The following is a 57,671-nucleotide window of genomic DNA, read 5'->3' on the forward strand; positions in this document are numbered from 1 at the left end:
CTTGTTTATATTTTTTCTGAAGAACATATTGGAGGGAAAAGATGAATCATCGAACATACCTTACTTTAGCCATTCCCTTAACGATTTCAACGATGACAACACCTTTATTAGGGGCTGTGGATACGGCAGTTGTTGGTCAGCTTCCAGATCCGGCGTATATTGGGGGAGTTGCAGTAGGTAGCGTTATTTTTAATACTTTATATTGGTTATTCGGTTTTTTACGAGTTAGCACGTCTGCGTTTACCGCTCAAGCTAATGGGGCAAACGATCAAGCTCAAGGAGCACTCGCTTTGTTTCGCCCTTTTTTATTAGCCGTCATTGTAGGTCTTTGTTTTATCCTCCTGCAATGGCCGATTGAATATGCGGCTTTGAAACTGATCGCACCTGATTCCAATGTTAGCAAATTTGCAGCGGAATATTTTCGAATTCGAATTTGGGGAGCGCCCTTCACTTTGATGAATTATGTCATTCTTGGTTGGTTGATGGGCATGTCGAAGATTAAAGTATCTTTATTTTTACAAGTGTTCATGAATGTTTTGAATATTGTTCTTGCCATTTTGTTTGTTTATGTCTTTTCTTTGGCCGTAAAAGGGGTGGCTATGGCAACTTTAATCGCAGAAATCACAGCTTTCTTAATTGGCTTACTCCTTTTATTGAAGGCATCACCGATTCGATGGGAAATGCCAGCTGTGGGAACGCTTATAGATTCACATTCCATGAAAAAGATGTTTATCGTTAACCGGGATTTATTTATTCGAACGATTTGTTTATTAGCTGTTTTTAACTTGTTTACAGCAAAAGGAGCTACTTTTGGCACGGAACTATTGGCTGCCAATGCTGTATTGATTCAAATTCATTATATTATGGCTTATTTCTTTGATGGGTTTGCGAATGCATCTAGCATACTAGTAGGTAAAGCGATTGGTTCAAATGATGAAAAATTATATAAAAAAACGCTCACCCTATCCTGGCAATGGTCAATTCTATCCGCTTTCTTCATTGCTTGTGCCTATGCAATATTTCAAGAACAGATTATTGGACTCTTCACGAATTTACCTAAAGTAATCGAGCTTTCGAATACATATGGAGCTTGGCTAATTATTTTCCCATTCACAGCCTGTTTCGGACTCGTCATTTACGGTGTCTTCACGGGAGCTACTGAAATTGTACCGGTTCGAAACTCTATGATTTACGCGTTGATGGCGTATATTATTGTGCAAGTCACTGCAACACCCATCTGGGACAATCATGGCTTATGGCTCGCCTTCATTGTCTTTAGTGTGGGTAGATCTTGTTTTCTAGTTATGTATATCCCTAGACTGAATAAGAAAATTTTTCATGTTAAACAAGAATTGTGAATGTCTTTCCTAAAATATAAAGGTAATCCGATGTTTCATAAAGACAAGTTGCTAAATGGTGGCTTATTGATCCAATAGGTGCATGAATTAAGATCGAAGCTGTCTATAAGGCAGCTTTTCTTTATGGATCTATAGGGCGCTTTAGTTGAAGAAGGGGTATTTTAGACCTATAAAACCAGCGACATCCGCCTCTATTTTCCTTTTTTTAAAACTTTTGATTCCGTCTATTATTCAACCAATTCCTGATATTTGTATTGCGATCATATGGTGGTTCGAAACATTTAAAGGTAGCAAAATTGTTGCATCGATAATCAATTGTGTAAGCTTCAATGATCCTAAAGGGGTGTCTCCTATTAAGGATTTCAAAACTTACCTGGTATAAAAACAACTTTAAAGGCATGATCTGCTATTTTTAAAGTGAAGGTTTCCTTTTTTTATTTTCCATCAATGAAACAATATTAGGAAAAACATCCATAAAAATTATTTGAAGAAAATAATATATATTCTAAAAATTCATATTATAATACTTTATTCTTATGCTATATTATAGGGAGAATTATTTATTATCACGTATAATCTAAGAATTGGAGTGATTTGAATGAAGAAACTTGGTTTATTGAGTATGTTTTTGATTCTAACTATCTTTATCTCGGCTTGTGGAACCAATGAAGAAAAAAATGCAGGTGAGGAAAAGGAACCTGAAAAGGTATATAAGGTTGGTGTGGATACGACTTATCCTCCTTTTGAATTTAAAGAGGGGAACGAATATAAAGGTATTGATATAGAATTGATCAATGCAATTGCGAAAGACCAGGATTTTAAAATCAAATTGTCTCCGATGGATTTTGGCGGAATCATTCCGGCTATGCAAGCCAATCAGCTTGATGTAGCCATTGCGGGCATGAGCATTACAGAGGAAAGAAAAAAGGTAGTGGATTTCTCAACACCGTATTTTGATGCAGGACTAACAATAGTTGTTAAAAAAGATAATACAAGCACTAAAACTGTTAAAGATCTTAAAGGAAAAACCATTGCAGTCAAAAAGGGAACAACAGGTGCTAAGTATGCACAGGATAATGCTACGAAACTAGGAATTAAGGTAGTTCAATTCAATGATAGTCCAGCGATGTTCCAGGAAGTGGCCAACGGTAATGCGGATGCTCTTATAGAAGATTACCCGGTTATCTCCTATGCGATCGCCCAAAAAGATCTTGGGCTGAAAATCGTAGGTGACCGTTTGAATGGTGACCAATATGGAATTGCTGTATTGAAAGGGCAAAACAAGGATTTATTGAAGAAAATTAATGATGGTCTTGCCAATCTGAAAAAAGATGGCACCTATGATGAAATTATTAAAACGTATCTTGGTGAATAAACAATAGATTTAAAGCTCGATAGGCGCGCTTATGGCGCGCTTTCTTTTTCAAAGGGGGGAAAGAAATGGATATAATTGTTGCGGCATTGCCAATATTATTAAAAGGACTTCAGGTGACACTTTATATCTTTGTGATTGCCATTATCCTAGGTTTTTTGATTGGTTTACTGGTCGCTTTGCTGCGACTTGCCCCCATCAAGATCTTGAACTGGATTGCAAAGGTTTATGTGGATGCGATACGAGGGACACCGTTCATCGTTCAGCTGTTTTTTATCTATTTTGGTGTGAATTCACTGAATTTGATTTCTTTGGACAGTACAACAGCTGGAATAATTACCGTTGCTATCAATGCAGGGGCATATTTTGCTGAAATAATAAGGGCGGGGATACAATCCATCGATAAAGGACAAACCGAAGCGGCAAGATCCATCGGGTTCACTGGTACTCAAACAATGAGGTATGTCGTGCTGCCGCAAGCCTTTAGAAGGATGCTACCTACCATTACGAACCAATCGATCATCAGCTTGAAAGACACTTCGCTATTATCCGTCATTGGTATTGCCGATTTAACCCAGCAAGGTCAGATTCAAGCTTCGGCAACCTTTGAAGCATTCAAGATTTGGCTGGCCGTCGGTGTGATTTACTTTATCATCATCTATTTGTTAACCCTTATTGCTAATTTCATAGAAAGGAGGGTACAAGTTCGATGAGCATCATAACTGTAAAAAACCTGAGAAAATCATTTGGAACTGTCGAGGTTTTAAAAGATATTAATGCAGAAGTGCAGGAAAAGGAAGTAATTTGCGTAATAGGCCCTTCTGGATCTGGAAAGAGTACATTCCTGCGTTGCCTGAATCTCCTTGAGGAAATTACGGGCGGTGAGGTGGTCATTAACGGACATGAAATAACCGATCCCAAAAGGAAAATCAATATTAACAAAGTCCGGCAAGAAGTTGGAATGGTCTTTCAACATTTCAATCTATTCCCTCATAAAACCGTCCTTGAGAACATAACATTGGGCCCTATTAAAATTCGTGCCACCGAGAAAGCGGAAGCAGGAAGATTGGCGCTTGAGTTATTGGATAAGGTTGGCCTTAAGGAAAAAGCAAATAGCTATCCAGGGGAACTTTCCGGCGGACAAAAACAGCGGGTCGCCATCGCAAGAGCATTAGCGATGAATCCGAAAATCATGCTATTTGATGAACCGACTTCGGCCCTTGACCCTGAGATGGTCGGCGATGTTTTGGAGGTAATGAAGCAACTTGCCAAGGAAGGCATGACAATGGTTGTCGTTACGCATGAAATGGGCTTTGCCCGGGAAGTAGGGGACCGGGTCATATTCATGGATGGAGGGTATATCGTGGAAGAAAATGAGCCGAATGAATTATTCGGCAACCCTCAGCACGACAGAACGAAAGCATTCTTGAGCAAAGTGCTTTAATGGGATGGCTGTAAGGAGCGGGAATCAGTCAGGCCTGTTTATTAATATCATCGGGCAAGCATCAAAAAAACCTATGCATTCGCCACATGCATAGGTTTTTTCTTATTTACTTGGCACCGTAACTAATCAAGTTCGTCATGATTCGATATCCGCCTGAAACCTGGCCTTGAATTTGCCTGTATAGGACAAGGTTGGTGTAGAGGTAGGTGCCATTACCGTATTTAGCCATTAGGATTCCGCCATCAAATGGTTCTTCATTTGGATCGGCCATGGAAATGAATGTTTCAAACCGTTCATCCCATTCCATTGGGAAGTACAATCCTCTTTCTTGGACCCAATTGCTCCAGTCATCACTTGTTATTTTATTTGGATAGTTAAAGAGAGCCGATTCTGGTTTCGAGACGTTTACCGTGGCCTTTTCATCGGTTACCCGCCAGCGAATGGAAGGATTCCCGAGGGTAAGGGGATATGGAGCTGTCTTCAGGGCATCCCATCCATCACCCGGTTTATGGTATTGAACGACGAGATGACCGCCGTTTTCCACATATTCAAGTAAGCGCGCGTTATTTGCCTTTAAATCTTCCCTTGATAGATAAGCACGGATGCCTGTAACGATCGTATCATATTGACTTAAATCACCTTCAGCTAAATCAGCTGCAGTTAACTTCGTAATGTTCAGGCCTGCATTGCTCAAATAATCTGCCACTTTATCGAATCCACTTTCAATGTACCCAACTTTTAATGAAGCTGGCATTAAAAGCTCAAATGCAACCGTGTTGATAGCTGCTGGGTATTGGTAATAGAATGTTCCGATATGGTCATAGGAAATTTCCTGAATGGTAGAATCAAAGGTTTTCCCATTGACAGTAGCAGCTGCCTTAATCTGATATTCACCATTTTGAATTGCCTTCGGTGGTCTGAGGGTGAATTTTACTTGTTTTTCTTCTGACTTTTCATTAAATGATACAGTGGCATTTTTGGGATGAACTCCCCAATTTTCAGGGGCTTTTAAAGCGACCTTAGCTGATGTTTTTCCTTCTGTGTAGTTTTTCAAGGTTACGGTCACTGGGACTTGTTCTTTTACATCTGCTGTATTTACGACGATATCTTCAGGTGATAGGGTAAGGCCAACATCGGGAAGGACAGCGATCGTTCCATCCAATTCTTCCTTGATGGTCGTTTTTGTACTGCCGTACCTATAAGAAATGCTCGTTGTAATGGTTGATTGATCATAGGCATGGTAATAGGCTGCATCTTCAGGGACTTCAACCAGGTAGGTCATTGTCGCTGATTTATTTGGTGCCAGATTGACATCTTTGGATTTTGTTTTGGTCTTCCATCCTTTAGGCACGTTCAATGCAGCATTGACTTTTTTCAAGGTTTGTTTCCCGTTATTCTTCACGGTTACGGTTACATTCGTTCTTTGGCCTTTCGTAAGGATCTTTGAAGCCGCGTTAGCTTGAACTTCGAGTCCTGAAGAGACATAACTGACGTTTTGCAATTGCTCTTCTTTTAATGAGAGCTTATGAAGCAAGTCGTTCTTAATGGAAGGGCTTAGCTTTGCCTTTTTGACTTGCGCAGTAATTGAACGAACATTGGAGAGCGCATTTTGGGATGCTGAAAAAACCCGTTTTTCATTAGGATAAGCCGCAATGACGGTGTCCAAATTCCGTTGCAGGTATTTAAATTCACCTTTCAATTTTGAGGCTTGGCGAGGGAGTTTTTCAGCCCATTCAGTAAAATTGTAAGGTACACCTGCAAAAAGGTCAGACTGTTTTTTTGTATCAACGGCGCTTTGCTTCAAATCCAGATGGATCTGGCGAGGTGCTGCAGGGATATCAGAACCCATGCCTTGGCTTTTATGCAGATAGCGTGATTGTTCTCCAAGCTGAGGGTAAGTCATATTGTATATTGGGTCCAATTTACCGATTTCAATAGAAGTGGTTGCTTGATCTGCCGAGGAAATGGGCAAATATAACTTTTTCACTTGCCATACCGATAGACCTTGTTTCAATTGTTGTGGAAACACGGTTGGGTCGGCGGCATCCTTAAAGGCACGTTCACTTAAGATTGTCATTGTTCGGTGATGTCCATGCTGGGTATCATCATTTTGAAAGGATGGCATCAATATATCCGGCTGATACGTCCGAATAAAGCGGATTAGCCGTTCATAGGTGAGTTCCTCTCCCCATTTTTCCAATGTTTCCTCTGGTGTTTTAGAGAAGCCGAAATCATAAATGGGATCAGATGTAGTCTCACTTAGATGATAGGCCTTAACCCCGGTGATTTTTGCAGCTTCTATCATTTCCCTTGAACGGATGATTCCAAGAGCATTGTCCAGTTCATCCCCAATTTCATTTTGTCCTCCTTCACCACGGTTTGCAATCAGGCTGGACGTCTTAACCCCTAATCCTCTCGATAGATAAGCGAGAAAGTCACTGCGTTCATCATCCGGATGGGCACCGCTGTTCAAGAATGTCACGGTCGTCTCGAGCGGCTTAACCGCATTCCATAACTCAACGTTGGTTTCATCAGGATCTGCAGCACTACCTCCAAGCGGCAATAATGCAAGAACCAACAAAAGGGAAAGCAACGATAACAAAGCTTTTTTCATTATTCTTTTAACCCCCTTCACTTTTATAAAACTCCTAAAAAAATGTAGGTTAGTAATATTTTCTAACTAACCAGACGAAAAAACTTATCTAATAAATAGCACTAATGGGTATAAATGTAAATGATGCGAAGTAACTATTAAAAATTGAACATTTTAAAAGTTCGGAAAAATAACTTGTGTGCTGGATTCTTTTAAGTTATATTTTTACTTAATTAGGAAGATTTACTAACTAAATGATGTAAGGCCGTGATGTGATGAGTTTTAAAAGACCACCCAGTCATCAAAAATATGTCAATAAAAAAAGAATCATTCAATGCATCCAGGAATGTTCGCCCATTTCAAGAGCCGAAATCGCTGTTAAGCTTCAGCTAAGTAAACCAACTGTTTCTCTGGCTGTGGATGAACTTATACAGGAGAAATGGGTATTTGAGAAAGGAATAGGAGAATCCTCCTCTCAAGGCGGAAGAAGGCCTATCCAGCTCTTTTTTAATGAAAAGGCTGCCTATATCATTGGGGTCGATATAGGCGGGACGAAAGTGAAAATCATTTTAAGTGATTTAAGCGGCAACATCCTCGCCGACACTAGTTTTTCAACTAACACCTATTTACAATCAGGGCTTCTTAAACAAATGGCGATTGAAACGGAACGGTTAATTGCAAAGAATCAGATTGCGAAAGGCAGGATATTGGGGATGGGAGTCGGGATCCCTGGTATAACGCAAACGGCAAGCGGATTAGTAATAGAGGCACCGAGTTTAGGCTGGGTACAATATCCGTTCATTGCCGAAGCGAAACGGTATTTTGATTTTCCCATTTTTCTAGACAATGATGTAAACGCGGCTGCGCTAGGTGAACAGTGGTTGGGTAATGCACAAAATAAGCGGAATTTGCTGTTCATTGCGGTTGGCACGGGGATAGGAAGCGGCATTATCTTGAATAACCAGTTATACAGAGGAGCATCAAGTGCAGCTGGGGAAATGGGATATATGGTAACGGACAAAGAGGATATGAAGCGTGAATTCAAGCCGATTTTCCATAGATACGGCTATTTGGAAAGTGTCGCAGGAGGAAAGTCGATTGGCAGTCATTTTACCAGGGAGGTTCTCAAGAATCCTGATCATTCTTTATTCGAACGGGCCAAATCTTCCGAACTATCGGGGGAGGATGCCTTTTTGTCAGCAAAAAATGGAGACACGACAGCCATTGCCGTCATAAATGAAGCCATCGAACATTTGGCCTGCGGAATTGTCAATGCGGCCAGTTTGCTTAATCCAGAGGTGATTATTTTAGGGGGTGGTGTTTTAAATTCATCTGAATACATTTTACCTAGAATTCGGGAGATCGTTGATCGATATCTTCCTAGTTTAGTAGAAATGAAAACTTCACAACTTGGAGAAAACGCAGGGGTACTGGGAGCGGTTTCCCTTTTCTTAAGGGAACATGATGGCATTTTGAATTTTCGTGATGAGGGGGAGTATTAATGAAAAATAGGAAAAAGTCGCTTGTCTCAGTAATGGCCTTATCGGCAGCACTATTGATTTCGGGATGTAACGGTGCAGATACGAAGACGAGTTCGGATGCTGGCGGTGCCAAGGGAAAAAAGGGTGAGCTGGAAGATAAGATCGTTGTTTATTCACCGCATGGCAAAGATATTTTATCAAAATTCGAAAAACAGTTCGAAGATGAGTATGGTATTGATGTTGAGTGGCTTGATATGGGATCTCAGGAAATCCTTGACCGCGTTCGATCAGAGAAAAGTAATCCGCAGGCAGACGTTTGGTGGGGGGCACCTTCCACGAACTTCAATCAAGCAAAGAGTGATGGGCTGCTGGCTGCTTATAAGCCTAGCTATTCCGATAGTCTCGATAAAGGATTCCACGATCCGGAATGGTATTGGACGGGAACGAGCCAGACACCGGAAGTCATCATGTATAACAGCAAAGAACTATCAAAAGACGAGGTACCGAAAGATTGGGATGAGCTGCTTGATCCGAAGTGGAAAGACGAAATCATCATTCGCTATCCGTTAGCCTCAGGAACGATGAGGACAATTTTTTCTGCGATGATCTATCGTACGTATAAGGATACAAATGATCCGAAAGAAGGGTATGACTGGTTAAAGAAGCTCGACCAAAACACAAAGGAATATTCAGCAAACCCGGAAATGATGTATAACAAGGTGGCCAAAGGAGAGGGCTCACTTTCCGTTTGGGCAATGCCGGATGTTGTCATGCTTAAGGAAAATAAAAATTATCCGTTTGAGTTCGTCATTCCAGAAAGCGGAACACCAGTATTGACAGAGGGGATCGCCATCGTTGAAGGTGCCAAGCATCCAAAAGCGGCAGAAGCCTTTTATGAGTTCGTGAATTCACCGGAAGCCGCAAAAACTCTGGCAGAAGAGTTTTACAGGATTCCGACCAGAAATGATGTGAAGGATTTACCTGAATGGATCACGGAAACAGAAGTTAAAGCGATGGATATTGATTGGAATGCATTCGAAGAAAAAGGTGACGAGTGGATGAAATATTGGGACGAAAATATTAAAAGCGGAGATAAAGAAATTAAAGAATAAGGAAGTGTCGTTGGGATGGCGTCAATAAAAATAGAGAATGTCCAAAAAGCCTTCGGGAAAACGATAGCTGTTGATCATTTAAATCTGGAAATCAAAGAAGGTGAGTTTTTTACCTTTCTTGGTCCGAGTGGCTGCGGTAAAACGACAACGCTTCGGATGATTGCCGGTTTTTATTATCCGACAAAAGGTGTCGTCCGATTTGGCGACAAAGATATGACGCGTGTACCTCCGGAGAAAAGAAATACAGGCATGGTTTTTCAAAACTATGCCCTCTTTCCCCACATGACTGTTTTTGAAAATGTAGCGTTTGGCTTGCGTGTAAGAAAAGTTTCTTCTGCTGACTTAAAGAGGAGAGTGCTGGAAGCCCTCCAAAAAGTCAGGCTGGAGAGCTACTCGAATCGTCAAGTGAGTCAGTTAAGCGGAGGACAGCAGCAGCGGGTGGCCCTAGCTAGAGCACTGGTCATTGAACCGGAAATATTACTGCTGGATGAACCATTAAGTAATCTGGACGCCAAGCTTCGTGATGAAATGAGAGTGGAAATCTTAAGGTTGCAGCGTGATTATAAGATTACCACCATTTATGTTACACATGATCAGGCCGAGGCATTATCCATGAGTGATCGGATCGCTGTGTTCAATTATGGCGTATGTCACCAGGTCGGGACGCCGGCAGAAATTTATAATCAGCCGGCCAATGATTTTGTGGCTAGTTTTATAGGCGAGATTAATCTATTGCCCGTTCAAGTGGAGAACGTTCAACAAGAGAATGTAGTAGTATCTCTCAAAAACGTTGAACAACCGGTTAGGTTCCATGTTCAAAATAAAACTGGAGAAGGAAATTCCATTTTACAGACTGATAATGACCTTGCGATTTCGATTCGTCCTGAAGCAATCAGAATTCTGGATGCAGCCGAAGAAGGAATGAATATATTTAGAGGTAAAATAAATTCCGTCCAATTCTTTGGATCTGTTGTGAATGTCATGGTGGATGTTCAAGACGTGTCACTAAGGGTTGACGTATTCAACACTCAGGATTTTGGGTACTTTTATCAAGGAAAGGAAGTGTATGTCCAGCTTCCTGAGAAACAGCTGCGTCTTATCCCTGTCATAAGCGGTGATGCTCCATGATTAAAAATCGTGATACCAGGTTGACGATTTGGCTGCTTATACCAGTTGTAATGGTGCTCGTAGCGTATGTTCTCTACCCATCATTGAGGACCTTTATCGAAAGTCTGCAAAAAGACGGAACGATATCCCTTGGAAATTATCAGGAATTCTTCGTGCAGGAATCGAAAACGAACCTAGAGGCGCTATGGAATTCCGTTTATATATCCTTATTGAGTGTATTGGTCAGTGCCTTGATTGGCATTCCGCTCGCATTTATTTTTAACCGTTATGATTTTCCCGGCAGAAGCTTCTTTTCATCAGCAGCGATTTTGCCGATTGTCCTTCCATCATTGGTAGGGGTCATGGCTTTTATGTTTTTATATGGAGAATCGGGATTGATTCCAAATGCCATCAAGGATCTGTTTGGTCTCGATAAAGTTCCATTTAAAATTGGCGGGGTATCGGGAATCCTTATCGTGCATGCCTATACGATGTATGTCTATTTTTATATGACCGTATCCGCTGCAATCAATAAAATTGATCCGTCCCTTGAAGAAGCTGCTTATAACTTAGGTGCAAATAAATTCAAGGTTTTTTGGAAGGTGACATTTCCATTATTGACACCTGCCATCGTTGCCGCTTCTTTGCTTGTTTTCATGATATCAATGGCTTCATTCAGTGCCCCGTTTTTATTGGCTGGCGGATACAGGGTGTTGAGCCTGCAAATTTATTTTTCAAAAATAAATGGTGATATGGAAATTGCCGCTACTCAATCCGTCATTCTATCCATCGTTTCGATTTCATTTCTATTATTCATGCGTTGGTATCAGAATAGGAAAGATTATCGCATGGCTTCAAAAGGGATTGGGGCACACAGGAGTGAAGTGAAGAACCCGATTATGAAATGGGTGATGGTCGTAACGGGCATCATTGGCGTGATTATTTTACTTTTACCGCACTTTACGATTCTTTTGCTTTCACTTGTGCCGGATGGAACCTGGACATTTCAAACGTATCCAACAGTATTTAATGTGGAAAATTACAGGCTTTTGTTTGAAGATCCTAATATCTTCAAACCGTTACGAAATAGTTTACTGATGGCGGTCATTGCAACGTTGGCAAATCTGGTGTTTGGGGTCATAGCGTCCTATGTGCTTGTTAAACGGAAATTTGTCGGGAAAAGCTTTGTCGATATTCTAGTCATGATACCTTGGGCGTTGCCTGCAACGGTCATAGGGATGAACTTGATATTCGCATTCAATGAACCTAGCATTTTTTCTTTCGGTCAAATATTGGTAGGAACATTTTGGATTTTGCCCCTTGCCTATTTCATCAGACATATTCCACTCGTTGTCCGCTCGACTAACGCCGTTCTGGAGCAGCTCGATGATTCGATTGAAGAAGCGGCCAGAAACTTGGGGGCAAAGTGGTTTTATACCTTCAGAAAGGTCATATTTCCGATTATAATGCCTGGCGTTTTATCAGGGACATTATTGGCATTTATCGAATCTGTGGGGGAATTCCCGACCTCGGTCCTGCTGTACACGATTTCAAACAGACCCATATCCATTGAAATCATGAATCAGCTTCGAATGTTCAATATGGGGCAGGCAGCTGCCTATGGGATGATTCAAATCACGCTGATTGTAATCGTTCTCTTTATTTCGAACAAGTTTTTTGGAATCAAAGCGGAAAAAGCTTTATGAATTTGGAGGTTTAAAGATGAGCAGGCTTGAAGATTTTATCAAAAACGAAGGTAGTGTCTTTCCCGGAAAAACATATGCTAGAGAGCTTCTGATGCCTGTTTTTAATGATCAAAGAGATTACTTATTTCATACAATGTTCGATATTCATCGGGCGCATGTCATCATGCTTTCGGAACAAAAGATCATTAAAGAAGAAGAGGCGAAAACAATGCTTGATGGGATTCGGAAAGTGGCCCAAACAGATCTTAAGCAGTTGACCTATCAGCCCCAATTCGAAGACTTATTTTTCATGATGGAGGCAAAGATAGGTGAGGAAATCGGTCATGAACTTGCAGGAAAGATTCATATCGGCCGCAGTCGTAATGATATGGGAGTAGCGATGTACCGGCTTGTTTTGAGAGGCCATCTGCTCCAATTGATTGGCTATGCAAGCCATTTGAGTGAGGCATTCCTGGTGCAGGCTGAAAAACATACAGAAACCTATATAACTGGTTACACGCATACCCAACCGGCTCAGCCGACTACGATAGGACATTACTTTTTAGCCATTTATGATGTGCTTCAAAGGGATATTGGCCGGTTATGGGCAGCCTATGAAACGGTTAACCAATCGCCTTTGGGAGCTGCCGCGTTAACGACCACCGGTTTTCCAATCAGCCGGAACCGTACTGCTGAACTGCTTGGGTTTGATTCGGTGATCGAGAATTCCTATGACTCGATAGGCGGGGCGGATTATTTATTGGAAACCGCAACGGCCATCATGACGTGCATGGTCAATACAGGGAGATGGATTCAGGATTTCCTGCAGCATGTGACAAGGGAGTTTGGTACATTTCATGTGGCCGATCCTTATGTTCAAGTGAGCAGCATCATGCCGCAAAAAAGAAATCCAGTTTCCATTGAACACTCCCGTTCGATTGCTAGCAGTGCATATGGTGATGCACTCGCAGCAATGAATATGATCCACAATACGCCATTTGGTGATATCGTCGATACGGAAGATGATTTACAGCCGCATTTATATCGGGCATTTTCGAATGCAGGACGTGTCATGAAACTCATGTATGCCGTCATATCGACTTTGAAAGTGAATGAAGAACATACAAAGAAAATGGCCGCAAAATCCAGTATAACGGTTACTGAATTAGCGGATACCCTATCAAGAGATTACGAGATATCATTTAGAAAGGCTCATACCATCGCCAGTCATATTGCAAAACGGTCGATTGGTGAAGGGAAGGAGCTTTATGATTGGGACACACAAGACATCAACAAGATCATCAATGAATTCGTTGCAGTGAATTTAACTGAAGACGAATGGAAAAAGATCATCTCTCCCGAATACTTTGTGGAGATTAGAAGCATCCAAGGAGGGCCCAGCCCGAAAGAGGTAACGAGGATGATCGTAAATAGAAAACGAAAACTGGAACAACAGCTGCAGGAATATAAGAAAATGGTCAAAGCGTTGAATGATGGCAGGAAGGCTTTAGTGGATTACTGATGGTGCCAGGGAAATTCACGAGTATTTGCTCCATACTCCCAATTATTAAGAAAAAGGAAATTATGACAATGGATGTCGATAACAAGGAAGGCTCAGTCTTTTGACTGAGCCTTCCTTGTTTATTTATCCAAAAAACGAGTTTCAAAGTTGCTTCATATATCGTTAACGGATTTTGGTTCCAACTGAACCGCGTGCTTCCTGAAAGCAAGACTTACCGTGATCATCACAATGAAATTGACCGCCAAAGCGATGATTCCCACATTCAAATCTTTCGCGGCTTGAGGTAAGGTTGGAAACAAGGTTCCTATAGTTGAAGAACTGAGTGTAATGCAGATTACGATGAATAATCCGGTGATGATGCCGGCGATTGCGCCATATTTATTGATGGGATTATTCTTCTTCAGACTAAAGAGCAGGGACGGGAATAGCTGTGTGATGAGACTGTATCCCATAAGAATTAATGCCGACATCGTTTCGCCGCCGTTTAAGGTGAAGTAGACGGCAATAAGGGCAATGACGGGAACAAGGAACTTTGCCAATCGTACAACGTGACGATCGGATACTGCAGGTGTAAATTCCTTATAGACGTTTTTCGCGAGCAGAGTAGCGACGCTCATCAAAAGCATGGATCCCGGCACCAATGCGGTCAACAATCCAGCTCCGCCGATTATGCCTATAAACCATGGATCAAAGGTCTCGATCGAAAGGCGCAGCAATGAGAGGTCTGCATCTGCTCCAACGAGTCCGGGCACTTTCAATATAGCTGTAAACCCAACGAAAAAGACGAATAACAGCATGAGTGTATATAAAGGGCTGATGATGGCATTTTTTCGAAATACCTTGCCGCTGCGTGCTGAATAGACAGCGCTGAAAACTTGTGGCCACATATAGAAACCGAATACGAGCAATATTACCGTGGAGATAAACCATGATACGCTAAGTCCCTGATCAGGGAACTTTAGAAAACCAGGCTTGGCCGCATCAATCGCTTCAAACATCGGCTGAAATCCGCCAAAGTAATGGATCGGCAGATAAATCCCCAAAAATCCTATTATGGCGACCATCATGATATCTTTAATGACCGCTGTCCAAACTGAACCGTGTATACCGGAGATCATCACATAAATGGTCAGGCTGATCGCCCCCAGCCAAACTGCCTCGGACATTGAGATGGCACCATAAGATGCTTCAGAGACAATGATTCCCAATCCTTTCAGCTGCACGACGATCACTGGAATCATCGACACCACACCGACAAGTGCAGCCAAAATTCCTAAACTGGGACTCTTATATTTGCTCACAAAGAAATCGGATTGAGACATCAGTTTATTTTCTTTGGCATATTTCCATATTTCCGGAAGGAGCCAATAGGATAATACATAAGACAAAGTAATGTAAATTAGAACATATAGAGCGGGTGCGCCCTTGCCATATGCCCAGCCGCTGCCGCCAAGGAAAGAGAAGGTCGTATAGATTTCCCCGGCCATCAGCAGAAAGACGAAAATCGCACCAAAACCACGTCCGCCCACCGTCCATTGTTCCAAGTCCATATCTTTTCCTTTTGAAGAGCGTATCCCTAAAAATATCGATAGAAGTAAAAATGCTAAAATGATTAAGAGAGCAATATTCATTCCTGGTCACCTTCCCGATTCCTGGGATCCAGCTTATACATGATGCCCAATATGGCAGAGGTAAGGACCACCCACATAGCCATCCAGAACATATTGAAAGGCATCCCTAATACGTATGGTTCTATTTTATTAACAAAAGGTAGAAATCCTAGTATGCCTATAAAAGGAACTAGAGTAAGGATATATATTATCTTCATTAAACAAACCCCTCCGTTTTAAATAAGTGAAACGTCCATCAATGGGGTTTATTCTTCAATGCCACTGATGGCTGGGTGAACCAAACCGGGAAGGAAAATTCATGCAAGACGGATTTACCTTCTTTTAAAAAGGTCCGATGATATATATTAGCTTACACTATTTTGATATAAAATTTAATGCAGTTGCCTGATATATTTTAGCAAAAACGCGCCAACTGCCTAATCTTGATGTTTTTCATAGACTGATAAAGCCTTGAATTCAAATTTGAATTCAAGGCTTTATTTCCTTTAGCTATATTTTTTCCGATAGTTATATAGTATCACCAAGAGTATGAACCAGATCGGGGTCAAGAGCAGTGATAGTCGTGTAGCTTCAGCGAATAGCATAACAATAAGGATGAAGAGGAATAATCCTAAAATGGCGTAATTGACAAAGGGTGTAAAAGGAGCCTTGAAAGTTGATTCGGCTCTTAGATCAGGCCTTGTTTTCGAATATTTGATATGGGAGATCAAGATTATGCTCCATACCCAAATGAAACAGATGGCACTGATGGTCGTCACTACGGTAAATGCCTGTTCCGGTATAAGCTTGCTTAATAATGCACCAATTGATACAACGATTGTGGATGTTAATAGGGCATTGCTTGGAACAGCCTGTTTATTTAATTTTTCCAGTTTAGCAGGGGCTTCGCCATTCCTGCTTAACGTATAGAGTATCCGGCTTGTTGAAAATAAACCGCTGTTGCATGCAGAAGCAGCGGATGTCAACACGACGAAGTTGATGATTCCTGCAGCGACGGGAATGCCGATTAACGCAAAGACCTCTACAAATGGGCTGCTCGTGGCATTCAGTTGTGTCCATGGGTTGACACAGAGAATGACGAATAGGGCACCAACATAGAAAAGTAAAATCCGGACAGGGATTTTATTGATGGCAGAGGGAATATTCTTTCTCGGGTTCGCTGTTTCCGCTGCGGAAACCCCGACCAATTCGACACCGACAAATGAGAAGACGACCAACTGTAAAGATAATAGGAATCCGGAAATGCCATTGGGGAACATGCCCCCATGATTCCATAGGTTCGTTACGGAAACCGTTCCGGTATTGGTATTGAAGCCGATGATCAAAAGAATGATTCCTACGATGATCAAGGCAATGATCGTGATCACTTTAATGATAGCAAACCAGAATTCCAATTCGCCAAATAACTTAACGGTCAATAGGTTCAATCCTAACAGAATGACTAGGCATATTAGAGCCGGAATCCATTGAGGGATATCGAACCAATATTGTATATAGACACCGACAGCTATGATATCGGCCATTGCGGTCATGATCCAACAGAACCAATATGTCCAACCTGTCACGAATCCAGCCCATGGACCGACATATTCGGTTGCAAATTCAGTGAATGATGTATAACCTGCATTGGATAATAGCAATTCCCCCAGCGCCCTCATCACAAAAAACAAGGCAATCCCTATTATCAGATAGGAGAATATAATGGAAGGTCCAGCCAATTGTATGGCTTTTCCGGATCCTAAAAATAAACCGGTGCCAATGGTTCCTCCTATTGCAATCAGTTGTACATGTCGATTTTTTAAATCTCTTTTTAATTCCTGTTTAGCCAATTCTTACGCCCCCGTTTTTTATAGTCTTGTTAGTGAATGATTTCAACCTGCATGGTCTTGGAGAGAGGGACGTGATTTTTCGCCCTGCTTGCCTATTCCATTGGTTTTCAAGAGTGTAGTTTTAAGTCCAATCACAAATGGACAATAAAAAAAGAGATTGGATAATACCAATCTCTTAAAGGGCTCAGAATAACAATTCTATCATTCGTTACTCTTCTGTCCTTTTGCCTGAGATTGTGAATCCTTCGGCGCTGCATCTTGTACAGTCTCTCCAGAAGCTGCTCCTGCTATAGTGTCATCCATAGCATTCATCGCTTGCTTGTATGCGGTTGTGAAGAAATGTCTGTCAGTGATAATCTTCCACTGTTGGATCATTCATTATGCTTATAAAATAATATTGGAATTCTATCATCTATTTTTCGGTAGGTCAACAAATTTTTTTGAAATGAAACAGGCATTATTTACAGTTTAATGGTGGTCTGTATTTACTTAAGGTTTAAGCAAAAGTGATTGTTTTCTACTCTTTTTGAACGATCACTATTATAAAATACTGAACATCATTTTTTTAAAATGATATTTTTAGATTAGAAAAACCGACAAGATATTATTGGTAACTGTTTTTTTCAAAAATACAATTGTATTTTTACAGAATATTTACTATTATAAGATAAGAAAACATAATTGAAGTGTTATGTAATATTGATTACGATAAAGCATTTCTAACCGCAATAATTAATAGAGAGTCGCTCGAGGCAAGGATGGAAAAGCATTGCCGATATTGCATCTGGGGGAGTTAATCATGTCGAACAAGGAATTAAAGAGAGGGCTGGAATCAAGACATATTCAAATGATAGCTTTGGGCGGAACCATCGGGGTCGGGTTATTCATGGGTTCTGCGAGCACGATCAAATGGACCGGGCCCTCTGTTATGCTTGCTTATGCAATCGCAGGTATTTTTATATTTTTCATCATGCGTTCCATGGGTGAGATGCTATATTTAGAACCGACTACAGGTTCTTTTGCAAGCTTTGCAAGCAGCTATATACATCCCTTGGCAGGTTATATGACTGCTTGGAGCAATTGGTTTCAATGGGTAATCGTCGGAATGTCCGAAATCATCGCGGTTGGGTTGTATATGCAATATTGGTTCCCGGAGTTACCTACTTGGATACCAGGTGTGGTCGCCATGATCATCTTGGGGGCGGCAAACCTCATTTCCGTTAAATCCTTCGGGGAATTTGAATTTTGGTTTGCGCTTATAAAAATCATAACGATTATATTGATGATCATTGCCGGCCTTGGCCTTATCTTCTTTGGAATAGGAAATGGCGGGGATGCAATTGGATTATCGAATCTTTGGGCAAATGGCGGCTTCTTTACGGGAGGCTGGACAGGATTCTTCTTCGCGCTTTCCCTTGTCGTGGCTTCCTATCAAGGCGTGGAGCTTATCGGCATAACAGCAGGAGAAGCGAAAAATCCAACAAAAACCGTAACAAAAGCGATCCAATCAATCATTTGGCGCATATTAATTTTCTACATTGGTGCCATATTCGTCATCGTGACAGTCTTCCCTTGGGATCAACTGGATGACTTAGGCAGTCCATTTGTTTCAACCTTTGCCAAAATAGGTATCACTGCAGCGGCAGGCATCATTAATTTTGTCGTAATCACTGCAGCAATGTCTGGATGCAACAGTGGGATTTTCAGTGCAGGACGTATGCTTTACACACTGGCATTGAATGGCCAAGCTCCGAAAGCCTTCGCTAAAGTATCTAAAAATGGAGTGCCGGCATATTGCACGATCGCTGTACTTTTAGGATTGGGCATCGGGGTTATCCTGAATTACCTTGCACCGCCGCAATTATTCCTTTATGTGTACAGTGCGAGTGTATTGCCCGGGATGATTCCATGGTTTGTCTTACTTATCAGTGAGCTTAAATTCAGAAAGGTGAATGCTGCTGAAATGGAGAAACATCCGTTCAAAATGCCGTTGGCCCCTTTCAGTAACTATGCGACAATTGCCTTTTTACTGATGGTGCTGGTCGGTATGTGGATCAATCCTAGTACAAGGATTTCCTTGATAGTCGGGATCGTTTTTCTAGCCTTGGTCGCAGCAAGTTATTACATCCTGAAAATGGATAAACGAACACCATTGGATGTTAAATCCGATGATGAGATTTCTTGATAAGAAATACTATTAGAAAGCCCTTCTCTTAATTCGAGAAGGGCTTTTTTTGTCTTTGTGCATCAATTGTTGGAATTCACGAGTAAATACGTGGAATTCACGAGTAAAACCGTTGAATTCACGAGTAAAGCGGTTGAATTCACGAGTAAAACGGTTGAATTCACGAGTAAAGCTGGAATTCACGAGTAAATGCGTGGAATTCACGAGTAAATGCGTGGAATTCACGAGTAAAACCGTTGAATTCACGAGTAAATGCGTTGAATTCACGAGTAAAGCTAATTTGACCCCATTACAAGGAAGGGCCAGCAAGGGAAATGTACCGTCCTGCCAGGTTTTTTCATAGGATGTAACATATTTACCCGAGGAAGGGGTTATCTTTTTGGAAAGAACAAAGCTTACCGGGCGTATCATTACACCTAATGATGCTGAGTATGAGCAAGCCAGGATAAATAATAATTTAAGTTTTGCTAAATTCCCAAAGGTTATTGTGTTTTGTCAAAATTCCAATGATGTGTTGAATTCATTGAAATGGGCCCGGGAAAATCATGTACCTTTCCGGGTTAGGAGCGGCAGGCATAGTTATGAAAATTTTTCATTAGTGAATGGCGGTCTAATCATTGATATTAGTGAAATGTACAATATCAAGGTCAATCGTGAAAAGATGATCTCAAAAATTGAAGCCGGAGCTGATTTAGGGCGGGTATATAATACGTTATGGAACTATGGCACGACGATTCCGGCAGGGACCGAAAGCAGTGTTGGTGTTGTAGGTCTTACGCTCGGTGGTGGAATAGGTATGTTAACGAGGCACTTTGGACTTACTTGTGATAATCTTCTTGAAATAGAAATGGTAAGGGCGTGTGGAAAGAGGGGCGCCAAACTCATTAAAGCAAATAGGGAAATCAATAGTGATTTATTTTGGGCATGCTGCGGGGGAGGAGGGGGAAACTTTGGCATAGTCACTTCTCTTACTTTCAGGGTACACCCCGTATCAAGGGTATCCATTTTCTCCGTCACATGGGGGTGGGAAGATTTCGAAGCGGTGTTTGAAGCCTGGCAGGATTGGGCCCCTCAAGCTGATGAATGCTTAACTTCAGAAATAGAATTCAAGGCAAAGGAAGCAAACGAAATTATTGCTCAAGGTGAATTTGTTGGAGCGTCACATAGATTGAAGCTGCTATTAAAGCCTTTGACAAAAGCCGGTTCACCAATAAATGTCATGATAAAGGAAGTCCCATACATTGAAGCCGTAAGATTCTTTGATTATCCAGCTGGAAACCAACCGGCGTATCGAAAGAGGTCAGGATCTTTCATTGAAAAAGCTTTTCCACAGCAAGCAATCATGACCATGAAGCATTTTTTGGAAAATGCTCCAAATGAAAATGCAGCCATCTGGCACCAATCCCTGGGAGGGGTGGCGGGCCTTAAAGATCCAAAGGAGACAGCTTTTTATTATCGCGATGCCATCATCGCCCAGGAGTATCAGGCTACATGGACCAATCCAGAAGAAGAACGGCTAAACATCCGGTGGATCAAGGACCTGAAGCGCGCCTTGTCGCCATTCACTACAGGTGACTACGTGAATTGGCCGGATACTCTAATCAAAGATTGGCCAACTGCGTACTATGGAGAAAATTTTAAACGGCTTCGGGAAGTGAAAACGAGGTATGATCCATACAATGCGTTTAAGTTCCCTCAAAGCATACCTCCATTAAATAAGTGGGGTTGAAAAGCTTGGATATATCAAAAATATCCATTATAAAGGCCTATCCCTAAATTGGATATAGGCCTCTTTCTTCTTGTTTTGAATCAATTAATCGAGATAATACTCAAAATCATTCTGCTTGCTGAGCTTGTACTGTATTGTAAACCTGATTTACTGAAGATTGGGCTTGGGCAATTTCTTGAGCAGCTTGTTTAATGGCTTCTTGTGCCAAAGTTGGATCAGAGGAAGATTTTTCAATTGCTTGTGAAAGTAAGGTTTGCGTAAGGGTGACATTTGCTTTTGCTTGATTTAATTGATTGATATCAATTTGTTGTTGAGGCATGAAGTTTCTCTCCTTATGTCATTATTGGAATTACTCCATTAGGATGACCTTTCTTTTCTTTTTTATAAGGAGAAAAATATATAATTTAGGCAGGATGGACAGCTTGGAAATGTTCTGTAACAGGAAAAAAATCCAATGGAATAAACAACAAATTCGTAAAAAAGTTAGGATTGAAAAGAGGCAGAAAGAGAATGGAATTATTCGTTTTATTTACTTGGAATCCTTAAATTTTCATCGGCATAATTAGTATTACGTTCCTTGAATATCATAATGTATGAAAACGCAAAAAATTTATCGTGACTTTTTGCTTGTTCAGTTAATTAAATTATACTTTACTTATTGGTTTTATCAGATTAAAATCGGAGAAAGAATTATTATAAGAGGATGAGCTGATTGGACAACCGAAAGCTCCTGAACGCGATAAGCGAACAGGAGCTTTTTGCGTTCATTTTGGAAAAAGGAGTTGGCAAGATGAATATTGATCATATTGAAGCTTTTATGTATGTTGTTCACCTTAATAGTTTTCATAAAGCCGCAGAGGCAATGTTTTTATCACAGCCAACGGTTTCGGCAAGAATTAAGACGCTTGAGAGTGAACTCGATTCAGTACTATTTGAGAGGCAAGGGAGAGGGATTATTTTAACTGAAAAAGGGAAAGCATTCATTCCATTTGCGGATCAAATCATTCGTACCTTTCACCAGGGGAAAAAGCAGTTGAAAACAGGAAGCGAACTGGAGGAAATAACGATAGGGGCTAATATCATTACATCGCAATACTTTATTCCATATGCTCTTCCTTTATGGAAAAAGGAAAACCCCAATTTACGATTTAAATTTATTTCAGCAGCAAATGATGCATTAATGGAAAAATTGCTTCAGAAACAGGTCGATATAGCCTTTATGAAGGATGTTACACATAGTGGTCTGCAAAATTACAAAACCCTGGATAATTCGATTCGTTTAGTGGTGTATCCAGGACATCCATTTCAACTTCAAACTGAGCTAACAGTTCAGGAACTAGCAATGGAGCCGTTGGTATTTTTTGAGTGTGGTGCGTTTGACTGGAACCACGTTCATAAAATTTTTGAAGTATCTAATGTTGAGCCGCGCATTGAATTTCAGGTCGATCACCTGGAAGTGGCGAAATCGCTAATTCTTAGCAGAAGCTGTATCGGATTTTTACCGTACTTATGTATTAAAAAGGAGTTAGAACAGGGAACTTTGGTTGAAGTGGATGTGTCACATTTAATCAAGATAAAGCAGCACATCTATCTGACGCATTTAAATCATGGTATGGAATCCCCCTTATTATGGAAAGACATTCTTTTATCAATACGGAAATTTGAGAAAAACCATCAACAATTACAGATACAATCGAATTGATAGATATTTTCTATCAATACAATATTTTTTTCTATTAGTTAAACCATTGCCATTAGCATGTTTTAGGTGATAGGATATGTCAAAATATAATTATTCGCATAAGTAAACTTTGAATTAAAGCGGAGGAGAGAATATGAGTTATAAGCTTGGCATTTTAGACCAAAGCCCGATATTTCCAGGAGCTTCAGCATTTGATGCACTACAGCAAACCATTAATCTGGCCAGACATGCAGAAGAGTGGGGTTATACCCGTTTCTGGGTATCGGAACATCATCATGCCGAACAGCTGGCGGGGTCCTCCCCGGAAGTATTGATTTCTTATTTATTAGCCCAAACAAAATCGATTCGGGTAGGGTCCGGAGGTGTTATGCTTCAGCATTATAGTCCATATAAAGTGGCGGAAAACTTTCACGTGTTATCGAATCTTTCGCCAGGCAGGGTAGACCTTGGCATCGGAAAGGCACCAGGTGGTCTCCCCTTATCAACGAAGGCGCTACAGTTTGGAACTGTGAATGATGGAAAAGATTTCGAAGAGCGGTTATCTTTCCTGCAGAAAATACTCGAAAATTCAGTTAATGAGAATCACCCGCCTGCAGGCATTCAAGCGACACCACTCCCTTCGGAAAAGCCTAAGATGTTTCTGCTTGGTGCAAGTGCCGACAGTGCCAGGCTAGCAGCCGATCTTGGGATATCTTATGTATTTGCACGATTTATCAACAGTAATGAGACTGTACTTGAAGATGCTGCACGCATTTACCAAAGTATCCATCCAACTGGGAGCTTTAAGGTATCGGTTTCAGTGATTGCTGCTCCTTCACAACAAGAAGCGGAACAGTTAACAGGTGATCAGAAGATCATGAAAGTTCATCTCAAAAGCGGTCGTTCTGTCACGGTCCAAACACTAGCGCAAGCAGAGTTATTCGGGAAGCAGTCTGGGGAGCCTTACGAAATAGAAGAACAGGATTCCAATATTATTGCTGGAACTCCTTCCTATGTAAAAGAAGTCTTAGCAAATTTACATGAAAAGTACGGGGTAGATGAGTTTATCCTACATTCGCCGATATTAAAGGAAGCAGAAAGGTTCAGATCTTTTCGATTGTTGAGTCCAATTCAATTAGCCTTATCTGAAGAGAAACACGTTACGAGCCAAAATTAAAAAGTCTTCAGCAATTAGGGAAGATGGTAGATGAATCCATATACCGATTAATTAAAGGAGGAGTATTGATGACTGAGCAGAGAAAGTTGAAGTTTGGAGCGCTTATTCATGGAGTTGGAGGGAGTATATCCGGTTGGAGACATCCAGACATTCAAGCAGATGCCAGTGTTAGTCTTGAATTTTATAAGGAGCAGGCCCAGAAGGCTGAAGAGGGAAAGTTCGATTTACTTTTCATTGCTGACGGATTGTTTATCAATGAGAAGTCAATTCCGCATTTTTTAAATCGATTTGAACCACTTACCATTTTATCCGCACTTGCTGCTTTCACATCAAGAATAGGGCTTGTCGGAACAGTTTCCACCTCATACAGTGAGCCATTTACAGTAGCTCGGCAATTTGCGTCACTTGATCACATTAGTCAAGGTCGTGGAGGATGGAACCTTGTTACTACCCCTCTTGAGAGTACGGCCTTGAACTATAACAAAACGATTGAAGAACACCCTGATCATGCCAAACGCTATCGGATAGCATCAGAATATATACAAGTCACCAAAGGACTTTGGGATTCATGGGAGGATGACGCGTTTACTCGGGATAAAGAATCCGGTGAGTTTTTTGATCCTTCTAAAATGCATCAATTAAAGCATAAAGGAGAATTTTTCTCCGTGCAAGGACCACTCAACATTGCCAGATCTAAACAGGGGAGACCTGTCGTTTTTCAAGCTGGTTCATCAGAAGCTGGCAAAAATTTTGCGGCTAAAGAAGCGGATGCAATCTTTACAGGTCAACCAACATTGGAAGATGCAAAGATTTTTTATCAAGATGTAAAAAACAGGGCTATTGCATTCGGGAGAAATCCTGATGAAATTGTTATTCTGCCAGGTATCGCGCCAATCATTGGTGCAACTGAGGAAGAGGCGGAGCACAAATATCAAGAACTCGCTAACCTGGTTTCCATAGATAAGGCGCTTGACTATTTGGGACGTTACTTCGATCATCATGATTTTTCCCAATATGAACTGGATGCACCTTTTCCAAATCTCGGGGACATCGGAAAAAACAGTTTCCGGAGTACGACTGATCGAATTAAACAGGAAGCGAAGGAGAAACAGTTAACGCTCCGTCAAGTAGCACTTAAGGAGACAACACCCCGGACTTCTTTTATTGGAACTCCAGAGAAAGTAGCGCATTTGATTCAGCAATGGTTTGAAGAGAAGGGGGCGGACGGATTTATCTTTTCTTCAAGTGTTCCAAATGCATTAAGTGACTTTGTAGACTATGTGGTCCCTATCCTTCAAAAAAGGGGAATATATCGTACAGAATATGAAGCAGAAACCTTAAGAGGCAACTTGGGGCTTCCATTCCCGGAAAATCGTTATGCGAAAGAAAGCATTAATCAATGATTGAAATCATTTGAAAAATAAAAGGAGGAATAAGAAATGGGAGAAGCGTTATCTGTCGTCGTTTGGTCAAAACAAGGATGTCACTATTGCGAGGAGGTTAAACAATACTTAAAAGAAAAGGAGATCGCTTATCAAACGGTGGATGTTACCAATCATGATGATCGGCGAGATATTTTAGAAATCAAATATGGTGTTCGGTATGTGCCCATTATTGAAATCGGGCGAGGTAGCATATATGAGAGCGTAACGGAAATTGGAATTCCTCATCTTGAAAAAGTACTTAAACGTGTACAATGACAAAAAATCACGCGTTAAATCTGAGTTTATAAGTATGACTGATTGAATTAAGGAAAGATTGCATAAATAAATCCGACTATTCTTGTGTAAATAATATGTTATAGAAACGGGGAGTTAATCATGACACAGTTAATCCGTCTTGCCACTATAAAGGATGCTCCAGAAGTGCTGAACGTCACCCTTCGGGCTTATGAACCAATCAGAGAATTGAATATTAATTTTCTTGCTGCGACAGCTGATTTGCAGCTAGTGACGAATAATATTAGGCGGAATCTCACTTATGTTTTAGAACAGGAGGGCCAAATTGTTTCCACCGTGACAGTTCGTCCTCCATGGAATGATCCTGATCAATTCAGTCCGTACCCATTCATTTGGTGGTTTGCAGTCGACCCTCTATACAAACAAAAAGGTTTTGGCTCGACTTTGTTAACCTGGGTGGAAGAAAATGCACTTCGTAAACAGGTGAAGGCGCCGGCTGTTTATTTGGCGACAGCTGATCGTCATCCTTGGCTTGTTTCTATTTATGAAAGAAGAGGTTATGAGATTTTTGCTGAACGAGACCACGATGGAGAAAAAATTGTGTATCTTCGCAAAATTCTAGATGAAACGCTGTATCGCATTATTGAAAATAAAGAACCAATTGTTAGTAATTAAAAATGTTCGGGGGAATTGAGATGAAAAAAACATTACTAATTGTTATGGCATTGCTACTAACTTTTTTAGGAGCTTGTTCTTCAGAAGAAACAACCAGTACAGCAAAATCTGGGGATTCAAAAGATAAAAAAGTTCAAAAAATCATTGTTGGAACAGGGACGCAATTCCCTAATATTTGCTTTTTGGATAAGAATGGTAAGCTGACAGGGTATGATGTCGAGTTGGTTCGTCAAATCGATGAAAAGCTGCCTGAATATGAATTTGAATTTAAAACGATGGAATTTTCTAATCTATTATTAAGTTTAGAAACGAACAAAATAGATTTTGTTGCTCATCAAATGGAAATGAATGATGAACGGAAAGAAAAATTTCTATTTAATAAAGAACCATACAATGTCTTTCCGCTTCAAGTTACAGTTCATCAGAACAACAATGATATTCATTCCATTAAAGATCTAAAAGGAAAAAAAGCGATAGTGAGTGCAACGAGCAATTCTGCTGTTTTTCTTGAAAATTATAATAAAGAAAATAATGCCGGTATTGAAATTGTCTATTCTGGCCAAGGAGCAGATGATACGAAGAATCAAATCAAAACTGGACGGGCGGATGCTACCATTACTACACCATTTGCAGTCGACTTCTTAAATAAACAAGCAGATGCACAGCAAAAAGTTGTGGGTGAGCCGCTTCTTAATTCAAAAGTATACTTTTTGCTAAGAAAAGACGAAACGCCTTTACAGAAAAGAATTGATGAAGCACTTTTGGAACTGAAAGAAGAAGGGGTAGTTAGCGAACTAAGTAAAAAGTGGCTGGGCGCAGACTATTCAGTGGGATTTTAATAGATAGTAGTAAGCGCGGAGGTGCTAAAGCATGGGGAAAGCATTTGATCCTTCATTAATCGTCGATTTCATTCCGACGTTAATATATTATCTTGGAGTAACATTGCAAATTCTAGCAGCATCCGTTTTATTAGGAATGGTCATCGGGATAACGGCAGCCATCCTGAGATCATTTCGTATCCCTGTCTTGAATCAATTTGTCATATTGTATATTTCATTCATTCGGGGAACGCCTATTTTAATACAATTATTTCTAGTTTTTTATGGACTGCCTGCAATCCTGTTATTCATTAATATTGATATTTCAAGAATGGATGCCCTTTATTTTGTCATCATTACGTATGCATTAAGTAATGGGGCACATTTCGCTGAAATATTCCGAGGAGCGATTAAGGCTGTCGATTATGGGCAAACGGAAGCAGCCTATTCTGTTGGCATGAATAATAGTCAAAGTTTTTTTCGAATTGTGCTTCCTCAGGCAATAAGGATTGCTTTTCCGAATATCGCAAACTCTATTATCGGATCCTTGAAGGATACCTCACTTGCCTTTACCATCGGCGTGATGGATATGATGGGCAGGGGAGAGACGTTGATTGCCGCAACTGCACATGCTCTCGAAGTCTACCTCTCATTAGCCGTTATCTATTATGCAGTCGTGCTATTGTTCGAGAAAATATTCAGGCTTTATGAAAATCGCATAAATCGGCATCAATCTGTTGATATGTCTGTTACTGGATAACAAAGGGAGGAGGGAAGGACTTGACGATTGATATACTATTCATTTGGACTGCTTTTAAGGAGATTATTAGAGCACTTCCGATTACGCTTATCTTAACGATTCTTCCTCTTTTTACAGGTTTTATTATCGGTCTCGCTGTTGCCTTGATTAGAATATATAAAGTGAAATTTCTAAGCAGAATTGCAAATGGCTATGTTTCCTTCTTTAGAGGAACACCGATTATCATGCACATAATGCTCATTTATTTCGGTTTTCCATTATTAATCGATCAAATTTCTAAAAAGTTTGATTTGGGTATTCAATCTAATTCCATTCCGATCATTTTATTTGTCTTAACCGCCTTATCGTTGAGTGCGGGTGCCTATTTATCGGAAATATTCAGATCGGGAATTATCAGTGTCTCCAATGGCCAAATGGAGGCAGCCTATTCCGTGGGGATGAATTCGTTTCAAGTCATGACGCGAATTGTATTGCCACAGGCCATTGCTCAGTCCATCCCGAATTTCACGAACATTTTCATTGGATTTCTGCATACGTCATCCATTGCTTTCATTGTATCGCAAAAAGAAATGACAGGAGCAGCCAATATAGTTGCATCCACAAATTTGAAATTTTTGGAGTCTTTTATCGCTGCTGGTTTAATTTATTGGGGCCTTACAATCATTGCAGAGGGGCTTTCGTTTTTAATTGAGAAAAAGGCCACTGCCTATAATCGAGGAGGAGTACAATGATTCATTTAAAAGATATACAAAAATCATTTAACCAGCAGCCCGTTTTAAAAGGAATTAATTTAAAAATAGGCAAGGGGGAAGTAGTTACCATTCTTGGACCGAGTGGATCTGGGAAAACGACCTTGCTTAGGTGCCTGAACTTACTGGAGAAACCAGATGAGGGAATCGTTCAAGTGGGAGATATACAGGTGAAGTCTAAGAAGGCGACAAAAAGGGAAATCTTATCCCTTAGAAGACAATCGGCAATGGTTTTTCAGCATTATAACTTATTTGCTCATAAAACTGTTTTGGAGAATGTAATGGAAGGGTTAATTGTTACAAAAAAATATAAGAAAGCTGAAGCGAAACGGGAAAGTGAGCTGTTGTTGGAAAAAGTAGGTTTGGGAGATAAGCATAACCATTTCCCTTCGCAATTGTCAGGAGGGCAACAGCAACGTGTTGGAATTGCCAGGGCACTTGCTTTAAATCCGGAGGTCATTCTTTTTGACGAGCCAACGTCGGCACTCGACCCTGAGTTGGTTGGGGAGGTGCTTTCTGTCATAAAAGCAATTGCCCTGGAAGGCATCACGATGGTGATCGTGACCCATGAAATGAGTTTTGCTAAAGAGATATCGGATCGCGTTCTTTTCATGGATGGCGGGGTCATTGTTGAAGAAGGGTCACCATTGGAGATTTTCAATGCTCCAAAGGAAGAGCGAACACGACAATTTTTAAACCGGATATCCAGAGATTTTTCGGTACCGTTTTTAGAAGAAAAGGCCAATTAAAGGAAGGGGCCAAGGGAGGACGTATGACCAATACAATCGTAGTCGATGAATTGATTGAAGAAGATAAAGAGACGGTGCGCCGCTTATTGGTAGAAAGTTATCAACAATATGAACATGAATATTCGAACCCGGAAGCTTGGGAAGGATATTTAAAAAATATTAAATCTTCCGTGGATAATCCACATGTTGATAAGGTGTTGGTTGCAAAGTGCAATCAGGATATCCTTGGTACACTACAGCTTTTTCAATCATCTGAAAAAGCATATGAAAAGCCGGAACTTGGGATTTTTTCACCAATCATTCGGTTGTTGGCGGTTCATCCCGAATCAAGGGGACGCGGTATTGCACAGGAATTATTAAAAGCTAGTGTAACTTATGCAAAATCGCAAGGTGCGTCCAGTTTGTATCTACATTCTACTGATAAGATGCATAAAGCCATTAAACTATATGAATGGTTCGGCTTTAAACGGGATCGAACGAAGGAATTTCAAAATCATGATATTTTAGTAAAATGCTATCGGTTAGATTTATAGAAGGAGGCGACTGTATGAGTCGAGAGCTGGAAAAGCGCTTAATATCGATACGGCGCCATTTACATCAATATCCGGAATTATCAAATGAAGAATTTGAAACGACAAAATCCATACAAACGTGGCTCGAGGAAGAGGGCATTGAGATCCGTCATACAGGATTGAAAACAGGTGTTTTTGCAGATATAAAGGGTGGCAAACCCGGACCGACAGTAGCCATAAGGGCGGATATCGATGCACTTCCGATTGAGGAACGAACCGGGCTGCCATTTGCTTCTAAAGTAAAAGGGGTGATGCATGCTTGCGGCCATGATTTTCATACGGCAGCTGCAATAGGTGCTGCCTACCTTTTAAAAGAATGTCAATCAGAGTTGTGCGGGACGGTGCGATTGCTTTTTCAACCCGCAGAAGAATTTGGAGGCGGGGCGGTGCATGTGATAAAAGATGGTCAAATTGACGATGTGGCGGCTGTGATTGGACTGCACAATAAACCCAATTTGCCTGTCGGCACCATTGGTATAAAAGCTGGTCCGTTAATGGCGGCAGTGGACCGTTTTCATATTGTTCTTCAAGGGAAGGGGAGTCACGCGGCCATCCCTCAACACGGAAAAGATCCAATAGCGGCAGCGGCTCAGCTTATTTCCGCTCTTCAAACTATCGTCAGCCGGAATGTATCCCCATTAGAGAGTGCTGTGGTGAGCGTTACGAGAATAACAGGTGGGAACACTTGGAATGTAATTCCGGGTGACGTAATACTGGAAGGAACGATTCGAACCTTTGAATCTACAATCCGCGAAGAAGTAAAGGATAAGTTTTATTCGATTGTGAATCATATTGCAGCTGCTTTTTCACAGGAAGCTGAGATTAGTTGGTTTCCTGGACCGCCCGCGCTTCTTAATCATCCGGCAGTCACAGAGATGGTACGCAGGTCTGCTTTGGAGCAATCATTACACGTAATCAATCCAGAACCTTCAATGGGTGGTGAAGACTTCGCTTATTACCTTGAACATATCCCCGGTACCTTTGTTTTTTTTGGTACAAACGGAAATGAAGATTGGCATCATCCAGCTTTTACTGTTGATGATAAATCCATTATTAAAGCCGCTCATTTTTTATCTGAAAGTGCCAAGGATTTATTATATAACCATGGTAGGTGGTGAACATATTTGACTTAGGTGCCAGACACGATTTCGTGCCTAGTACCTTTGTTGTCGTAATTCCAAAGATATCGGTGCACTTAATTTCATGCAAAGGCATGATGCGAACATCCCCCCTTTAATACATAGCCACTCTTCGTTCATTCATTCCAGTTTTTCATAGACTCCTTTCTCTTCCTCTCATTGATGAATCTTATTCTGAAAGGTCTAGAAGATTAAATCACAAACCATTATAGGCGAGAGCTTGGTTAAATATTAGGCAGAGGTATTCCATACTCATAAGCGAATGATAGATTTTTTTTATCAATTAAATAAATTTTTCTATCAATTAAGGTGTTGTCAAGTGCTTGTTTACAATGTTAGGATGAATTTCAATCAAATTAAAACAACTAATTCGATTTGTTAACTTGGTATTAGTGATTGGAGAGAGATATATGAATTTTAAGCTTGGAATATTAGATCAAAGCCCCATTTTTCCTGGGAATTCAGCAGTTGATGCACTTAAGCAAACAGTAAACCTAGCTCAAAAAGCTGAGGAATGGGGATATACCCGTTTTTGGGTATCGGAACATCATCATATGGAACAAGTTGCTGGCTCTTCACCGGAAGTATTAATTTCTTATTTATTATCGAAGACCACATCCATTCGTGTAGGTTCTGGAGGTGTCATGCTTCAGCACTACAGTCCTTATAAAGTCGCTGAAAATTTTAATGTTTTATCCACTCTTGCACCGGGCAGGGTAGATCTTGGCATTGGTAAAGCACCTGGTGGATTTCCTTTATCAACAAAGGCATTACAATTTGGAACTGTAAATGATGGAAAAGATTTTGGGGAACGTGCATCCTTATTGCTAAAAATTATTGAAAATTCAATCAATGACGATCATTTGCTATCTGGTATTCAAGCAACACCGATACCGCCTGAAAAGCCCGAAACTTTTCTGCTGGGTGCAAGTTCAGACAGCGCTCAACTAGCCGCTAACCTAGGAATGGATTTTGTATTCGCCAGATTTATTAATAGTGATGATACCATGCTGTATGAAGCTTCCTCTGCTTACCGAAGCAAGTACCCAGAAGGTCGTTTTATCGTATCAGTAGCGGTTGTGGCAGCTCCTACCCAGCAAAAAGCAGAGGAGCTGGCAAGCGAACACAAACTATTTAAAGTTCATCTTCAAAGTGGCCGGACGCTGACAGTTCAATCACGTGAGCAGGCTGAGTCATTTGAGAAGCAGGCTGGTGAAGCTTACGAAATAGAAGAGCAGACCCCATATGTTATTGCTGGGACTCCAGGATATGTTAACGGGATTTTAAAGGAACTTCAGGAAGTTTTTCAAGTGGATGAATTTATTTTGCATACACCGCTTCGAACAGAAACAGAACGGGTCCAATCTTTTCAATTGTTGAGTCCGCTTCACTTAGGGGATGAGATTATCATATAGAAGGAAAAGAAATACCAGCGGATATGTAGCAGCTGATAAATATTTGTTATTCCAATATAGAAGGATAAGAAAGAGGAGTGAGAAACATTGAAGAGAATTAAATGGCTGTCCGTAACGATTTTAACAATAGTATTGCTGGTATTGGGAGCTTGTGGAAATAATGAGCAGACAGGATCGGAGAGTAAAGGAGACAAAGATGAGGTAGTGACTTTGAAAATTAGTGCAGCCTCTATCCCACATGCAGAAATTTTAGAGTTTATCGCACCGGATTTAGAAAAACAGGGCGTGAAACTGGATGTAGTGATTTCTACGGATGGTATTCAAACGAATCAACAAACCGCAAACAAAGAATTGGATGCAAATTTCTTTCAACATTCCCCGTATTTAGAGCAAGTAAATAAAGATAGTGGTTTAAATTTGGTTAATGTGAAGGGTGTACATATTGAACCATTTGGTGTCTATTCAAAGAAAATTAAGTCTATAGGGGAATTGTCAGACGGAGCGAAAGTAGCTATACCGAAAGATCCAGTAAACTTTTCACGTGCGTTACAGCTTTTTGCAGCAAATAATATCATTGAGCTGGATGGTTCCAAGTCAGGGGATTATACGATTGAGGACATTACAGAAAATGATAAAAAAATAGAATTCATTTCAGTCGATTCCCCACTTTTAGTTCACTCGCTTGACGATGTGGAAGCATCGGCCATTAACACAAACCATGCGCTGGAAGGAGGGTTAAAACCTCTCGATGATGCACTGATAATTGAAGGAAAGGATTCACCATATGTAAACATTTTAGTGGCTCGTCCTGATAATAAGGACGATAAAGCGATCCAAAAGCTTGCGAATGCATTAACGACGGAAAAGGTCAAAGAGTTTATTTTAGATAAATATGAAGGAGCCGTCGTGCCAGCGTTTTAAGTGAAGGGAGTATTCTATACCAAGTTAGTTAAAAAGAGGAGGTGGCCACTTTGATTGAATTTCGTCAGGTTTCAAAAGTATTTGATGATGGAGAGAAGAAAATCGAAGCGTTAAAGGAGATTAATATAACCGTTGAAAAAGGGGATATATTCGGGGTCATCGGTTTTAGTGGAGCCGGAAAAAGTACACTCATCCGAACTGTGAATCTGTTAGAATATCCTACTTTAGGTGAAGTGATTGTAGAAGGAAAAGATCTAGCAAAGATGTCTGAAAAAGATTTGCGTGAAGCTAAGAAAAATATCGGCATGATTTTTCAGCATTTTAATTTACTTAATTCAAAAACAGTCTTTGATAATGTAGCGATGCCGTTATTGTTAAGTAAAAAAAAGAAAAAAGAGATTGAAGAACGAGTTTATGAGATTCTCCGCTTTGTGGGCCTAGAAAACAAAGCAATGAATTATCCAAATCAGCTATCAGGTGGACAAAAGCAGCGTGTCGGGATTGCCCGTGCGTTGGCTACAAACCCCTCTATTTTATTATGTGATGAAGCAACATCAGCTTTAGATCCACAAACAACAAAATCAATCTTGAATTTGTTGAAACGGATAAATGATGAATATAAAATTACCATTCTAATTATCACGCACGAAATGGAAGTGATTAAAGAAATTTGTAATCGGGTTGCAGTGATGGAGGATGGTAGCGTGATTGAATCAGGGAATGTAATCGATATCTTTGCCCGTCCACGAACAGAAACAACACGTAACTTCATTCGATCGGTTGTTCGCGATGAAGTGCCATTAAGTGTTTATGGATTGCTTAATGAGGATACCTATTTCAGCCGTATTTTTAAAATTGATTTTTTGGGATTGAGCTCTGGGCAGTCAATCGTTTCAAGAACAGCGAAGAGGTTTAATGTGGAAATAAACGTTCTGTTCGGTAATATTACTGAGTTACAAGGCATCCCATTTGGTAATTTAATTGTTGAAATAATAGGAAATGATGATGAAATTGATCGGGCATTACAGTTTATAAAGAATCAAAAGGTTGAAGTGAAGGAGGTTACGAAGGATGGAAGTAAGCAAAGAGCTCATTTTAAACGCCTTGTGGGAAACGCTGTACATGGTTAGTATTTCACTTTTTTTTGGAAGCATCATCGGAATATTCTTAGGCATTTTATTGGTTGTAACAAGAAAAGGTCATATTTATGAAAATAGATTTATTTTTTCTATAGTGAATCCAATTGTAAACATTTTCAGGTCGATTCCGTTTATTATCTTGCTAGTGGCGATTATCCCATTTACAAGACTAATAGTTGGTACGTCGATTGGTACCACAGCAGCAATTGTACCACTCGTGCTTCATATTGGCCCATATATCTCAAGACTAGTAGAGAATTCGCTATTGGAAGTGGATGAAGGCATTATTGAAGCAGCGAAAGCCATGGGAGCAACACCATTACAAATTATTTTCAGGTTTTTAATGCCTGAGGCTTTTGCGTCGTTAATTCTGAGTATAACAACTGCAACAATTGGTTTAGTGGGCGCTACAGCTATGGCAGGAGCTATAGGTGGCGGTGGACTTGGAGATGTAGCGATAACATATGGCTATCAACGCTTTAGCACCATTACTATATTCGTCACCGTTGTAATTCTAGTAATTGTAGTTCAGGGAGTTCAAAGTTTAGGAAATATGTTCGAACGAAAAATTAGAAGGGTGTAGTGGCGGTATTGAACAGAGGGAGAGGGGAATGAATGATGAAAAAATGTATTTTACCTATATTGCTTATCTTGGGGGTGTTATTGACAGGTTGCACAAGTGATTCAACGAATGCAGGAGGGAAACAAACGAAAGTGAAGGTGGGGATTAGAAATTCTGAACTTCGAACATGGGAGTTTTTAAAGGAACAGGCTGAAAAAGAAGGGGTGGAAATTGAAATTGTTAATTTCTCATCGGCTTATGATCCGAATGCAGCGCTGGCAGAAGGGGATATTGATATCAACGCCTTTCAACATGTTGCTTATTTAGATTCATTTAATGCGAAAAACGATACAGACATCGTTCCAATTGGGACTACAATTATTGCTCCTCTTGGTTTGTATTCAAGTAAATATAAATCGGTGGAAGAGATTCCAAATGGTGCACAAATTGCTGTGCCTAATGACCAGGCTAACTGGGGGAGAGCTTTATTGTTATTACAAGAAGCTAAACTCTTAAAGGTTGTTGATGACTTTGACGGGAATGGTGGACAGGACAAAATAAAGGAAAATCCGAAGAAAATCAAAATTGTTCCTGTCGATGGTGCAAGTGCCCCACGTGTGATGGAAGATACAGCTGGTTCGGTGATTAATAATGGAGTTGCCGTAGAAGCGGGACTCACTTTAAAAGATGCTCTTGTGCATGAAAGTAGTACTGCAAAGCCATATATTAATATTATAGCGGCCAGGAGTGAAGATCAAGACAATGAAGTTTTCCGAAAACTAGTTGATCTCTATCAATCAGAGAAAACGGCTAAGTTTATTGAAGAGACCTATAATGGAAACTATATTCCAACATTCATTACCTTGAAAGAATTGAGCAGTTATAAGGAGATATATTCTAATAAATAAGGAGAGATTAGAATGGCTCAAGACAGACAGATGAAGTTAGCTGCTTACCTGATTGGAACAGGCATGCATGTTGCGTCGTGGAGGCATCCGGCATCAAATCCGAATGCAAGTATCGATGTAAAAGCTTTGCAAAGACTCTCAAAAATTGCGGAGAAAGGGAAATTTGATCTTGCCTTTGTGGCAGATAGTTTGGCCATTAATCATGAATCACATCCTCAAATACTTAATCGGTTTGATCCGATTGTACTTATTACAGCATTAGCTGCAGCGACAGAAAAAATTGGCATTGGGGCCACAGCTTCTACAACGTACAGTGAACCTTATGTACTCGCTCGCCAATTTGCTTCTGTTGACCATATAAGCGGCGGACGGGTGGGCTGGAATGTTGTTACGACAGCTGATGCGACCGGAGAAACGGCCTTGAATTTCAGTCGCGATAAACATTGGGCGCACGATCATCGTTATGAACGAGCGGAGGAGTTCATCGACGTTGTCCAAGGATTATGGGATTCGTGGGAAGATGATGCGTTTGTGTATAACAAAGAAACGGGACATTTTTTTGATCCTGATAAAGTACATGAGCTTCGGTATAAAGGGAACTATTTTTCAGTTAAAGGTCCGTTGAATATTGCACGCTCGGCGCAGGGACAGCCGGTTATTATTCAAGCGGGTGCGTCAATACCAGGGCAGCGATTAGCCGCTCGAACAGCCGAAGTCGTTTTCACTCATTGGGATAACATTGAAGAATCGAAACGATATTATCAAGAATTAAAATCGTCCTTAATGGATTTTGGAAGAAGCGGGGAAGAGCTCCACATCCTTCACGGAATTTCCCCTATTATCGGAGAAACCGAAGAAATAGCCATTCAAAAATACAATAAACTCCAAAGTCTCGTTGACCCCTATGAGAGTTTGAAATTCGTTTCTGGTTATATGGGCAACGTAGATTTTTCAAAATATTCTTTAGCTACACCAGCGAGGGATGTTGAGTTTTCATCAGTAAATAGCATACAAAGTAACTTTAATGAAATGAAGAAAATTATTGATGAAGAAGACATAAAAGTCGGTGAATTATATGCGAGATTTTTCAGTCCTGCCAGACGAGATAGATTTGTCGGTACACCAGCTCAAGTAGCCGATGAAATGGAGTTATGGTTTACTGAAAAAGCTTCAGATGGCTTTATGCTTCAATTTCCACTGTTACCAGGCGACTTAGAGGATTTCGTCGAGATGGTGGTTCCAATTTTACAGGAGAGAGGTTTGTTTCGTTTGGATTACGAAGGGGACACTCTCCGTGATCATCTTGGATTAAAGAATCCAAAAAATCGCTTTGTTAACGACGAAAAAAACAAATTAATGTAAAAAAAAGGATGAAATTACTAGCGTTTTCATTAGAATCCATTAAATAAAGTCATATATAAGGGAAGGACTAAGGAAAGATGCAATATGGAGAAATCCTAGTCCCTTTTCTTTCTCCTATCTATATACATAAATGTTTCTTCTTTATAGAAGGGAACTATCAACAGCCACTAAAACTAACAAGTTAAGTTCAGCCCTTTCCTGCTTGGAATCCTGGATATTTGGTCATTCCGCCATCAGCATATAAGGTCATTCCCGTTACGTAGCTTGATTCGGCGGAAGCAAGCCAAGCGGCACAAGCGGCAATTTGTTCCGGTTTTCCGATATATCCCATCGGTATCAGGTCGATGACTTCTTGTTTGGCTTTTGGGTCATTGAATTTTTCGGCATTGATGGGTGTGTCGATCGCACCAGGTGAAATATTATTAATGCGAATCCCTTTGGGGGCATATTCAAGTGCAAGGGTTTCAGTCATCATCTTCACTCCGCCCTTACTTGCTGCATAGTGGACAAAATGAGGCCAAGGTATCCGGTCATGAACGGATGACATGTTAATGATATTGCCCTTAATTCCATGATCGAGCATATAACTGATTGCTTCCCTGCTTGCGAGGAACATTCCCGTTAGATTTACATCAATGACTTTCTGCCAATCTTCCAGAGTCAATTTTTCGCTGGCCACTTCATTTTCAATACCTGCATTGTTGATCATGATGTCGATCGTACCAAAGGTGTCCACAGCGAATGAAAGCAATTTCTTCACATCCGCTTCCTTTGAAATGTCACCTTGAATCGCTGCGGCTTTCCCGCCTGCAGCTTCAATCGTTTTGATGATTTCCTTATGGTCGTCATTTTCAGTGTGATAATTCAATACGACATGTGCTTTTTCTTTACCGAACCTTTCGGCCATGGCTTTTCCTAACCCTTTTGCCGCCCCAGTAATGACTACCACTTTTTTCTCTAAATCTTCATACATCATTTATCGCTCCTTTAACTATTCTTTTGTGAAGCCGATCATGACTCCGCCAGCAATTACGAGTGCACACCCAATGATGACGAAGGCCATTTGCTTTTTGGATTTTTTCTCTCCTAAAAGAAAGATGCCGCCTAAAGTTGAAATGACGATTCCCATTTGGGAAAATGAGAATGCAATGGCAACGCCCACTTTTGGATTAGCGAGCAGGAGACCGATATTACCGACTGCCCACATCACTCCGGTAAGAATATTTCGCCTAGCATACTTATTAAACGGTTTATGTTTGATGGAAAGGAGCAGGGCAGCCAGGAACATGCCGATTGCTTGCGGCAGGATCGCCGACCATCCGTCAACTTCATTCCATCTGACAACAATGACATATGTAACATAACCCACCGTTGAAATGGCAAGGTAAAAAACGCCTTTTTTCAAGCTTCCTTCTTTTTTGTCATCACCATCTCCGTAGCTCGTCAGCAAGACACCTGTAACCAAACAGATTATTGCAACGATGCCGATGATGACTGTAATCCTGTCATTCCATTCCCTGAAAATGATAACCGCAAAAAATGTATTTCCTAGAATTTGCAGTCCTGTTGAGATTGGAACGGTTTTCGAAACTCCGATTTCCTTGACACTATTGAACTGAAATAATTGCCCGAATGCCCAGCCTATCCCGGAAATGATGCCGACAGCCCATACTAGATTGCTCCATTCCGGCGGATTGATGAATGACATCATGATGGCGAACAGTAATGAACCGATTGTAATGCCAAGTGTTTGATTATATGAGTTACCCCCGAGTTTTTCGGAAACAAGCACTAAGCTGCCCCATGTCAATGCAGGGAGTAGCGCAAAGAGAAAACCTTCCACAAAATTTCATCTCCTAAATTAGAAAACAATGTTTTAATGAATATAAAAAAATAGGTAGTTAGCAAGCTATTGAATGTATTTAGAGTTTTCCCTTTACACGGGAAAGAAAAACATGGTTTTAATTTACCAATTTGTCATTTTATTTTTCAGTGTGGAAACAATGAAATAATAAGTGGTTTATGGTACTTTTAATTTAAAAATAGTTAGGAGAAATAGTATGACGACACTGAATGAATGGTTTGAAAAGGGGATTCCTGCTAAAGAATTTGTATCTTCGATGAAAGTTCATAAAGAAAACTTGCAATCGATTCAGGAGGGTTTTTCCATTTCTGAAGAGGACCAAGGTTTTTTTGATGAATTAAAGACGAAGGAACTTCGAGCCATTGTCATTACTGAAGACTGGTGCGGAGACGCGATGATGAATATTCCTATATTGCTGAATATATCTGAAGCGGCAAATATTGAAACTCGCATGGTTTTACGAGATCAAAATCTTGAACTGATGGATCAATACTTAACTAATGGAACAGCGCGTTCGATTCCCATTTTTATATTCATTGATAAGAATGGTGAAGAAAAAGCTGTTTGGGGACCTCGTGCACCAAAGGTACAAGAGTACGTAATGGAGTTAAGGTCTGACCTGCCGGCCAAGGATGATGAACGTTTCGAGGCAGAGCAAAAAGCAGTCATTAAAAAGATAACTGCGGCTTTTGCTGAAGAAAAACACTTGTGGGCCGAAGTATACAGCAGCATCAAGGAAGCATTGGGGAGCTGCTGACAGCGGGTATGGCACTTTTTGACCTGTCCAAAAAAAGGGTGGGTCCATAATGAATGGCTGTTTCAAAAACGGAGACTGCCTTTCTTTAGTCCATGTTTTTGGAACAGCCTTTTCATTTTTTATGATTCTGGAATAATTGTAACGCCGATTGTTCGAATAGGAGAATCTTGTTTAGCACTTTGATTCGTAGCTTTGTAGTATTTTAACATTAAATCGTTCAATTCATTTTGGAAGTTAATAAAGCTTTCATCATCAAGCTTTAGTTCTAAAAGGGAAAAGGTTGAACCATCTTCCGCACAGTCTCTTTCTTCTAATTTCGTAAGATAGTTTTGATATTGAGTCATAAGGGATAATTGATAATAAGAAAAATAGTTCACCTTTTTCTCATTAGAAGATTTTTTCCATTCTTCCCCGCTAAGTCGCGCTTCTTCTTCATTTAAAACATAGTATTTTTCGGAAACGGATCTCACCTTTTTTTCTTTTACAATGCGAATGACCCCTGAATCCAACAGGACCTGTATATGTCTATATAATGTTGCTTGGGGTACATCTTTAATGATTTTTAACATTTCCAATGGTGTTAAACCATTTTCCCTGTTTCGCATTAAAGCTTGGGTAATCTTTATTCTTACAGGATGCATTAAAATTTCAGCTTTATTAATCATCTTATTCTCCTCACATTGGAAATAATAACTGGATAATTTTTTAATCAATTTTAATGTTGGTCATGAATAATAAGTTTATTTCATCATATATTGTAATGTTTGAATCATTTTCATTTAAATAAAAATGACACGGTTTGAAAAATAATATAACAGAAATATTTTTTCGAAGTAAATAATAAGCATTTTAAAATAAGTGTAAAAAAATAACGTCTTCATGAAATGAAATTTAATAAATAACACTATATTTTTATTATTATTCATTGTGATAATATTATCATTATAAATAACAATAAATACTAAAACAATATTTTATTAAAGAAAAAAATAGGTGCAAAATTCCATTTTGCATGTTATCATTATCGATAATGATAATAATATTTCGTTTTCAAAGGAGTGGTATATATGGAATTGCATTACGGCTGGAACGAATTGAAAGATATTGATTTCATGTCTATTCTGCCGATTATTTTACCGGTAATTGCTATTGGAATGATTTTAGTCCTTATAGCATTAATTGATTTATACAGAAATCGAAAGACGAGGAAAAATGTTTTATTGTGGACACTCATCATTATTTTTGCAAATACTATCGGTCCAATTCTGTACTTCGTCATTGGTAGAAAGGACAGTGAGAGAATATGAAATTAGAGATTAAAAATGTTACAAAAAAATTCAAAGAAAAAACAGCGGTCAATAATTTTTCAATGGAACTGCAATCAGGGGAATGTGTTGGATTGATAGGGCCAAATGGGGCTGGTAAATCGACACTAATAAAAGTGATTTCAGATATTATAGATCCAAGTATGGGAGAAGTATTGCTTGATGGTAAGAAAATTTCAAAAATGAAAAGGGAGATAGGCTACTTACCACAATACCCCAACTTCTTTCAATGGATGACTGCCAAGGAAACCCTCACTTTCATGGGCCAGCTCTCGGGTATCAAGAGGGAAGAATTATTAAGCGGCATTCCAGAGATATTGTCCAAAGTGGGGTTGAGCGGGGAAGAGAATTCCAAGGTGCGGACTTTTTCAGGCGGAATGAAACAAAGGCTTGGAATTGCACAGGCGCTGTTACATAAACCGGCATTGATTGTCATGGATGAACCGGTTTCGGCATTGGATCCAATCGGCCGGAGAGAAGTGTTGAATATCATAAAAGAGATAAAGAAAGATACGACAATTTTATTATCGACACATATATTAAGCGATGCAGAAGAAATATGTGAGAGGTTTGTCATTATAAAAAGTGGTGAAAAAATTGAGGACACAACAATGTCGGAATTATTAAACAGGAATAGCGGAAATAAAATCAATGTCGACATAACCTCTAAAAGTCAAAAATGGATTGAAAATGTTAAAAGCTTGAACTTTGTCAAAGGTGTAGAGGTAATGGGAAATAAATTGAAGATAGAAGTGGAAAATATTGAGTCAAACAAGAATATGTTACTGGCGAATGCTTTGGAGCATAATGTTGATCTAGTAAGGTTCGAAATAGATAACGATACATTGGAAGAGATATTCTTAAAATTGGTGGTGGAAAAATGAATAATTTTGCCGTTTTAGCTAAAAAGGAATTTGTTCAGATGTTACGTGAATATAAAGTGATTTGGCTGCCGCTTGTTTTTATATTTTTAGGAATAACTCAACCAGTCGTAAGCTATTATTTACCTTCAATATTAGAAGCACTTGGCGGGGGCCAAGGGATAACCATAGATCCAAGCATGGCTGCCCAAAAAGGCGGCGAAGTTCTTGCTAGTACCCTAGGGTCCCAATTCGATCAGCTAGGGGTCATGATCATCATCGTTTCCATGATGGGAGTCGTGCAATCCGATAAAGCAAATGGTATGCTGGCTTTCATTCTTACAAGGCCAGTGACGGTTGGATCTTATATAAGCGGGAAAATCATTTCCAATTATCTGTTTGTTGCCTGCAGTGTAGCATTGGGATATTTGGTTTCATATCTGTATGTAGTTTTTTTGTTTACGAGTGTTGATTTTGGGGACTTAGTAGTGGCTTTGCTGTTCTATCTGCTGTGGATCCTATTTATCGTTTCATTCACGACGATGATCAGTACCATTTTTAATAGTCAGGGTATTATTGCCTTAATTTCGATAGTATTTCTCCTAGGCTGCAGGATCATAGTTGGGTTAAGTCCGGTTATAGACAACTTGAATCCGGCAAGCATGAGTAAACATGCCATGGAAGTACTGATTTTAGGCACAGTCAATTCACAGGCGATTTGGGGTGCAATAGCGGCACTTGCGTTGACGGCAGTAACGATATTGGTAACGAACATATGGATTTCAAAAAAGAAATTCAATAGCGAGTAAGTTGGGGATGGAAATGTGTTAATCATGAAGTGATGGGAGGATGATAACATTGTTAAGCATCACAGATTTAGAGAAAAGCTACTCGGCCAAGAAGATTTTGAATGGTGTAAATCTAGAAATCCAAAAAGGGGAAATCTTAGGTTTTATAGGGGCAAATGGCGCAGGGAAAACCACGACGCTGAACATTATTACGGGCATTTTAGATTCTGAAAATGGAAAGGTTGAAATAAATGGCCTGACCAAAGAAGACGGCATAGAATATAAAAAACAATTTTTCTTCATCCCTGATACTATCAATGTTTTTAACAATGTGTCGGGATTTGATTGGATTCGTTTCTTGATGAACCTATATGGAAATGATGACAAAGAACGGTTGGGGAAATATATCAATCGGTTTGGGATGCAGGAGTCCATTAAAAAGCCAATGGGAAGTTATTCTTATGGAATGATGCACAAGGTTTCCTTGATAGCGGCTTTTACCATTAATCCACCGATCATCATTATGGATGAACCGTTAAATGGATTAGACCCAAACGCGGTTTTAGTTTTTAAGGGGTTAATCAAACAGTATGTTGAAACGGGCGGTACAGTGTTTTTCTCGACGCATCTGCTGGATGTGGCAGAGAAAATTTGTAATACAGTGGCTATTTTAAAAGAGGGGAAAATCATCCTGCATGATGAAATACAAAATATAATAGGTGAAAGTTCATTGGAATCTACCTTTATGGAGGCTCAGGTATATGAAGGAAAAACTTCAGTTAACTAGATTTTTCATTTCTTCCTTCTATAAAATGCCCAAGCAGACAATGTTGCAGGCTGTACTGATAATAGCCGTTTTTTATATGTTTTTGCAGCTGACTGTCGTAAATGCCTTTGTTTATTTTCTTGGAGATACCGAGGTCTTCCTGTTTTATAATGTAACGATTTCTAGCATTCTCGTCTTTGCATTAGTTTGCTATTTGTCCACATCGCAAATATTTGCTTATTATGAATTTAAAGTATTGGCGCCTCTTCCACTCACCTATAAGGAGATATCAAGGGCTAAGGTATTAAGTGGCTTATGGGTCCCCATCATCTTATCAATGGCAATCCAGGTGCCAACAATCGGCTTCTTGATAGTCGATCTAAAGTTTATGGAAGCGTTTAAATTATTCATATTTTTACCGATTGTCAATGGTTTAACGGCTTTGCTCCTGCTTTTTATCTTATCGTGCATTAATAGGTATTATTATAGATTCAAAAATAAAATAGCATACTTACTGGTGAACATTGCTGTCATCCTCATGCTTGCGATTATTTCCATTGTATATTTTGCTGGAAAATCATCGATTGCCCTATCAAAGGTCATCTCGGAAATAGATTTGAATTCTATTGAAGGGCTAAAAAACTCGTTGGCATTCATAATGAGACATATGTTTGAAACCGCAAATATGATTCCAGTGGTTAAGTGGATACTGGATGCCTTTGTATCAAATGAAATAACAGTTCAATTTATTATCATTTATATTTCGATACTAGTAATGGGTTTCCTATTGTATTCATTTATTATAGAAAACATTTCCGTTCATTATTTCAAAAACGGGTTATTGGGAAATAACAAAGCGAATATGAAAAACTCAAAGGTTAATATATCAAAAAATCAATGGAGTAACTATTTACAAAGAGAGATGTGGATCATTAAATCTGAAGCATATTTTAAGATGCAAATCGCTTTAGGTCTTTTATTGCCGCCGGTCTTTTCACTTGTCATGTTATTGCTGATTCAGAATGAAGTGTTCCCGAATTATTTGAATATAACGAAAGAGGGAGTATTTGATAAATATTTTTCATATTCGATCCTTTTCTTGTGTTGTATAAATAATATAAGCGGAACCCCATATTCAAGAGAAGGGAAATATCATTATTTGCTGAAAAGTGCCCCTTTTGATGAAAAATATGTTTATTTTTCTAAAGTGATATTTTCATCAATAATTGGAATTATAGCCGTATTGATCAGCTTTATGATATTTGCACTTTTTGGCTATTGGGAAATGGAAAATGCAGTCATGTTATTAATTATTTCTTGTTTAGTGGTTTGCTATAATCTTCTAACACCATTATATGATATGAAAAATCCAAGTATAGAATGGGAGAACCCATCTGCTGCCATTAAATCAAACCCCAATGTATTAATAAGCCTGCTTTATGGTTTGCCATTATTAATCGTGGTTACAGCCATTCATTTTGGCTTGGTTTGGTTCAGTGTCCACCCCCTGATGGGAGCTCTCATCATATTAATGATCGTGATAGCGATCAATTCCGTGCTGATTAATAGGTTGAAATATAATTTATGAAAGTCGTTATATTAGAAAAGTATATAAAGGAAGTACAGAAAATCGGCACTAAATAAATTTAAAAAAGGAGTGTCTTATTATGGGGAAGCACCATGATAGAGATTTTAAAATTTATGCTGCTCGATTAGTATTGGAAGAAGGCAGAAAACCTAGGGAATTGGCCGAAGAACTTAATATCTCGACACCTACATTAAGAAATTGGGTCAATATCTATAAAGAAACAAATGAAGAGGGTCCAGCGGACTCCAGTATTGGTTTTTCAGGTCTTAGTCTTAAAGAGGAAAAGGATAAAATAATTAAAGATTTGCAGGAAGAGAATGAGATATTAAAAAAGGCAATGCACATTTTTACGAAACAACCAAAATGATCGAATAGTATGTAAGCCATATTTTATTTTTCACAAATTATAGTGAAAAATAAAATATGGCTTTTTTATTGGGAATTTATTCACTTCATGCACATTTTAAAAGTATTTCATACTAAATTCCCTATGAAAATACTACTAAAGAGGAAAAATAATAAAAAATGGTAAAGTTATTATGTAATGTAGATAATTTACAAATTTTTAATAGACTCGGCAAAATTGTTGTGATAAAGTGTTATCGATAATGATAATAGGTAATAATTAACCTAGAAAATGAAATAATTGTTTAAAAAAAGAAATTTTCGAGGAAAAAAATGGAGAAAAATTGCTGGAATCCAGGAAAAAGAGGGGAGGGAAATTATAATTGATTGAATATTTTATGAATAAGAAAAAAATTTATAAATCTTACATCAAGTTTTATGAAGCGGATTCAGTCAATTTGGACTATATTGATGATATTTTCAACGAAAAGGAATGGAATTATCTTAATTTGCAAAATGGGAAAAGAACCATCGAAGCAAAGAAAAGTTTGTACTTTGGAAAAAAAGCAATTATGGAGTTTTTAGATATAGGTTTGGATGAAATAAAGAATGTATCACTGTTGAAAGGAGTCTTTGGACAGCCGATTATTGTTAATAACTTGTTCTTATTAATGAACATGAACATGGGGATATCCATCGCTCATACGGATAAAACATTCGGGATACTGATTTTTGATCAACTGCATCCAATGGGAATCGATATTGAAACTAAAACGAAAACTGATTCTGAATTTTTAGAGTCCTATTTAACTGAATCCGAGAAAAAGATGATTAAGGATAGTGATGGTCTTTTAAGTAATGAAATTTTCTTTAGTGCAAAAGAAAGTCTATCAAAAATTCTAAAAACAGGATTGACCTCTCCACTTGAAATCTATGAGATTTCCAAGGCTGAAATGGATCATGATAACATCTCACTTTTCTATAAAAATTTTTCCCAGTACAAATCAGCGGTCGTACTCTTGAATGATGAAATAAGAAGCGTTACCTTTCCAATAAACTCTACGAAAATAATTGAGGGGGAATACCAATGGAATTAAAAATGGAAGCAAATGCTGAATTTAAAAACAATAATAAATTAGCACAATATCTTTTTAAAAAAGAGGATAGAGTTCATAAGTTAATAATTTCGTTACTACTACTCAGTGTAATCGCAGGTATCGAAACGACGCTTTTGTTATATTCTGCGGATCAAAAAGGGATGAATGTATTAAATGGCATGTCCATTTCAGAGATCGGGGCTATGAGTTTTGCCATTAACACAATTGTAATGGGGGCTCTAGGATTATTGGTCACTTTCATCATTCAAATATTTATTGTGTGCCTATTATTTTTAGTTTTAAAAGAAAGACCGGTAAATATTAAAGGAATTTGCCAAGCTGTCATAAATGCTGGGATATGCATCGTAATTGGATCCGGTGTTAATGCAATAATCGCATTATTGGTCAAGAGCAAGGAAACCACGTTTACTAGTTTATCCTTACTTGTGCATGATAAAAATTCTATCCTTCACACCTTCATGGCCGAGTTTGAATTGTTTTACATTGTAAGTTTAATCCTATTCAGTTTTAGTCTGGAAAAGTTGGCGCTCGTCAAGAGAAGAAATGCAATAATCATAACGTTTGTAATAGCTTTAATTTCTTTAGTTTTTCATATGTTGACAGTTGCATCAGGCACATATTTAAAATAATGGGGGAAAATGATGAAGATGAATTCTTTAGCGAATCTATTTGAAGAAAGTGTTAGGGAATATGGAGACAATATTGCAGTAAGAAATAAGGATAGGCAATTTACATATAAAGAAACGAATGTCTTGGCAAATAAAATGGCGATGTACATAAAGGACAAAGGGATAAATAAAGGAGACAATGTCGGAATCTATATTGAAAAGTCGGAGCATGTCTTATTTTTAATCATAGCACTCCTTAAATTGGGGGCTACCTATGTACCTATCGACCCTAAAAGTCCTGATGAAAGAGTAAAGCATATAATAAAGAATTCAGAGTTGAAGTTATTGATTGGGGATAAAGGCCGGATTAGCGGTATTGATTGCAATTATGTAACCCTCGATGAAGTGATAGGGAATTCAAAAGACATGACAGGTGAGAATTTCCATACCTCAATTGATCCAGAGGATCCAGCCTATATCATTTTCACATCGGGATCTACAGGAAAGCCTAAAGGAGTTTGCGTTTCACATGAAAATGTCATGAACTTGTTTTTAGGCTGCGACGGTTTGTTCGAGTTCGATAATAAAGATAAATGGACATTTTTCCATTCCTACGCATTTGATTTCTCCGTCTGGGAGATGTGGGGGGCTTGGATATATGGCGGAGAAGTTATAGTGGTTTCATTTGAGGAAAGCAGAAATCCAATATCCTTTGTTGATTTATTAATCAGTACACAAACAACCGTTTTTAATTGTACGCCAAGCGCTTTCTTCGAGGTGATTGGTGAGCTCATATATCGTCAAAATGAATTAAGTTTAAAATACATCATTTTTGGAGGGGAAGCATTAAACTTCAAGAAATTGTCGCAGTGGTTTTCTCCCGAAAATGGCAGGCTGCCAAAGCTAATAAATATGTACGGAATAACTGAAACCACCGTTCATGTAACATACAAAGAAATCGCCAAGAGTGATGTGGAAAAAGGAATTACCAATATCGGAAAAGTCTTGCCTCATCTTGGGTTCAAGGTGATGAATCAACATGGAGAAGAAGTAACTGGAGATGAAGAGGGCGAGTTATACGTTTCAGGAAAAGGTGTTTCGCTAGGCTACTATAAAAATACCATGATGAATAAGATGAAATTTACGGTCATTGATAATGTTCGCTACTATAAGTCAGGGGATGTAGTGAAAGTTTTGGCTGATGGTGATCTGCAATATATCGCCAGGAATGATGAGCAAGTGCAGTTAAGGGGTTTCAGGATTGAATTAGGGGAAATAGAGAGCTCGTATAATGATTTGAAAAACATCAAGAATGCAGTCGTTACGATGGATAAAGCGTTTAATGATGATATGCATTTATTATTATACTATGTTGCTGATGAAGAATTAGCTGCCGATTATTTGAGGGAAAGTGTAAAAAGCTCATTGCCAGCCTATATGATACCAAGCTTTTTTATCAAGGTGGACAGCATCCCCCTAACGGTAAATGGAAAACTGGATAAATCACTATTACCAAAATTCATCATTAAAGACAGTGAAACGCCATTGAATATCAAGAGTCCAGTGGATGAAACAATAAGTGAAAAAGTAAGAGAATTGGTGGTTAGCATCATAGGCAATGGGGTTATAAAAAATAATCAGTCCTTACTTGAATGGGGAATGAACTCATTATCGATAATGAGATTGATTGTCAATATAAAAAATCAATTTCATATTGAAATGGCTCCTTCAGTTTTATTGGATAACGATACGATTATGAAATTATCAAAAGTCATAGAAACTCGTCAAAAAGAAGAGGTAAAGCAAGATCATGCACCGATCAATATTAATGATAGAAATACATACCCTTTAACATATGAACAAGAAAATTTGTGGTTCATTCACCAAACCAATGCCGACAAATCGTTATATAACATCGTTTTTTCATATGAAATTTCAGGTGAAGTGAATGAAGGTTACCTGGAACTATCTTTAGATAAGCTTAGCGATAAACATCAAATTTTAAAAAGTGTCATTAGAGAAGAAGCTGGAATTGGCATCTTGGCATTCGATGAGTCGATTCATCATGATATTACCTATTTCGATGTTTCGGATATTCCCTTAGACATGCAGGAAGAAAAAATAAATCACTTGGTGAAGGAAGAAACGGAACGGCAATTTGATTTAGGAAATGGTCCCCTCTTATCGATTGCGCTAGTAAGGAAAAATGAATGTGAATATCAATTACTATGTAACATCCACCATATTATTTTTGATGGTTGGTCGATTCCATTAATGATCAATGATTGGTTTGCCATTTATGAGGAAATCGAGAATGGCGAACGAAATGATAGAGAAAACCAATCAATCCAATATGGAGATTATGCTTTATGGCAAAAAACCTCGCCAAATTATGTTAGTGGTAAGGATAAGGAGTTCTGGAGTAATGAAATAACTGCATTAAGGCAAAAGTCCTTTTTACAATATGATCATCAAAAAACCGGAGAAGGTAAAAGCACTTCCGATATGATCAGCTTTTTGTTACCTAAAGAAATTCAAAACAACCTGGAAATTCTTCATAAAAAAACGAAATCGACTTTGTTCATGAGTTTACTTACGGCCTATCAAACCTTTTTATCGGTTTATTTTGATGAAGAGGAAGTTGTCGTCGGAAGTCCTTTGGCGAAGAGAAACCATGTGGATACTGAACCATTGATAGGATATTTCGTCAACACCTTGCCCTTTAAATTAAATGTATCCCAGGAAGATTCATTTGAAGGGATTTTACGGAAAAACATAAAAAACATTGCAGGAGTTTTTGACCATCAAAATTTACCTACTCAGGAAATTTTGAAATATTTATCAGCAGAAAGAACCATGGAAAATACGCCATTGTTCGATACAGTATTTGTCCTGCAAAATAACCAAAAAGAAAAGCTGGCATATAGAAATTTCACGTTAAAACCGAAAAAAATCAATACCTTTAAAGCTAAATTTGATTTAGTTGTTCAGGCAGAAGAAATGGATGAGGGTGAACTATTCATTTCGTTTGAATACAGCAAATCATTATTTAATAAAGCGACGATTCAAAGAATGGCTAATAATTTTCAGTATTGGCTGCAAGAGATTACAACCGGGGAAACCAAGAAGATAAAGGACATTACCTACCTAGAGCCTGCACAATTACGATCAATAATCGAAATGGGTACAGGTAATGTAAATCAAGAAGTGGAAGAAAGCCATTTTGAAGATGTAATAACTAGGTTTGAGGATAAAGTAAGTGAAAATTTCAATGATGTTGCCATTGTTCATGGTGATGATAAGGTGACATATAGCGAGTTAAATGACCGGGCAAATCAGGTGGCGCAACGATTATCCCTGAACCATGTAGATGTGGAAGATAGGATTGGGATTTTTATGGATCGATCGATCAATATGATTACGGCCATTTTAGCCATCATGAAAGTTGGGGCGGCATATGTGCCTTTGGACCCATCACAACCAGAGTCACGGCTGAAACATATGATAGAGGATTCTCAAATCACATATTGTTTAAGTAATGAAGAAGGACTTTCAAAGTATCCCGGTGATGAAAGAAAACTAATATGTATCGAAGACATACTAAATGAACGGGAAATTGAATGCGATGAATTCGTTTCAAGAAAGATATCGGAAGGTGATCTGGCCTATATCATCTACACTTCAGGAACAACGGGAAAACCTAAAGGGGTCATGATTGAACATGGAGGGTTGGCTAACCTCTGTAATTGGCATATCAATTATTATTCTGTCGATGGAAAAGATGCAGCAGTACTAGTTTCGAATACATCTTTTGATGCTTCCATTTGGGAGATATTCCCTTACCTGACAAATGGGAATAAACTCCTGATATTGGATTACTATGATTTATTGGATGTAGAGATCCTTTCGGAGAAGATGGAAAAGGAGAAAGTCACACTCGCGTTTTTTTCAACGGGACTGCTCGAGCAATTGTTTATCAACGATATGAAATTTCCACGATCAATCAAAGCCATTTTGACAGGGGGAGATCGTTTAAAAACGATACCCGATCATTTGAATTTTGATTTATATAATAATTACGGGCCAACTGAGGGAACTGTCGTTTCGACAGCATATAAGGTACTTCCAAGTGATGATACAGTGATCCCAATCGGAAAGCCAATCTTAAATGCAGAAGCATATGTGTTCAATTCCAGGATGAAGCCGACTCCTAAAGGTCAAATAGGAGAGCTGTATATCGGCGGGAAAGGCATTGCAAGAGGATATATAAATCATCCGGAGAAAAACGTTGAAAGCTTTATCCCAAATCCGTTCAATCCTTCAAGGAAGCTATATAAAACTGGAGATTTAGTTAAGTATACCGAGGATGGAAATTTACTATTTGCGGGCAGAGCGGATGACCAAGTGAAAATCAGGGGATATCGTATCGAACTTGGCGAGATCAGTGCCGTTCTAAATAAATGCAAAGGTATAAAGGATTGCTTTATAGCGATAAAAGATGAATCCAAGGCAAAAAAATTCATCATTGCTTATTATATCTCCGACAATGACCTGGAAGAAAACTATATCAGGGATTATATGAAGAATCATCTTCCCCAATATATGATTCCTTCTTATTTCATTAAAATGGAGTCATTTCCGCTAACCGTTAACGGCAAAGTCGACATGAAGAGCCTGCCGGATGCAAAAACGGTCACGGAGGGAACCAACAATAAAAGTGTCGTTAATGGAACGGAACAAAAATTGTTAAAGATATGGAAAGAGGTGCTGAATAATCAGGAAATAACCATCTTTGATAACTTTTTCGAATGTGGAGGAGACTCCATCCTAAGCATTCAAATTTGCTCACTTGCCAAGAAAGAAAATCTTTTCATTACTTCAAGAAACATCTTTGAAAAACAAAGTATCGAAGAGCTGGCAAAGGTTGTGGAATTGACTGGCGATTTAACGATAAATCAGTCTGATGTTTTTGGAAAGGCGTCATTTACACCTATTCAAAGTTGGTTTTTCACTCAACAAATAAATAATTATAATCATTGGAATCAATCTGTAACGTTAAAGGGATACCCGCAATTGAATGAGAAGCGGCTGCAAAAGATCATGGCCCATATCGTTCGACATCATGATGGGCTGAGATCAAGATTCAATAAAGATGAAGCATTTTCAAAAGTGGAAAAGCATGTCGACCCGACTGAAAATTGGACTATGAATTACGTAAATCTATCGAGCATGAATAAGGACAAACAGGAACGGGAAATAGCTAGACTCGGGAACGGTGCACAGCAGGGCATGAACATTTCAAACGGACCACTGATGAAAATTGAATGCATCAATACTGGCCAAAATGAGCATGTAATCATTTGGATCATTCATCATTTACTTGTTGATGGGGTTTCCTGGAGAATCTTGATCGAAGATTTTGACCGGCTATATATTCAGGATGTCAACAATCAAGAACTAAAACTGGATAATAAAACGACATCATATAAGGAATGGGCGAATAATCTAAACCAATACAAAAATAGCATCCCATTAGGCATTAAAGAGTACTGGCTGAATGAACATGAGGCAGTAAACGAAAACGCCCTAGTCAAAACAGGGAGTGTTTACGATGGAAAATCATTTGAATTGAAGCTGAATAAAGAGATTACAAACAAAATCTATAATGAAATGACAAAAGCGTATAAAGCATCCATCGATGAAATATATTTATCCATTTTCGCAACGCTAATCGGGAAGTATTTTAATAAAAAGGATATTCATTTCACATTGGAGGGACATGGCCGAGAAGAATTATTTGCAGGTGTCGATTTGTCCAGGACAGTAGGATGGTTTACGACCATGTGCCCGGTTTATATAGAAAATAAAGAAACCATTTCGAACACGATTCAAGGTACAAAGAAAAAATTAAGGACACTGCCTAATAAAGGGATTGAGTATGGAATCCTGACAGAATTATGTGGCGAGACACATATGAAACAAAATCGGCCGATTATCAGTTTTAATAATTTAGGTAGATTTCACCAAAGCAATGAATTGGCTGCAAAAGAGGTCATCTTTTTTAGTGATCAAGATATACAACATAATTCCTATACCGAGCATGAAGTCGATATTGAATTGCTTGTAGTGAACGAAGAGCAAACTATAAAAATAAACTATAACAGACATTTCGTAAGAGAAGATTTTGAGAAATATATTCAACGCAATTTGCCGAAATTGTTACAGGCATTGGAAGAAGAAATAAAATTGGTGAAACAGATGCACCGTCCGGAAGACTTTCCATTGTTGGATATGCCTGAAGAGGAACTTAACCAACTACTGCGTAAAGAAACAGGAATTGTAGATATTTATGAATTGACTGCTTTGCAAAAAGGGATGTTGTACCATAGCTTGTTTGATAGTGAGAGCAGCCAGTATAAAGTGCAACTCATATTTGATATTAAAGGTTTTCTGGACGTCGAAAAATTAAAGAATGCCATTGTGACAACTGCAGGGAAACATGACATTTTAAAAACGAAATTATATTCAAGCAAAAAAGGGTTATTCTACCAATTATTAATGAATTCCATGGATACCGAGATTGAATATGAAGAAATAATGGATCAGCAAGTAAAGCTGGAAAAGTTGTTAGCAGATCAATATAAGATCATAGATATCGAGAACAATAGGTTGAATCGGTTCATGATCGTTAAGCTTGCGGACAATGAATACCAATTAATATGGACATTCCATCATATTATTATGGATGGCTGGAGTTATTCGATGGTTATTAATGACATTTTTGATTCTTATCATTCAATAACTCCATCATCATCCGGTAGTGCTTCATTTAAAAAGTATGTTGAATATATGAAAGATTATACGAGTAATAAGGAGCTGCGGGACTATTGGGCAGGGAAATTGGAAGGCGCCCGAAATTCCGGATCTAGATTGACGGGAGTGTTGGAAGGCGAGGGATACATTGAAAATAGCTACTTGAAAGTATTGGATGAGGAATTGAGTGATTCCATTCAACGATTCTGTCAGGAATACAAGATTACTATGAATACTTTCTTTCTAACTATATGGCTAGCCACTTTAAAAGAGGTAAAAGGTACGGAAGATGTATGCTGCGGCGTAGTGACATCCGGCAGGAATATCCCAGTCCAAAATATTGAGGCCATGGTTGGTCCATTTATCAATACTGTGCCATTTATAAAGCATATCAGCCAAGAAAAGACTTACATTGAACTGCTCGATGAAGTTCAAAAGGAATTTTTGGAACTAACTGCCTTTGAGAATACACCATTATCAGAGATTTATGAGTGGGCCCATTTGGAAAATGATTTGTTTGAATCATTATATGCGTTTGAAAACTATCCCATGACTTTGCCTGATAATGATGAAATCATTGTGAGTTTGAAAGAAGGACGGGAAACGACCCATTATCCAATCGTCATTATCATCACCCCTGGTTCAAGTGTTCAAATTAAGTTTAATGAGGCAGCAGTCAATCCAAAGTTAAGGTCATCAGTACTTTCTATATTTAATCGAATCTTAAGCGAAATGCTAGAAAAAATGAAAGTGAAATGAGGGGGATATATATGGAAACAACTATTGCGGTGAAGGAAAGGTTAATTGAGGAACAGCTTATAGGATTTTGGAAAGAGATCCTAGAGCAAGAAACAATAGGTGCAGATTCCAACTTCTTTGACTTGGGAGGGAATTCCCTTTTAGCCATGCAATTCATTCAAATGGTGAAGAATAACATGGGAGTGAGATTGCCAATCAAAGTGATGTTCGAACAATCAACCATCCAGGAACTATCCGTACTCATCAAACAATTGGATGATATTAATAAGTTAGGTTGAATGGAAAAGAATTGAGGTGTTTTTCTATGAACAGGATAATCAGTGAAACGGAAGATAGGCTATTAAACTTGATTTCAATTGTTATCGAACCTTTTAAAATATCACTAATGGAGGACATGAATGAATCACTAAGCACAAATGAAAGAAAAAATGAGTTTTTGTCTTCGATAAAACAAGAGTTTGGTATTCAATTAACACCGGAAATCATTTCAAGTCAATGGAATATAGAAAAGCTGGCAAGTTTTCTGGACATGCTTCTCAGCATGAGGGAAGTTGAGGTAAATAAGCCTTATAAACATGGGGAAAATGAAGGAATGCTTTCACATAACCAAGATCGAATGTATCTGTTTGACAGCCTGAATGAAAGGAAAATGCTCTATAATATGCCATTTAAATTCATTTTAAATGGCGTAGTGGACATTGATGATCTGCAACAGGCATTAGATTTCATGATTGAACGCCATGAAACTTTGCGAACCAATTTCAAGGGTGAAAAACATCAAATCCTTCAATTCTTATCAAATAAAAGCAGAAACATAATTGCCTATGAAGACTGTCGGGAAGTAGATCGCGAAGTCAGTAATATAATGGTCACCTCCCATCTTACTGAAGAAATGGAAAGATGTTTCGACCTCGAAAATGATCATTTATTTAATATGAAACTATTTCGAATTGACGAAGAAAAGCATTATTTAGTATGCAACTTTCACCATATCATTTTTGACGGAGTATCGTTTGTCACCTTTTTCGAAGAGTTAATGGAGATTTATGAAAGAATTCAAACGGGCAGGGTTGGGGATATTCCTCCTTTGGACATGCAATATTTAGATTATGCAATCTGGCATAAGGAGTGGGTCAAGGAAAGTACGCCAAGCCAAAGGAGGTTTTGGGAAAGTTATTTAGACCAAGAGGAAGAAGCATTGGAACTTCCATTTGACTTTCAACGTCCAAAATCACCTTCATACTCAGGTGGAAGGCTGGAAATGGTCATAACAGATGAACTTCATGTATTGATAGACAGGATTTTAAAGGAGAATGGCACGACTTTATATGCTTTTATGATGACAGCCTATCAAGTGTTTTTAAGTCAGTATACCGGGAAGAATCAAATCATTGTCGGAAGTACCGTCGCAAACCGTGGCCAAGAAGAATTTGCCCGGACAGTTGGATGCTTTGTCAATACGCTGCCATTGAAGCTGACCGTGGATGCCACAGAATCATTTCATGAAATATTGAACCGAAATCGTAAAGTGATTTTGGATGTATTGGAACATCAGGCTTTTCCATTTGAGAAAATCGTTGAAATCATTAATCCAGACAGGGATCTCAGCCATTCCCCATTGTTCCAAACAGCTTTGGCAATGGAAGAAAGCTTTGGTGGGAACTTTAGCAATTCATTCTTCACTCTTGAACAAGACAAATTCGAAATTCCTTTTTCAAATTATGACCTGACCATAAAGGTAAAGGGTTCTCATGACCTAATCCTGGAATTCGAGTATTCCGATGAACTTTTCAGACGGGAAACGATTGAAAGAATCATGTTGAGCTTCGAAAAGTGGTTATTCCAAATTTGCAGAAATGCAAATATACCTATCTGTCATTTGGAGTATTTAGATGACAATCAAATGAATCAATTGTTATTTGGATGGCAAGGTGAGGTTTCGGATGCACATCAAAATGAGACGATCACCTCCATATTCAAAAGAATCGTTAAGAAGCATTCAAACAAATTAGCCGTTGCTGATAATGGTAAGTACATTACCTATTCGGAATTAGATCAAAGATCAAATGTGATTGCGAAATTGCTTAGAAATAATATCGAAAATGGCTCCAATAAGGTGGGCCTGCATGTAAACAGATCGATTGATATGGTAATTGCCATGTTGGGAATCATTAAAGCCGGATGTGCATATGTTCCGCTTGATCCTATGCTGCCAGCTGAAAGATTGGAGTATATCATCAATGATTCGAAAATGGATATATGCATTACGAATCAAATTGAGGTTCCTGCCTTAAAAAAAATAGCTAAAGTGATCAATCTTGAATCCGTCCATTACGTCGATACCGAGTACTGTAACGAATCGATTGCACCTTCCGATCTTGCTTACATAATCTATACTTCGGGAACGACAGGAAAACCTAAAGGTGTCATGTTATCCCATAGAGGAGTAGTGAATTTAATAATAAGTCAAAACAAGTACTTACAACTTGATGAGACCTCCAGGGTATTACAATTTGCCACTTTTAATTTTGACGCTTCCATCTATGAGATTTTTGGAAGCTTATTAAATGGTGCAGAGCTGCATATCGGGAATAATAAGGAGGAAATGTTTGATTTATTCGCTTTGGAAAATCAAATCAAAAGTGAAAAGTTAACTCACCTAGTATTGCCGCCTGCAGTTTTACAAGAGCTCAATATTGAGGGGGCCAATGTGAAATTCGTTGGTT

General features: G+C 39.0%; 48 protein-coding genes and 1 riboswitch (1 of these 49 running past the window's edge). Of the genes, 40 read left to right on the forward strand and 8 right to left on the reverse strand.

What is annotated here, in order from left to right:
• Positions 1–41 precede the first annotated feature (41 nt).
• From BW986_RS22460 to BW986_RS22475, 4 genes are all read left to right on the forward strand, one after another.
• Complete coding sequence (locus BW986_RS22460; RefSeq protein ID WP_076370947.1) at positions 42–1,358, forward strand: MATE family efflux transporter; 1,317 nt, start codon at positions 42–44, stop codon at positions 1,356–1,358.
• A 598-nt stretch (positions 1,359–1,956) separates the two neighbouring features.
• Entirely contained in the window at positions 1,957–2,733 is a 777-nt protein-coding gene (locus BW986_RS22465; protein ID WP_076370949.1) for a transporter substrate-binding domain-containing protein, read from the forward strand.
• 65 nt (positions 2,734–2,798) lie between these two features.
• Positions 2,799–3,443, forward strand: a complete 645-nt coding sequence (locus BW986_RS22470) for an amino acid ABC transporter permease (RefSeq protein ID WP_076370951.1) — start codon at positions 2,799–2,801, stop codon at positions 3,441–3,443.
• A complete protein-coding gene (locus BW986_RS22475) occupies positions 3,440–4,174 on the forward strand; it encodes an amino acid ABC transporter ATP-binding protein (RefSeq protein ID WP_076370953.1) in 735 nt (244 codons plus the stop codon). The genes BW986_RS22470 and BW986_RS22475 overlap by 4 nt, the downstream gene beginning before the upstream one ends.
• A gap of 106 nt (positions 4,175–4,280) precedes the next feature.
• Here the strand turns inward: BW986_RS22475 and BW986_RS22480 are convergent, their stop codons facing one another.
• On the reverse strand, positions 4,281–6,788 hold the full coding sequence (locus BW986_RS22480) for an NEW3 domain-containing protein (RefSeq protein WP_076370955.1): 2,508 nt from the start codon (positions 6,786–6,788) through the stop codon (positions 4,281–4,283).
• Positions 6,789–7,042: 254 nt separating this feature from the next.
• On the opposite strand from BW986_RS22480, the gene BW986_RS22485 reads away from it, so the two are divergent.
• The 5 genes from BW986_RS22485 to argH are packed head-to-tail and all read left to right on the forward strand — an operon-like array spanning position 7,043 to position 13,674.
• The gene (locus BW986_RS22485) at positions 7,043–8,269 is read left to right on the forward strand and encodes an ROK family transcriptional regulator (RefSeq protein WP_076370957.1); all 1,227 of its coding nucleotides are present in this window, start codon (positions 7,043–7,045) and stop codon (positions 8,267–8,269) included.
• Positions 8,269–9,360 carry an extracellular solute-binding protein gene (locus BW986_RS22490; RefSeq protein ID WP_076370959.1) on the forward strand — a complete coding sequence of 364 codons (1,092 nt, stop codon included), beginning with the start codon at positions 8,269–8,271 and terminating at the stop codon, positions 9,358–9,360. The genes BW986_RS22485 and BW986_RS22490 overlap by 1 nt, the downstream gene beginning before the upstream one ends.
• Before the next feature lie 15 nt (positions 9,361–9,375).
• Complete coding sequence (locus tag BW986_RS22495) at positions 9,376–10,488, forward strand: ABC transporter ATP-binding protein (protein WP_076370961.1); 1,113 nt, start codon at positions 9,376–9,378, stop codon at positions 10,486–10,488.
• Positions 10,485–12,173 carry an ABC transporter permease gene (locus BW986_RS22500; RefSeq protein ID WP_076370963.1) on the forward strand — a complete coding sequence of 563 codons (1,689 nt, stop codon included), beginning with the start codon at positions 10,485–10,487 and terminating at the stop codon, positions 12,171–12,173. Before BW986_RS22495 ends, BW986_RS22500 begins: the two co-directional genes overlap by 4 nt.
• 16 nt (positions 12,174–12,189) lie before the next feature.
• The gene (argH, locus tag BW986_RS22505; RefSeq protein ID WP_076370965.1) at positions 12,190–13,674 is read left to right on the forward strand and encodes an argininosuccinate lyase; all 1,485 of its coding nucleotides are present in this window, start codon (positions 12,190–12,192) and stop codon (positions 13,672–13,674) included.
• A 152-nt stretch (positions 13,675–13,826) separates the two neighbouring features.
• On the opposite strand, the gene BW986_RS22510 is transcribed toward argH, so the two are convergent.
• From BW986_RS22510 to BW986_RS22520, 3 genes are all read right to left on the reverse strand, one after another.
• Positions 13,827–15,305: a sodium:solute symporter family protein gene (locus BW986_RS22510; protein ID WP_076370967.1), complete on the reverse strand. Its 1,479-nt coding sequence runs from the start codon at positions 15,303–15,305 to the stop codon at positions 13,827–13,829.
• Positions 15,302–15,502, reverse strand: a complete 201-nt coding sequence (locus BW986_RS22515; protein ID WP_048685209.1) for a DUF3311 domain-containing protein — start codon at positions 15,500–15,502, stop codon at positions 15,302–15,304. Before BW986_RS22515 ends, BW986_RS22510 begins: the two co-directional genes overlap by 4 nt.
• Before the next feature lie 288 nt (positions 15,503–15,790).
• Positions 15,791–17,134 carry an amino acid permease gene (locus BW986_RS22520; protein WP_076370969.1) on the reverse strand — a complete coding sequence of 448 codons (1,344 nt, stop codon included), beginning with the start codon at positions 17,132–17,134 and terminating at the stop codon, positions 15,791–15,793.
• Between the two features lie 206 nt (positions 17,135–17,340).
• Positions 17,341–17,419: riboswitch (glycine riboswitch) on the reverse strand.
• Between the two features lie 514 nt (positions 17,420–17,933).
• Between BW986_RS22520 and BW986_RS22525 the strand changes: the two genes are divergently transcribed.
• Both BW986_RS22525 and BW986_RS22530 read left to right on the forward strand, forming a co-directional pair.
• A complete protein-coding gene (locus BW986_RS22525; RefSeq protein ID WP_076370971.1) occupies positions 17,934–19,319 on the forward strand; it encodes an amino acid permease in 1,386 nt (461 codons plus the stop codon).
• 379 nt (positions 19,320–19,698) lie between these two features.
• Entirely contained in the window at positions 19,699–21,048 is a 1,350-nt protein-coding gene (locus BW986_RS22530; protein WP_076370973.1) for an FAD-binding oxidoreductase, read from the forward strand.
• 106 nt (positions 21,049–21,154) lie between these two features.
• Here BW986_RS22530 and BW986_RS22535 read toward each other — a convergent pair whose 3' ends face one another.
• The gene (locus BW986_RS22535; RefSeq protein ID WP_057278656.1) at positions 21,155–21,367 is read right to left on the reverse strand and encodes a hypothetical protein; all 213 of its coding nucleotides are present in this window, start codon (positions 21,365–21,367) and stop codon (positions 21,155–21,157) included.
• Between the two features lie 471 nt (positions 21,368–21,838).
• Between BW986_RS22535 and BW986_RS22540 the strand changes: the two genes are divergently transcribed.
• The 17 genes from BW986_RS22540 (at position 21,839) to BW986_RS22620 (ending at position 37,354) form a co-directional block, all read left to right on the forward strand.
• The gene (locus tag BW986_RS22540) at positions 21,839–22,750 is read left to right on the forward strand and encodes a LysR family transcriptional regulator (RefSeq protein ID WP_076371203.1); all 912 of its coding nucleotides are present in this window, start codon (positions 21,839–21,841) and stop codon (positions 22,748–22,750) included.
• Positions 22,751–22,883: 133 nt separating this feature from the next.
• Positions 22,884–23,906 carry an LLM class flavin-dependent oxidoreductase gene (locus BW986_RS22545; protein ID WP_076370975.1) on the forward strand — a complete coding sequence of 341 codons (1,023 nt, stop codon included), beginning with the start codon at positions 22,884–22,886 and terminating at the stop codon, positions 23,904–23,906.
• 68 nt (positions 23,907–23,974) lie between these two features.
• Positions 23,975–25,309, forward strand: a complete 1,335-nt coding sequence (locus BW986_RS22550) for an LLM class flavin-dependent oxidoreductase (protein ID WP_076370977.1) — start codon at positions 23,975–23,977, stop codon at positions 25,307–25,309.
• Positions 25,310–25,345: 36 nt separating this feature from the next.
• On the forward strand, positions 25,346–25,606 hold the full coding sequence (locus tag BW986_RS22555) for a glutaredoxin family protein (protein WP_076370979.1): 261 nt from the start codon (positions 25,346–25,348) through the stop codon (positions 25,604–25,606).
• 120 nt (positions 25,607–25,726) lie between these two features.
• A complete protein-coding gene (locus BW986_RS22560; RefSeq protein ID WP_076370981.1) occupies positions 25,727–26,260 on the forward strand; it encodes a GNAT family N-acetyltransferase in 534 nt (177 codons plus the stop codon).
• Between the two features lie 20 nt (positions 26,261–26,280).
• Positions 26,281–27,099, forward strand: a complete 819-nt coding sequence (locus tag BW986_RS22565; protein WP_076370983.1) for an amino acid ABC transporter substrate-binding protein — start codon at positions 26,281–26,283, stop codon at positions 27,097–27,099.
• Positions 27,100–27,130: 31 nt separating this feature from the next.
• Positions 27,131–27,838 carry an amino acid ABC transporter permease gene (locus BW986_RS22570; RefSeq protein ID WP_076370985.1) on the forward strand — a complete coding sequence of 236 codons (708 nt, stop codon included), beginning with the start codon at positions 27,131–27,133 and terminating at the stop codon, positions 27,836–27,838.
• Between the two features lie 20 nt (positions 27,839–27,858).
• A complete protein-coding gene (locus tag BW986_RS22575; RefSeq protein WP_076370987.1) occupies positions 27,859–28,569 on the forward strand; it encodes an amino acid ABC transporter permease in 711 nt (236 codons plus the stop codon).
• Positions 28,566–29,336, forward strand: coding sequence for an amino acid ABC transporter ATP-binding protein (locus tag BW986_RS22580; protein ID WP_076370989.1), 771 nt, complete (start codon positions 28,566–28,568; stop codon positions 29,334–29,336). Before BW986_RS22575 ends, BW986_RS22580 begins: the two co-directional genes overlap by 4 nt.
• Before the next feature lie 23 nt (positions 29,337–29,359).
• Positions 29,360–29,869, forward strand: coding sequence for a GNAT family N-acetyltransferase (locus tag BW986_RS22585; RefSeq protein WP_076370991.1), 510 nt, complete (start codon positions 29,360–29,362; stop codon positions 29,867–29,869).
• Positions 29,870–29,883: 14 nt separating this feature from the next.
• Positions 29,884–31,026 (forward strand): amidohydrolase, encoded by a 1,143-nt coding sequence (locus tag BW986_RS22590; RefSeq protein WP_081395755.1) that lies wholly within the window; start codon positions 29,884–29,886, stop codon positions 31,024–31,026.
• A gap of 431 nt (positions 31,027–31,457) precedes the next feature.
• Entirely contained in the window at positions 31,458–32,462 is a 1,005-nt protein-coding gene (locus tag BW986_RS22595) for an LLM class flavin-dependent oxidoreductase (RefSeq protein WP_076370995.1), read from the forward strand.
• 87 nt (positions 32,463–32,549) lie between these two features.
• Complete coding sequence (locus BW986_RS22600; protein WP_076370997.1) at positions 32,550–33,383, forward strand: MetQ/NlpA family ABC transporter substrate-binding protein; 834 nt, start codon at positions 32,550–32,552, stop codon at positions 33,381–33,383.
• Positions 33,384–33,433: 50 nt separating this feature from the next.
• The gene (locus BW986_RS22605; protein ID WP_076370999.1) at positions 33,434–34,513 is read left to right on the forward strand and encodes a methionine ABC transporter ATP-binding protein; all 1,080 of its coding nucleotides are present in this window, start codon (positions 33,434–33,436) and stop codon (positions 34,511–34,513) included.
• A complete protein-coding gene (locus BW986_RS22610) occupies positions 34,455–35,105 on the forward strand; it encodes a methionine ABC transporter permease (RefSeq protein WP_076371001.1) in 651 nt (216 codons plus the stop codon). Before BW986_RS22605 ends, BW986_RS22610 begins: the two co-directional genes overlap by 59 nt.
• Positions 35,106–35,140: 35 nt before the next feature.
• On the forward strand, positions 35,141–35,992 hold the full coding sequence (locus tag BW986_RS22615) for a MetQ/NlpA family ABC transporter substrate-binding protein (protein ID WP_179086149.1): 852 nt from the start codon (positions 35,141–35,143) through the stop codon (positions 35,990–35,992).
• Positions 35,993–36,004: 12 nt separating this feature from the next.
• On the forward strand, positions 36,005–37,354 hold the full coding sequence (locus tag BW986_RS22620) for an LLM class flavin-dependent oxidoreductase (protein WP_076371005.1): 1,350 nt from the start codon (positions 36,005–36,007) through the stop codon (positions 37,352–37,354).
• A 187-nt stretch (positions 37,355–37,541) separates the two neighbouring features.
• On the opposite strand, the gene BW986_RS22625 is transcribed toward BW986_RS22620, so the two are convergent.
• Together BW986_RS22625 and BW986_RS22630 are read right to left on the reverse strand one after the other, a co-directional pair.
• Positions 37,542–38,327 carry a glucose-1-dehydrogenase gene (locus tag BW986_RS22625; RefSeq protein WP_076371007.1) on the reverse strand — a complete coding sequence of 262 codons (786 nt, stop codon included), beginning with the start codon at positions 38,325–38,327 and terminating at the stop codon, positions 37,542–37,544.
• 18 nt (positions 38,328–38,345) lie between these two features.
• On the reverse strand, positions 38,346–39,197 hold the full coding sequence (locus BW986_RS22630; RefSeq protein ID WP_076371009.1) for a GRP family sugar transporter: 852 nt from the start codon (positions 39,195–39,197) through the stop codon (positions 38,346–38,348).
• 217 nt (positions 39,198–39,414) lie between these two features.
• Here BW986_RS22630 and BW986_RS22635 point away from each other — a divergent pair, with 217 nt between their 5' ends.
• The gene (locus BW986_RS22635; RefSeq protein ID WP_076371011.1) at positions 39,415–39,975 is read left to right on the forward strand and encodes a thioredoxin family protein; all 561 of its coding nucleotides are present in this window, start codon (positions 39,415–39,417) and stop codon (positions 39,973–39,975) included.
• A 119-nt stretch (positions 39,976–40,094) separates the two neighbouring features.
• Here the strand turns inward: BW986_RS22635 and BW986_RS22640 are convergent, their stop codons facing one another.
• Positions 40,095–40,640 (reverse strand): helix-turn-helix domain-containing protein, encoded by a 546-nt coding sequence (locus BW986_RS22640; RefSeq protein ID WP_076371013.1) that lies wholly within the window; start codon positions 40,638–40,640, stop codon positions 40,095–40,097.
• A 402-nt stretch (positions 40,641–41,042) separates the two neighbouring features.
• On the opposite strand from BW986_RS22640, the gene BW986_RS22645 reads away from it, so the two are divergent.
• The 11 genes from BW986_RS22645 to BW986_RS22695 form a co-directional block, all read left to right on the forward strand.
• Positions 41,043–41,282, forward strand: a complete 240-nt coding sequence (locus tag BW986_RS22645) for a PLD nuclease N-terminal domain-containing protein (RefSeq protein ID WP_034305547.1) — start codon at positions 41,043–41,045, stop codon at positions 41,280–41,282.
• Positions 41,279–42,184 carry an ABC transporter ATP-binding protein gene (locus BW986_RS22650; protein ID WP_076371015.1) on the forward strand — a complete coding sequence of 302 codons (906 nt, stop codon included), beginning with the start codon at positions 41,279–41,281 and terminating at the stop codon, positions 42,182–42,184. Before BW986_RS22645 ends, BW986_RS22650 begins: the two co-directional genes overlap by 4 nt.
• On the forward strand, positions 42,181–42,969 hold the full coding sequence (locus BW986_RS22655; RefSeq protein ID WP_076371017.1) for an ABC transporter permease: 789 nt from the start codon (positions 42,181–42,183) through the stop codon (positions 42,967–42,969). The genes BW986_RS22650 and BW986_RS22655 overlap by 4 nt, the downstream gene beginning before the upstream one ends.
• Positions 42,970–43,018: 49 nt before the next feature.
• Positions 43,019–43,735, forward strand: coding sequence for an ABC transporter ATP-binding protein (locus tag BW986_RS22660; RefSeq protein WP_076371019.1), 717 nt, complete (start codon positions 43,019–43,021; stop codon positions 43,733–43,735).
• Positions 43,710–45,302 carry a hypothetical protein gene (locus BW986_RS22665; protein WP_076371021.1) on the forward strand — a complete coding sequence of 531 codons (1,593 nt, stop codon included), beginning with the start codon at positions 43,710–43,712 and terminating at the stop codon, positions 45,300–45,302. The genes BW986_RS22660 and BW986_RS22665 overlap by 26 nt, the downstream gene beginning before the upstream one ends.
• Before the next feature lie 79 nt (positions 45,303–45,381).
• Positions 45,382–45,669, forward strand: coding sequence for a transposase (locus BW986_RS22670; RefSeq protein WP_076371023.1), 288 nt, complete (start codon positions 45,382–45,384; stop codon positions 45,667–45,669).
• 361 nt (positions 45,670–46,030) lie between these two features.
• The gene (locus BW986_RS22675; protein WP_076371025.1) at positions 46,031–46,744 is read left to right on the forward strand and encodes a 4'-phosphopantetheinyl transferase family protein; all 714 of its coding nucleotides are present in this window, start codon (positions 46,031–46,033) and stop codon (positions 46,742–46,744) included.
• A complete protein-coding gene (locus BW986_RS22680; protein WP_076371027.1) occupies positions 46,735–47,394 on the forward strand; it encodes a hypothetical protein in 660 nt (219 codons plus the stop codon). The genes BW986_RS22675 and BW986_RS22680 overlap by 10 nt, the downstream gene beginning before the upstream one ends.
• A 9-nt stretch (positions 47,395–47,403) precedes the next feature.
• A complete protein-coding gene (locus BW986_RS22685; protein WP_081395757.1) occupies positions 47,404–54,945 on the forward strand; it encodes a non-ribosomal peptide synthetase in 7,542 nt (2,513 codons plus the stop codon).
• Between the two features lie 11 nt (positions 54,946–54,956).
• The gene (locus BW986_RS22690) at positions 54,957–55,223 is read left to right on the forward strand and encodes a phosphopantetheine-binding protein (RefSeq protein WP_076371031.1); all 267 of its coding nucleotides are present in this window, start codon (positions 54,957–54,959) and stop codon (positions 55,221–55,223) included.
• A 26-nt stretch (positions 55,224–55,249) separates the two neighbouring features.
• A protein-coding gene (locus BW986_RS22695) for a non-ribosomal peptide synthetase (protein ID WP_076371033.1) crosses the window boundary here: on the forward strand, positions 55,250–57,671 show its 5' portion. Its footprint extends 2,297 nt past the window's final position; only the first 2,422 of its 4,719 coding nucleotides appear in the window; its start codon is at positions 55,250–55,252; its stop codon lies off the right edge, out of view.

The sequence above is a fragment of the Peribacillus simplex genome (assembly GCF_900156045.1).
In the GTDB taxonomy this organism is placed as follows: domain Bacteria; phylum Bacillota; class Bacilli; order Bacillales; family DSM-1321; genus Peribacillus; species Peribacillus simplex_D.

Bases quoted from the DNA above. Each gene is read 5' to 3' on its own strand.
- BW986_RS22690 (WP_076371031.1), top strand. From the start codon at position 54,957: ATGGAAACAACTATTGCGGTGAAGGAAAGGTTAATTGAGGAACAGCTT.
- BW986_RS22550 (WP_076370977.1), top strand. From the start codon at position 23,975: ATGACTGAGCAGAGAAAGTTGAAGTTTGGAGCGCTTATTCATGGAGTT.
- argH (WP_076370965.1), top strand. From the start codon at position 12,190: ATGAGCAGGCTTGAAGATTTTATCAAAAACGAAGGTAGTGTCTTTCCC.
- BW986_RS22525 (WP_076370971.1), top strand. From the start codon at position 17,934: ATGTCGAACAAGGAATTAAAGAGAGGGCTGGAATCAAGACATATTCAA.
- BW986_RS22590 (WP_081395755.1), top strand. From the start codon at position 29,884: ATGAGTCGAGAGCTGGAAAAGCGCTTAATATCGATACGGCGCCATTTA.
- BW986_RS22615 (WP_179086149.1), top strand. From the start codon at position 35,141: ATGAAAAAATGTATTTTACCTATATTGCTTATCTTGGGGGTGTTATTG.
- BW986_RS22500 (WP_076370963.1), top strand. From the start codon at position 10,485: ATGATTAAAAATCGTGATACCAGGTTGACGATTTGGCTGCTTATACCA.
- BW986_RS22580 (WP_076370989.1), top strand. From the start codon at position 28,566: ATGATTCATTTAAAAGATATACAAAAATCATTTAACCAGCAGCCCGTT.
- BW986_RS22480 (WP_076370955.1), bottom strand. From the start codon at position 6,788: ATGAAAAAAGCTTTGTTATCGTTGCTTTCCCTTTTGTTGGTTCTTGCA.
- BW986_RS22470 (WP_076370951.1), top strand. From the start codon at position 2,799: ATGGATATAATTGTTGCGGCATTGCCAATATTATTAAAAGGACTTCAG.
- BW986_RS22670 (WP_076371023.1), top strand. From the start codon at position 45,382: ATGGGGAAGCACCATGATAGAGATTTTAAAATTTATGCTGCTCGATTA.
- BW986_RS22515 (WP_048685209.1), bottom strand. From the start codon at position 15,502: ATGAAGATAATATATATCCTTACTCTAGTTCCTTTTATAGGCATACTA.
- BW986_RS22610 (WP_076371001.1), top strand. From the start codon at position 34,455: ATGGAAGTAAGCAAAGAGCTCATTTTAAACGCCTTGTGGGAAACGCTG.
- BW986_RS22485 (WP_076370957.1), top strand. From the start codon at position 7,043: ATGAGTTTTAAAAGACCACCCAGTCATCAAAAATATGTCAATAAAAAA.
- BW986_RS22620 (WP_076371005.1), top strand. From the start codon at position 36,005: ATGGCTCAAGACAGACAGATGAAGTTAGCTGCTTACCTGATTGGAACA.
- BW986_RS22565 (WP_076370983.1), top strand. From the start codon at position 26,281: ATGAAAAAAACATTACTAATTGTTATGGCATTGCTACTAACTTTTTTA.
- BW986_RS22665 (WP_076371021.1), top strand. From the start codon at position 43,710: ATGAAGGAAAAACTTCAGTTAACTAGATTTTTCATTTCTTCCTTCTAT.
- BW986_RS22655 (WP_076371017.1), top strand. From the start codon at position 42,181: ATGAATAATTTTGCCGTTTTAGCTAAAAAGGAATTTGTTCAGATGTTA.
- BW986_RS22685 (WP_081395757.1), top strand. From the start codon at position 47,404: ATGATGAAGATGAATTCTTTAGCGAATCTATTTGAAGAAAGTGTTAGG.
- BW986_RS22650 (WP_076371015.1), top strand. From the start codon at position 41,279: ATGAAATTAGAGATTAAAAATGTTACAAAAAAATTCAAAGAAAAAACA.
- BW986_RS22545 (WP_076370975.1), top strand. From the start codon at position 22,884: ATGAGTTATAAGCTTGGCATTTTAGACCAAAGCCCGATATTTCCAGGA.
- BW986_RS22490 (WP_076370959.1), top strand. From the start codon at position 8,269: ATGAAAAATAGGAAAAAGTCGCTTGTCTCAGTAATGGCCTTATCGGCA.
- BW986_RS22535 (WP_057278656.1), bottom strand. From the start codon at position 21,367: ATGCCTCAACAACAAATTGATATCAATCAATTAAATCAAGCAAAAGCA.
- BW986_RS22555 (WP_076370979.1), top strand. From the start codon at position 25,346: ATGGGAGAAGCGTTATCTGTCGTCGTTTGGTCAAAACAAGGATGTCAC.
- BW986_RS22540 (WP_076371203.1), top strand. From the start codon at position 21,839: ATGAATATTGATCATATTGAAGCTTTTATGTATGTTGTTCACCTTAAT.
- BW986_RS22645 (WP_034305547.1), top strand. From the start codon at position 41,043: ATGGAATTGCATTACGGCTGGAACGAATTGAAAGATATTGATTTCATG.
- BW986_RS22625 (WP_076371007.1), bottom strand. From the start codon at position 38,327: ATGTATGAAGATTTAGAGAAAAAAGTGGTAGTCATTACTGGGGCGGCA.
- BW986_RS22510 (WP_076370967.1), bottom strand. From the start codon at position 15,305: ATGAATATTGCTCTCTTAATCATTTTAGCATTTTTACTTCTATCGATA.
- BW986_RS22475 (WP_076370953.1), top strand. From the start codon at position 3,440: ATGAGCATCATAACTGTAAAAAACCTGAGAAAATCATTTGGAACTGTC.
- BW986_RS22680 (WP_076371027.1), top strand. From the start codon at position 46,735: ATGGAATTAAAAATGGAAGCAAATGCTGAATTTAAAAACAATAATAAA.
- BW986_RS22465 (WP_076370949.1), top strand. From the start codon at position 1,957: ATGAAGAAACTTGGTTTATTGAGTATGTTTTTGATTCTAACTATCTTT.
- BW986_RS22570 (WP_076370985.1), top strand. From the start codon at position 27,131: ATGGGGAAAGCATTTGATCCTTCATTAATCGTCGATTTCATTCCGACG.
- BW986_RS22495 (WP_076370961.1), top strand. From the start codon at position 9,376: ATGGCGTCAATAAAAATAGAGAATGTCCAAAAAGCCTTCGGGAAAACG.
- BW986_RS22585 (WP_076370991.1), top strand. From the start codon at position 29,360: ATGACCAATACAATCGTAGTCGATGAATTGATTGAAGAAGATAAAGAG.
- BW986_RS22560 (WP_076370981.1), top strand. From the start codon at position 25,727: ATGACACAGTTAATCCGTCTTGCCACTATAAAGGATGCTCCAGAAGTG.
- BW986_RS22640 (WP_076371013.1), bottom strand. From the start codon at position 40,640: ATGATTAATAAAGCTGAAATTTTAATGCATCCTGTAAGAATAAAGATT.
- BW986_RS22635 (WP_076371011.1), top strand. From the start codon at position 39,415: ATGACGACACTGAATGAATGGTTTGAAAAGGGGATTCCTGCTAAAGAA.
- BW986_RS22595 (WP_076370995.1), top strand. From the start codon at position 31,458: ATGAATTTTAAGCTTGGAATATTAGATCAAAGCCCCATTTTTCCTGGG.
- BW986_RS22460 (WP_076370947.1), top strand. From the start codon at position 42: ATGAATCATCGAACATACCTTACTTTAGCCATTCCCTTAACGATTTCA.